Source organism: Isoptericola sp. b408 (genome assembly GCF_030588085.1).
GTDB classification, from domain to species: Bacteria; Actinomycetota; Actinomycetes; order Actinomycetales; family Cellulomonadaceae; genus Isoptericola; species Isoptericola sediminis.
This window is the reverse complement of sequence record NZ_JAUQYQ010000001.1, coordinates 171499-225436: the sequence shown is the minus strand read 5'-3', so window position 1 is coordinate 225436 and position 53938 is coordinate 171499. Positions and strand designations below refer to the sequence as shown.

Annotated in this window: 59 protein-coding genes, 1 pseudogene and 1 riboswitch (2 of these 61 running past the window's edge); of the genes and pseudogenes, 32 read left to right on the top strand and 28 right to left on the bottom strand. The window is 72.7% G+C overall.

Annotation, left to right across the window (positions count from 1 at the left end; translation table 11 throughout):
• On the bottom strand, positions 1 to 438 hold the start of the coding sequence (locus Q6347_RS01065) for a glycoside hydrolase family 32 protein (protein ID WP_304606415.1). 789 nt of this gene lie to the left of the window's left edge; 438 of the gene's 1227 nt are visible here — the first part of the coding sequence; its start codon is at positions 436 to 438; the stop codon falls past the left edge of the window.
• Position 439: 1 nt separating this feature from the next.
• Complete coding sequence (locus tag Q6347_RS01060) at positions 440 to 1792, bottom strand: glycoside hydrolase family 172 protein (protein WP_304606414.1); 1353 nt, start codon at positions 1790 to 1792, stop codon at positions 440 to 442.
• Positions 1793 to 1963: 171 nt separating this feature from the next.
• On the opposite strand from Q6347_RS01060, the gene Q6347_RS01055 reads away from it, so the two are divergent.
• From Q6347_RS01055 to Q6347_RS01025, 7 genes are all read left to right on the top strand, one after another.
• Complete coding sequence (locus tag Q6347_RS01055; RefSeq protein ID WP_304606413.1) at positions 1964 to 2989, top strand: LacI family DNA-binding transcriptional regulator; 1026 nt, start codon at positions 1964 to 1966, stop codon at positions 2987 to 2989.
• Positions 2990 to 3086: 97 nt separating this feature from the next.
• Positions 3087 to 4388 carry an ABC transporter substrate-binding protein gene (locus Q6347_RS01050; RefSeq protein ID WP_304606412.1) on the top strand — a complete coding sequence of 434 codons (1302 nt, stop codon included), beginning with the start codon at positions 3087 to 3089 and terminating at the stop codon, positions 4386 to 4388.
• Between the two features lie 80 nt (positions 4389 to 4468).
• Positions 4469 to 5338 (top strand): carbohydrate ABC transporter permease, encoded by an 870-nt coding sequence (locus Q6347_RS01045; protein WP_304603018.1) that lies wholly within the window; start codon positions 4469 to 4471, stop codon positions 5336 to 5338.
• A gap of 17 nt (positions 5339 to 5355) precedes the next feature.
• The gene (locus Q6347_RS01040; protein ID WP_304606411.1) at positions 5356 to 6300 is read left to right on the top strand and encodes a carbohydrate ABC transporter permease; all 945 of its coding nucleotides are present in this window, start codon (positions 5356 to 5358) and stop codon (positions 6298 to 6300) included.
• A gap of 105 nt (positions 6301 to 6405) precedes the next feature.
• Entirely contained in the window at positions 6406 to 7329 is a 924-nt protein-coding gene (locus Q6347_RS01035) for a carbohydrate kinase (protein WP_304606410.1), read from the top strand.
• A 120-nt stretch (positions 7330 to 7449) separates the two neighbouring features.
• Positions 7450 to 8634: an AI-2E family transporter gene (locus tag Q6347_RS01030; RefSeq protein ID WP_304606409.1), complete on the top strand. Its 1185-nt coding sequence runs from the start codon at positions 7450 to 7452 to the stop codon at positions 8632 to 8634.
• Between the two features lie 119 nt (positions 8635 to 8753).
• On the top strand, positions 8754 to 8984 hold the full coding sequence (locus tag Q6347_RS01025) for a hypothetical protein (RefSeq protein ID WP_304606408.1): 231 nt from the start codon (positions 8754 to 8756) through the stop codon (positions 8982 to 8984).
• On the opposite strand, the gene Q6347_RS01020 is transcribed toward Q6347_RS01025, so the two are convergent.
• Entirely contained in the window at positions 8981 to 9568 is a 588-nt protein-coding gene (locus Q6347_RS01020; protein ID WP_304603025.1) for a TetR/AcrR family transcriptional regulator, read from the bottom strand. The genes Q6347_RS01025 and Q6347_RS01020 overlap by 4 nt on opposite strands.
• A gap of 118 nt (positions 9569 to 9686) precedes the next feature.
• Between Q6347_RS01020 and Q6347_RS01015 the strand changes: the two genes are divergently transcribed.
• Complete coding sequence (locus Q6347_RS01015) at positions 9687 to 10706, top strand: aldo/keto reductase (RefSeq protein ID WP_304606407.1); 1020 nt, start codon at positions 9687 to 9689, stop codon at positions 10704 to 10706.
• Between the two features lie 67 nt (positions 10707 to 10773).
• On the opposite strand, the gene Q6347_RS01010 is transcribed toward Q6347_RS01015, so the two are convergent.
• Positions 10774 to 11826: a S66 peptidase family protein gene (locus tag Q6347_RS01010; RefSeq protein ID WP_304606406.1), complete on the bottom strand. Its 1053-nt coding sequence runs from the start codon at positions 11824 to 11826 to the stop codon at positions 10774 to 10776.
• Positions 11823 to 12641, bottom strand: coding sequence for an alpha/beta fold hydrolase (locus Q6347_RS01005; RefSeq protein WP_304606405.1), 819 nt, complete (start codon positions 12639 to 12641; stop codon positions 11823 to 11825). The genes Q6347_RS01010 and Q6347_RS01005 overlap by 4 nt, the downstream gene beginning before the upstream one ends.
• Before the next feature lie 150 nt (positions 12642 to 12791).
• On the opposite strand from Q6347_RS01005, the gene Q6347_RS01000 reads away from it, so the two are divergent.
• Positions 12792 to 13475, top strand: coding sequence for a type 1 glutamine amidotransferase domain-containing protein (locus Q6347_RS01000; protein WP_304606404.1), 684 nt, complete (start codon positions 12792 to 12794; stop codon positions 13473 to 13475).
• A gap of 31 nt (positions 13476 to 13506) precedes the next feature.
• On the opposite strand, the gene Q6347_RS00995 is transcribed toward Q6347_RS01000, so the two are convergent.
• Positions 13507 to 14526 (bottom strand): bile acid:sodium symporter family protein, encoded by a 1020-nt coding sequence (locus Q6347_RS00995; RefSeq protein ID WP_304606403.1) that lies wholly within the window; start codon positions 14524 to 14526, stop codon positions 13507 to 13509.
• A 116-nt stretch (positions 14527 to 14642) separates the two neighbouring features.
• Positions 14643 to 15023 carry a helix-turn-helix domain-containing protein gene (locus tag Q6347_RS00990; protein ID WP_171246622.1) on the bottom strand — a complete coding sequence of 127 codons (381 nt, stop codon included), beginning with the start codon at positions 15021 to 15023 and terminating at the stop codon, positions 14643 to 14645.
• A gap of 79 nt (positions 15024 to 15102) precedes the next feature.
• On the opposite strand from Q6347_RS00990, the gene Q6347_RS00985 reads away from it, so the two are divergent.
• Entirely contained in the window at positions 15103 to 15627 is a 525-nt protein-coding gene (locus Q6347_RS00985; protein WP_304606402.1) for a RidA family protein, read from the top strand.
• Here the strand turns inward: Q6347_RS00985 and Q6347_RS00980 are convergent.
• On the bottom strand, positions 15593 to 16435 hold the full coding sequence (locus Q6347_RS00980) for an alpha/beta fold hydrolase (RefSeq protein WP_304606401.1): 843 nt from the start codon (positions 16433 to 16435) through the stop codon (positions 15593 to 15595). The two genes, Q6347_RS00985 and Q6347_RS00980, sit on opposite strands and share 35 nt — an antisense overlap.
• Before the next feature lie 93 nt (positions 16436 to 16528).
• Between Q6347_RS00980 and Q6347_RS00975 the strand changes: the two genes are divergently transcribed.
• Positions 16529 to 17134 (top strand): TetR/AcrR family transcriptional regulator, encoded by a 606-nt coding sequence (locus Q6347_RS00975; RefSeq protein ID WP_304603034.1) that lies wholly within the window; start codon positions 16529 to 16531, stop codon positions 17132 to 17134.
• 23 nt (positions 17135 to 17157) lie between these two features.
• Here Q6347_RS00975 and Q6347_RS00970 read toward each other — a convergent pair whose 3' ends face one another.
• Positions 17158 to 17673, bottom strand: coding sequence for a CGNR zinc finger domain-containing protein (locus Q6347_RS00970; RefSeq protein ID WP_304606400.1), 516 nt, complete (start codon positions 17671 to 17673; stop codon positions 17158 to 17160).
• 93 nt (positions 17674 to 17766) lie between these two features.
• Here Q6347_RS00970 and Q6347_RS00965 point away from each other — a divergent pair, with 93 nt between their 5' ends.
• On the top strand, positions 17767 to 18627 hold the full coding sequence (locus tag Q6347_RS00965; RefSeq protein ID WP_304606399.1) for an alpha/beta fold hydrolase: 861 nt from the start codon (positions 17767 to 17769) through the stop codon (positions 18625 to 18627).
• 22 nt (positions 18628 to 18649) lie between these two features.
• On the opposite strand, the gene Q6347_RS00960 is transcribed toward Q6347_RS00965, so the two are convergent.
• From Q6347_RS00960 to Q6347_RS00950, 3 genes and pseudogenes are all read right to left on the bottom strand, one after another.
• Positions 18650 to 19099 carry an SRPBCC domain-containing protein gene (locus Q6347_RS00960; RefSeq protein ID WP_304606398.1) on the bottom strand — a complete coding sequence of 150 codons (450 nt, stop codon included), beginning with the start codon at positions 19097 to 19099 and terminating at the stop codon, positions 18650 to 18652.
• A gap of 39 nt (positions 19100 to 19138) precedes the next feature.
• A pseudogene (locus tag Q6347_RS00955) lies at positions 19139 to 19816 on the bottom strand (NADPH-dependent F420 reductase); the annotation flags it as partial.
• Positions 19783 to 20835 carry an LLM class flavin-dependent oxidoreductase gene (locus Q6347_RS00950; RefSeq protein ID WP_304603039.1) on the bottom strand — a complete coding sequence of 351 codons (1053 nt, stop codon included), beginning with the start codon at positions 20833 to 20835 and terminating at the stop codon, positions 19783 to 19785. The pseudogene Q6347_RS00955 and the gene Q6347_RS00950, both read right to left, overlap by 34 nt.
• An 80-nt stretch (positions 20836 to 20915) precedes the next feature.
• Between Q6347_RS00950 and Q6347_RS00945 the strand changes: the two genes are divergently transcribed.
• Positions 20916 to 21431 (top strand): MarR family winged helix-turn-helix transcriptional regulator, encoded by a 516-nt coding sequence (locus Q6347_RS00945; protein ID WP_304606397.1) that lies wholly within the window; start codon positions 20916 to 20918, stop codon positions 21429 to 21431.
• Between the two features lie 45 nt (positions 21432 to 21476).
• Here the strand turns inward: Q6347_RS00945 and Q6347_RS00940 are convergent, their stop codons facing one another.
• Positions 21477 to 22019 carry a hypothetical protein gene (locus Q6347_RS00940; protein ID WP_304603041.1) on the bottom strand — a complete coding sequence of 181 codons (543 nt, stop codon included), beginning with the start codon at positions 22017 to 22019 and terminating at the stop codon, positions 21477 to 21479.
• 82 nt (positions 22020 to 22101) lie between these two features.
• On the opposite strand from Q6347_RS00940, the gene Q6347_RS00935 reads away from it, so the two are divergent.
• The 5 genes from Q6347_RS00935 (at position 22102) to Q6347_RS00915 (ending at position 27819) form a co-directional block, all read left to right on the top strand.
• Positions 22102 to 23742, top strand: a complete 1641-nt coding sequence (locus tag Q6347_RS00935; RefSeq protein ID WP_304606396.1) for an alpha-amylase family glycosyl hydrolase — start codon at positions 22102 to 22104, stop codon at positions 23740 to 23742.
• 145 nt (positions 23743 to 23887) lie between these two features.
• On the top strand, positions 23888 to 24430 hold the full coding sequence (locus Q6347_RS00930; RefSeq protein ID WP_304603043.1) for a hypothetical protein: 543 nt from the start codon (positions 23888 to 23890) through the stop codon (positions 24428 to 24430).
• Position 24431: 1 nt separating this feature from the next.
• Positions 24432 to 25580, top strand: a complete 1149-nt coding sequence (locus tag Q6347_RS00925) for a ComEC/Rec2 family competence protein (RefSeq protein WP_304606395.1) — start codon at positions 24432 to 24434, stop codon at positions 25578 to 25580.
• Positions 25577 to 26965, top strand: coding sequence for a patatin-like phospholipase family protein (locus Q6347_RS00920; RefSeq protein ID WP_304603045.1), 1389 nt, complete (start codon positions 25577 to 25579; stop codon positions 26963 to 26965). The genes Q6347_RS00925 and Q6347_RS00920 overlap by 4 nt, the downstream gene beginning before the upstream one ends.
• An 11-nt stretch (positions 26966 to 26976) precedes the next feature.
• Complete coding sequence (locus Q6347_RS00915) at positions 26977 to 27819, top strand: DUF3626 domain-containing protein (RefSeq protein ID WP_304606394.1); 843 nt, start codon at positions 26977 to 26979, stop codon at positions 27817 to 27819.
• Positions 27820 to 27828: 9 nt separating this feature from the next.
• Here the strand turns inward: Q6347_RS00915 and Q6347_RS00910 are convergent, their stop codons facing one another.
• Positions 27829 to 28050, bottom strand: coding sequence for a DUF2180 family protein (locus tag Q6347_RS00910; protein WP_304603047.1), 222 nt, complete (start codon positions 28048 to 28050; stop codon positions 27829 to 27831).
• Between the two features lie 193 nt (positions 28051 to 28243).
• On the opposite strand from Q6347_RS00910, the gene gtfA reads away from it, so the two are divergent.
• Entirely contained in the window at positions 28244 to 29776 is a 1533-nt protein-coding gene (gtfA, locus tag Q6347_RS00905; protein WP_304606393.1) for a sucrose phosphorylase, read from the top strand.
• A 12-nt stretch (positions 29777 to 29788) separates the two neighbouring features.
• Here gtfA and Q6347_RS00900 read toward each other — a convergent pair whose 3' ends face one another.
• Positions 29789 to 30730 (bottom strand): D-alanyl-D-alanine carboxypeptidase family protein, encoded by a 942-nt coding sequence (locus Q6347_RS00900; RefSeq protein WP_304606392.1) that lies wholly within the window; start codon positions 30728 to 30730, stop codon positions 29789 to 29791.
• A 19-nt stretch (positions 30731 to 30749) separates the two neighbouring features.
• A riboswitch (cyclic di-AMP (ydaO/yuaA leader) is annotated at positions 30750 to 30916 on the bottom strand.
• A gap of 140 nt (positions 30917 to 31056) precedes the next feature.
• Here Q6347_RS00900 and Q6347_RS00895 point away from each other — a divergent pair.
• Together Q6347_RS00895 and Q6347_RS00890 are read left to right on the top strand one after the other, a co-directional pair.
• Positions 31057 to 32007 carry a ketopantoate reductase family protein gene (locus Q6347_RS00895; protein ID WP_304606391.1) on the top strand — a complete coding sequence of 317 codons (951 nt, stop codon included), beginning with the start codon at positions 31057 to 31059 and terminating at the stop codon, positions 32005 to 32007.
• A 72-nt stretch (positions 32008 to 32079) separates the two neighbouring features.
• Complete coding sequence (locus tag Q6347_RS00890) at positions 32080 to 33810, top strand: acyl-CoA dehydrogenase family protein (protein ID WP_304606390.1); 1731 nt, start codon at positions 32080 to 32082, stop codon at positions 33808 to 33810.
• A 45-nt stretch (positions 33811 to 33855) separates the two neighbouring features.
• Here the strand turns inward: Q6347_RS00890 and Q6347_RS00885 are convergent, their stop codons facing one another.
• On the bottom strand, positions 33856 to 35256 hold the full coding sequence (locus tag Q6347_RS00885; protein WP_304606389.1) for a polysaccharide deacetylase family protein: 1401 nt from the start codon (positions 35254 to 35256) through the stop codon (positions 33856 to 33858).
• A gap of 171 nt (positions 35257 to 35427) precedes the next feature.
• Here Q6347_RS00885 and Q6347_RS00880 point away from each other — a divergent pair, with 171 nt between their 5' ends.
• The gene (locus Q6347_RS00880) at positions 35428 to 36552 is read left to right on the top strand and encodes a DUF4190 domain-containing protein (RefSeq protein ID WP_304606388.1); all 1125 of its coding nucleotides are present in this window, start codon (positions 35428 to 35430) and stop codon (positions 36550 to 36552) included.
• Positions 36549 to 37163: a cation transporter gene (locus Q6347_RS00875; protein WP_304606387.1), complete on the top strand. Its 615-nt coding sequence runs from the start codon at positions 36549 to 36551 to the stop codon at positions 37161 to 37163. The genes Q6347_RS00880 and Q6347_RS00875 overlap by 4 nt, the downstream gene beginning before the upstream one ends.
• 33 nt (positions 37164 to 37196) lie before the next feature.
• Here Q6347_RS00875 and Q6347_RS00870 read toward each other — a convergent pair whose 3' ends face one another.
• Positions 37197 to 37403, bottom strand: coding sequence for a heavy-metal-associated domain-containing protein (locus tag Q6347_RS00870; protein WP_171246600.1), 207 nt, complete (start codon positions 37401 to 37403; stop codon positions 37197 to 37199).
• Positions 37404 to 37565: 162 nt separating this feature from the next.
• Here Q6347_RS00870 and Q6347_RS00865 point away from each other — a divergent pair, with 162 nt between their 5' ends.
• Positions 37566 to 38261, top strand: coding sequence for a GPR1/FUN34/YaaH family transporter (locus tag Q6347_RS00865; RefSeq protein ID WP_304606386.1), 696 nt, complete (start codon positions 37566 to 37568; stop codon positions 38259 to 38261).
• Positions 38262 to 38276: 15 nt separating this feature from the next.
• Here the strand turns inward: Q6347_RS00865 and Q6347_RS00860 are convergent, their stop codons facing one another.
• From Q6347_RS00860 to Q6347_RS00845, 4 genes are all read right to left on the bottom strand, one after another.
• Positions 38277 to 38981: a phosphatase PAP2 family protein gene (locus Q6347_RS00860; protein WP_304606384.1), complete on the bottom strand. Its 705-nt coding sequence runs from the start codon at positions 38979 to 38981 to the stop codon at positions 38277 to 38279.
• Positions 38978 to 39658 (bottom strand): phosphatase PAP2 family protein, encoded by a 681-nt coding sequence (locus Q6347_RS00855; protein WP_304606382.1) that lies wholly within the window; start codon positions 39656 to 39658, stop codon positions 38978 to 38980. The genes Q6347_RS00860 and Q6347_RS00855 overlap by 4 nt, the downstream gene beginning before the upstream one ends.
• A gap of 78 nt (positions 39659 to 39736) precedes the next feature.
• Complete coding sequence (locus Q6347_RS00850; protein WP_304606381.1) at positions 39737 to 40087, bottom strand: helix-turn-helix transcriptional regulator; 351 nt, start codon at positions 40085 to 40087, stop codon at positions 39737 to 39739.
• Complete coding sequence (locus tag Q6347_RS00845; RefSeq protein ID WP_304604833.1) at positions 40084 to 41349, bottom strand: MFS transporter; 1266 nt, start codon at positions 41347 to 41349, stop codon at positions 40084 to 40086. The genes Q6347_RS00850 and Q6347_RS00845 overlap by 4 nt, the downstream gene beginning before the upstream one ends.
• Before the next feature lie 137 nt (positions 41350 to 41486).
• Here Q6347_RS00845 and Q6347_RS00840 point away from each other — a divergent pair, with 137 nt between their 5' ends.
• Together Q6347_RS00840 and Q6347_RS00835 are read left to right on the top strand one after the other, a co-directional pair.
• Complete coding sequence (locus Q6347_RS00840) at positions 41487 to 42356, top strand: PASTA domain-containing protein (RefSeq protein WP_304606380.1); 870 nt, start codon at positions 41487 to 41489, stop codon at positions 42354 to 42356.
• Entirely contained in the window at positions 42353 to 42973 is a 621-nt protein-coding gene (locus Q6347_RS00835; RefSeq protein WP_304606379.1) for a hypothetical protein, read from the top strand. The genes Q6347_RS00840 and Q6347_RS00835 overlap by 4 nt, the downstream gene beginning before the upstream one ends.
• A gap of 131 nt (positions 42974 to 43104) precedes the next feature.
• Here the strand turns inward: Q6347_RS00835 and Q6347_RS00830 are convergent, their stop codons facing one another.
• The 3 genes from Q6347_RS00830 to Q6347_RS00820 form a co-directional block, all read right to left on the bottom strand.
• The gene (locus tag Q6347_RS00830) at positions 43105 to 44058 is read right to left on the bottom strand and encodes a sugar phosphate isomerase/epimerase (RefSeq protein ID WP_304606378.1); all 954 of its coding nucleotides are present in this window, start codon (positions 44056 to 44058) and stop codon (positions 43105 to 43107) included.
• Positions 44059 to 44260: 202 nt separating this feature from the next.
• A complete protein-coding gene (locus Q6347_RS00825; RefSeq protein ID WP_304606377.1) occupies positions 44261 to 44644 on the bottom strand; it encodes a hypothetical protein in 384 nt (127 codons plus the stop codon).
• A gap of 62 nt (positions 44645 to 44706) precedes the next feature.
• The gene (locus tag Q6347_RS00820; protein ID WP_369810809.1) at positions 44707 to 45543 is read right to left on the bottom strand and encodes an SDR family oxidoreductase; all 837 of its coding nucleotides are present in this window, start codon (positions 45541 to 45543) and stop codon (positions 44707 to 44709) included.
• A gap of 100 nt (positions 45544 to 45643) precedes the next feature.
• Between Q6347_RS00820 and Q6347_RS00815 the strand changes: the two genes are divergently transcribed.
• The 3 genes from Q6347_RS00815 to Q6347_RS00805 all read left to right on the top strand — a co-directional run bounded on the left by Q6347_RS00815 (position 45644) and on the right by Q6347_RS00805 (position 48122).
• Entirely contained in the window at positions 45644 to 47098 is a 1455-nt protein-coding gene (locus Q6347_RS00815; RefSeq protein WP_304604788.1) for an MDR family MFS transporter, read from the top strand.
• A gap of 146 nt (positions 47099 to 47244) precedes the next feature.
• Complete coding sequence (locus Q6347_RS00810) at positions 47245 to 47616, top strand: STAS domain-containing protein (RefSeq protein ID WP_304604787.1); 372 nt, start codon at positions 47245 to 47247, stop codon at positions 47614 to 47616.
• Between the two features lie 59 nt (positions 47617 to 47675).
• Complete coding sequence (locus Q6347_RS00805) at positions 47676 to 48122, top strand: ATP-binding protein (RefSeq protein ID WP_304606376.1); 447 nt, start codon at positions 47676 to 47678, stop codon at positions 48120 to 48122.
• Positions 48123 to 48187: 65 nt separating this feature from the next.
• On the opposite strand, the gene Q6347_RS00800 is transcribed toward Q6347_RS00805, so the two are convergent.
• On the bottom strand, positions 48188 to 48748 hold the full coding sequence (locus tag Q6347_RS00800; protein ID WP_304604786.1) for a type 1 glutamine amidotransferase domain-containing protein: 561 nt from the start codon (positions 48746 to 48748) through the stop codon (positions 48188 to 48190).
• Positions 48749 to 48879: 131 nt separating this feature from the next.
• Between Q6347_RS00800 and Q6347_RS00795 the strand changes: the two genes are divergently transcribed.
• Positions 48880 to 50232: a DUF2252 domain-containing protein gene (locus Q6347_RS00795; protein WP_304606375.1), complete on the top strand. Its 1353-nt coding sequence runs from the start codon at positions 48880 to 48882 to the stop codon at positions 50230 to 50232.
• Positions 50233 to 50236: 4 nt separating this feature from the next.
• On the opposite strand, the gene Q6347_RS00790 is transcribed toward Q6347_RS00795, so the two are convergent.
• Complete coding sequence (locus tag Q6347_RS00790; RefSeq protein WP_304604784.1) at positions 50237 to 50710, bottom strand: nitroreductase/quinone reductase family protein; 474 nt, start codon at positions 50708 to 50710, stop codon at positions 50237 to 50239.
• 45 nt (positions 50711 to 50755) lie between these two features.
• Complete coding sequence (locus tag Q6347_RS00785; protein WP_171246580.1) at positions 50756 to 52099, bottom strand: phosphoribosyltransferase family protein; 1344 nt, start codon at positions 52097 to 52099, stop codon at positions 50756 to 50758.
• Between the two features lie 147 nt (positions 52100 to 52246).
• Here Q6347_RS00785 and Q6347_RS00780 point away from each other — a divergent pair, with 147 nt between their 5' ends.
• Together Q6347_RS00780 and Q6347_RS00775 are read left to right on the top strand one after the other, a co-directional pair.
• A complete protein-coding gene (locus Q6347_RS00780; protein WP_171246579.1) occupies positions 52247 to 52552 on the top strand; it encodes a DUF5808 domain-containing protein in 306 nt (101 codons plus the stop codon).
• Positions 52553 to 52595: 43 nt separating this feature from the next.
• Positions 52596 to 53600 (top strand): adenosine deaminase, encoded by a 1005-nt coding sequence (locus Q6347_RS00775; RefSeq protein WP_304606374.1) that lies wholly within the window; start codon positions 52596 to 52598, stop codon positions 53598 to 53600.
• Here the strand turns inward: Q6347_RS00775 and Q6347_RS00770 are convergent.
• On the bottom strand, positions 53581 to 53938 hold the end of the coding sequence (locus Q6347_RS00770; protein WP_304606373.1) for an ABC transporter ATP-binding protein. Its footprint extends 377 nt past the window's final position; only the last 358 of its 735 coding nucleotides appear in the window; its start codon lies off the right edge, out of view; the stop codon is at positions 53581 to 53583. The two genes, Q6347_RS00775 and Q6347_RS00770, sit on opposite strands and share 20 nt — an antisense overlap.

Below are 53938 nucleotides of genomic sequence, written 5' to 3'. Positions count from 1 at the left end.
GCGCCAGCCGTCGCCCTCGCGCAGGACGAACGGGTCGCGGTAGGCGATGAGGTCGAGGTCGTCGGGCGCCTCGACCAGGACGTCGCCCTTGGTCCACCCGTCCCAGGTGTCGTCGGTGGGTACGGCGACGCGGACCCGCCCGATCCCGATGTCCGGCTGGACCACCGAGGTGTACAGGATGCGCGCCGTGCCGTCCTCGGCGACGAGGCTCCCGGTCCAGATGCCGTCGTCCCCGTCACCCGGCGCGATCGCCACCGGACGACGCTCCCAGGTGAGCAGGTCGCGGCCGACGGCGTGTCCCCAGTGGCAGTTCGGCGCCCACTCCATGCTGTCTGGCACGAACTGGTGGAAGAGGTGGTATGCGCCGTCGTGCCAGGTGAGGCCGTGCGGGTCGTTGATCCAGCCGGACTCCGCGGTGAAGTGCAGGTGCGGTCGCATCTCATCGCCCCCCGTCGTAGGCGCGGCGGACGGCGCGCGCCTGGTCGAGGTTCCCGCGTTCCCAGTCGTCGACCTCACGACGGCGCTCCGCGCGCAGCGCGTCACGTTCGACGACGAACCGCTCCATCCGGTCGGACGCGGCCCGGCGGGCGGCCTCCTGCTCGTCGGTCAGGGGCGGCAGCGGCGCCTCGATGACCCGGTCGACGGGTCGCAGCGGCAGCCGCTCCTCCACCTCGGGCACGGTGAGGACGGGCGAGGGGAGCGTCTGGTACCAGTACGCCGTCGAGGACCAGTCGTCGGACAGGTGGTTGCCGTGACCGTGCTCGAACGTCACCTTGATCCGCTTCTCGAAGCGGATCGGGTCGACGAGGTGGAACCGGTAGCTGTGGTGGAATCCGGGCACGTCCTCCTCGTGGACGATCGTCCCGTTGAACAGGTAGGCGTTGCGCTGCATGCCCCAGGCGTGACCGAAGTAGTCCTCCATGCCGGTGCCGTGCAGGCTCGGCGGCCACGTGTCGTCGTCGATGAAGATCATGTCGTCGCCCTCGCCCCACCAGGATCCCTGGAAGTGGCGGACGGCGAGGTTGCAGCCCACGTAGTGCCCGCGGCCCTCGGTCTCCAGCGCGACGTAGTTGTCCGCACCGTCGAGGTTGGCCACCGTCGTCTCGATGCTGTTGGTCTGCAGGTCCGGACCCCACCCGCGGTTGGGCAGGGCACGGCGCCAGTGGGCGTGGAAGTACACCGTGTCGGCCGGCAGCGGTTCCGGCGAGAGCTCGTAGTCGATGTAGAAGTACTGCAGGTACGGGATGTCGTTCTGGTTCTCGACGACGACGCGGGCGCGCTTGCCGAAGGGCATCCGGAAGTAGCTGTTGAACGCCGCGCTGCCGCCGAAGCTGTGCAGCTCGGGCTCCTTGGCGGACACCGACAGCGGCAGGGAGTCGTAGCTGCCCGAGAGGGAGTTCATCAGACCGAAGAAGTCGCCGAGCGGCGCGATGACGCTCGGTGTCTCCTGGTCGTCCCAGTAGATCTTCAGCAGGATCTTCCGGTAGTAGTCCGGGTCGACGACCTCCCAGCTGACCCCGAGGGCGTTGTGGATCTCGAGCATCGGGACGCCGACGACGTCGGGAGCGATCTGACCGGGACCCGGCTGGACGCGGCAGGACTGGGTCATCCAGATGTGCGTGATGAACCCGGGCCCCTCGAGGTCGGCGAGGACGCGTTCCTCGCCGGGCATCACGATCCAGTTGTCGCGGTTGCGACCCGTCTGGTCGAAGCTGGACGCCCGGGCGCTGCGTCCCGGTCGGGCTCGGGTGAGGTCTCCGAGGAGCCCACCGGGGGCGGGGGTGGGGGTCATGACTGTCCTTTCGCGACGACTCTGTGACCAGGAAGAACGCATCGAAACGTTTGCGTGCCTGGATTCGCAGCGTAGACGACGCGTATCCTGCGCGCAAGGACTGAAAAGCCTGTAGGTACAGGCTCCGCGACCGGTGGGGCCGACCAGGAAAATGTTTGATTGGAGTGGTCGATGGCGACCATCGTCGAAGTCGCCCGCATGGCCGGGGTGTCCACGTCGACCGTCTCGCACGTGCTCAACGGGACGCGGCCGGTCCGACCGGCGACCCGCAAGCGGGTGGCGGCCGCGATCGAGAAGACCGGCTACCGCCAGGACGCCGTGGCTCGCGCCATGCGCCGGTCACGGACGGACAGCATCGGGCTGGTCGTCTCCGACGCCGGCGAGCCTGCCTTCGCGGAGATGGTCCACGGGGTGGAGCACGCCGCGGCGGCACGCGGGCTGACCCTGGTGCTCGCCAACTCGGCCGAGGACCCGGAACGCGAGGAACGCGCGGTGAGCACGCTCCTGGCGCGCCGCGTGGACGGGCTGATCCTGGCCCACTGCGCGGGCTCGGGGCGCGCCGTCGGCACCCGGCTCGGCGCCGACGACGCCCGGCCCGTCGTCCTGCTCGACCGTGTTTTCGACGGTTCGCCGCACGACCAGGTGGGGGCGGACAACCGCGAGACCATGCGCCGCCTCGTGACGCACCTGCGCGGAGCGGGCCACCGACGCTTCCTGCTGGTGGCCGGCGACCAGCGGGTCCCCACGCTCGCCGAGCGCCGGCAGGGCTTCCGCGACGCCACCCCCGACTCCGAGCTCGGCGAGCAGACGATCGTCGACGCCGTCGACACCGCGTCGGTCCGCGCCCACGTGGCGGCCGCCCTCCGCTCCGGCGGCGCGACCTGTGTCATCGCCTGCAGCACGCCGCTGGCGGTCGTCGGTCTCGAATGTCTGCGCGACGCGGGGATCGCGACGCCCGAGCAGATCGCGTTCGCCGCGTTCGACGGGTTCAGCCACTCGGACCTGTTCCGACCCACGATCACGACGGTGCGGCAGCCGGCGTTCGAGATGGGCGAGGCTGCGGTCTCGTTGCTGATGGACCGGATCGCGTCCCCGGAGGCGAGCCCGCGCACGCTCCGGCTCAACCAACGCCTCGAGCTGCGGGAGTCGACCGAGGACTACCGTGTCCCGGAAGTTGACGCGCCACCCATCTCTTGACAGCCGTCGAGCGGCGCGCGTAACCTCGCAAACGATTCGCGCAAACGTTTCGCTTAGCCGTATCCGCCCCCGGGCCTCACCCAACGAAGGACGAGACATGCCTGGCTACCCTTTCCGCCGCCCCGTCGCCGCCGCGGTGACACTCGCCGTGCTCCTGCCGCTCGCCGCCTGCTCCCAGGCGAGTGACGCCGAGCAGGGCGGCCCCACGACCATCACGCTCTCCATGCAGAACCCCGACGTGAAGACCGCCGACCCCGCCACCTGGGCGATCGTGGAGGCCTTCGAGAGCGCCAACCCGGACGTCGACGTCGAGGTCAGCGGCCAGCCGGTCGCCGAGCACCTGCAGTCGCTGTCCATCGCCGCGCAGAGCGACACGCTCCCCGACGTCTTCTGGGTCTACAAGTCGAACGCCGAGGAGATGCTCGCCGGCGACCGGTTGCTGGACCTGCAGCCGATCCTGGAGGAGCAGGGCGTCATCGACAGCCTGCCCGCGACCACCGTCGAGTACTTCACGTCGGACGGCACGGTCTTCGGCGTGCCCTACCAGGGCCTCCTGACCGGCCTGTGGACCAACACCCAGGTCCTCTCCGACCACGGCCTGTCGACGCCGACCACGTTCGACGAGCTGCTCCAGGTCGCCGAGACGCTGGCCGACGAGGACGTCGTGACGATCTCGAACGGCGCGAGCCAGTCGGCGTTCAGCGTCTGGCAGTTCCTCGTGTGGCTGGACCGCTTCGGGTTCGAGGAGAGGATGGACGGCCTGCTCGACGGATCGGAGTCGTGGGAGAACCCCGACTTCGTGCGGATGTACGAGCACATCGCCGAGCTGCGCGACGCCGGGGCGTTCTCCAGCAACGTGTCCACCCAGACCTACCAGCAGGCGGTGGACCAGTTCCTCCAGGGCGAGGCGGCCTTCCTCGACGCGGGTGTCTGGGCCGCGGGGGCGATCCAGGACTCCGAGGTCGCGCCGCACACCACCTTCTGGAAGGGCCCGACGTTCGCCGACGGCGTCGGCGAGCAGAACATCATCATGAACGTGGCCTCCGCCCCCCTCGTCGTCGCGAAGAAGGTCGGTGAGGACGAGGCCAAGCTTGACGCCGTCGAGCGGTTCCTCGGCTTCTACTACAGCGACGAGGCGCAGCAGCTCATGGTCGACAACGGTCAGCCGCCCGTCACGACCTACGAGCCGGAGCTCGACGAGGAGGAGCAGTCGGTCCTGAAGTCGGCTCTCGACGCCGCTCGGGAGGAGGGCGTGTCGACGCCCGGGACCCAGCCGGACCTCGTGTTCCCGGTCGCCGTGTCGAACGCCATCTACGACTCGATCTACGGCGTCATCCAGGACCAGCTCACCCCCGAGGAAGCCGCCGCGCTCGTGCAGCGAGCGCTCGACGCCGAGTGAGGCACGCGGGTGCGCCGCCGAGCGGCGCACCCGCGTCCCTGACCGAACCCGCAGCATCGTCGAGACAAGGAACGACCGTCATGATCTGGCTCAGCTCGCGGTGGAGGATCGCGGTGATGGTGCTGCCCGCGGTGGTCCTGTTCACCCTGTTCTTCGCCTATCCGGTGCTGTACGGCGTCGGCTACAGCCTCACCGACGCGCAGGGCTTCAGCGCTCCCCGGCTCGTCGGGCTCGACAACTACGCCGCGCTGGGCGACGACCCGTTCTTCTGGCTCTCCCTGAAGAACACCGTCATCATCCTCGTGGTCAGCGTGGCCTTCCTGGTGCCGGCCTCCTTCGCCCTGGCGCTGCTGATGCAGCAGAGGATCCGGGCCGCAGGAGCGCTCCGGGCACTCCTGTTCGGACCGGCCATCGTGGCGCCGATCCTCGTCGGTCTCGTCTGGGTGTTCATCCTCGACCCGCGGGTCGGACTGCTCAACCGGCTGCTCGTGCCGCTCGGCATCCCCGAGATCCAGTGGATCGGCGGCGACTCGCTCACCCCGTACTCCATCGCCCTCGTCTTCAGCTGGGCGAGCATCGGCTTCGCCATGACGATCTTCTACGCCGGCCTGCAGCAGCTGCCCGACGACGTGATGGAGGCGAGCTCGCTCGACGGGGCGACCCGGTGGCAGCAGCTGCTCCACGTCACCGTCCCGATGATGCGCGAGACCATCGGCATCGTGTCGATCCTGCTCGTCACGAACGTCTTCAAGATCTTCGAGCTCGTCTACATGCTGACCGGCGGCGGTCCCGTCCACCGCTCCGAGACCCTGGTCAGCTACATGTACTTCGTCACGTTCACCAGCCAGCGCTACGGGGCCGGCATGGCGATCGCCGTCGTCGTGCTCGTGCTCGGCGCGCTGACATCGCTCGTCTACCTGGCCCTCGCACGCCGCGGCCGGTCCGCATGAACTCCCGGAGCGCACCCATGACCTCTGCCACCGTCGCCGGTCGCGAGACCGCGCCGCCGCCCGTGCCGGCCACCGAGCGCCGGCGCGGACGCGAGCAGCACCGGCCCACCCGGTCGCCCGCCGCCGAGCGCCGCCGACGGGTACGCACGCGGATCATCGTCGCCGGCATCGCGTACCTGGTCACCTTCCTCGTCGTGCTGCCCATCCTCTGGATCGTCCTGCTGTCCTTCCAGCAGAGCGACCAGATCCTCTCGGACCCGTTCTCGGTGCAGACCCTGACCCTCGAGAACTACCGGGACGCGATCGCCACGCTGCCGCTCGTGCAGATGTACAAGAACACGATCATCATCGCCGCGGTCGCGGTGACGATCGGCATGACCGTCTCGTTCATGGCGTCCTTCGCGCTGACCCGGATGGTCTTCCGGCGACGCGGCGTGCAGTCCGCGCTGCTGCTGTACTTCCTGGCGGGGCTCGCGGTGCCCGTCTACGTGCTGCTCTTCCCGGTCTACCGTCTCGACCTGGCGCTGGGCATCTTCGGCACCTACGCCGCCGTGATCCTCCCGTACGCCGTGGTGTCCATCCCCTTCAACACCCTTCTGCTGACCGGGTTCCTGCGCGGTATGCCGGGGGAGCTCGAGGAGGCCGCCATCATCGACGGCGCCGGTCTCTTCCGGATCTGCTGGTCCGTCGTCCTCCCGGTCATGCGCCCGATCCTCGCGACCGTCGTGATCTTCAACGTCGTGTACGTGTTCAACGAGTTCCCCTTCGTGTCGGTCCTCATCAACGACCCGGACCTGGCGACGGTGTCGCTGGCCGTGTCCAAGTTCCAGGGCCAGTACTCCGTGAACTACGGCGGGATGATGGCCGCGGCGACGCTGGTGCTGCTTCCCCAGCTCGCCATCTACGCCGTGCTGCAGCGACACGTGATCGCCGGTCTGACGGCGGGTGCGGTCAAGGGGTGACGGCGCACACGCGGGAGCCGGGCTCTCCGGACACCGCCCGTCGCGGCGAGCCCGACCGGACCGGACGCCAAGCCCTGCGACCGATGAACTGAAGGAGAACGCCTCATGCACCCCGCTCCGCACCACGACGCCCTGGTCGTCGGCGAGGCGTTGATCGATGAGGTCGTCGCCGCCGACGGTTCTGTCCGGGAGCATCCCGGAGGGAGCCCTGCGAACGTGGCGGTCACGCTCGGTCGACTCGGCCGTTGGCCGCGGCTCGCCACCCAGCTCGGTCGGGACGACAGGGGCCGCAGTGTGCAGCAGTGGTTGTCGGCGTCGGGAGTGGTACTGGCTCCCGGGTGCGAGCACGGGGGCCCGACGTCGGTCGCGACGTCTCGCCTGGGCGTCGACGGGGGAGCCACGTACGACTTCGCGCTGAGCTGGTCACCGGACCTCTCCGGCGTCGGGACGGCGCCGCTGGTTCACGTCGGCAGCATCGCGACGCTCCTGGAACCGGGGGCTGATGCGGTGTTGCGGCTCCTCCACCGGTCGCGCGAGACCGCGCTCGTCACGTACGACCCGAACGTGCGCCCGACGATCTGCCCCGACCGCGAGGCGGTGCGAGGCCGGGTGGAACAGTTCGTCGGCCTGGCGGACGTCGTCAAGGTCTCGGACGAGGACCTCGCGTGGCTCTATCCCGGCGAGGGCGCGATGACGGTCCTGCGGCGGTGGGCGACCGCCGGGCCCGGGGCCGTCGTCGTCACACGGGGGGCCGAGGGTTCGGTGCTCCTGACGGGGGAGTCCTGCCGAGAGGTGCCGGGACGCAGCGTCGACGTGGTGGACACCATCGGTGCCGGCGACTCGTTCATGGGTGCGCTGATCCACGGACTGCTCGACCTGGTGCCCCTCGGAGCGGACGCGCGTACAGCGCTGCGTGGGGTGTCGGTGGAGACCCTGGCACCGATCGTGGAGTTCGCCGGCGAGGTCGCGGCCGTGACCGTCGCGCGCGCCGGGGCCAACCCCCCGTGGCGGCACGAGCTCGCTGCCTAGGGGCGGAGCGCGACCATCGGGTCCCTGGGGCTGCGCCCCGCGCGCCGCCACCGCGTCACGGGGCGGTCGCACTACGGTCGACACGTCCGGGTCCACCGGTTCAGCGAGGGAAGGAAGTCGATGGGTCTCTTCGGCCGACGTGCCCGACGTGCCCGCCCGGCCGGCCGCCGTCCGCCGGAGGTGCCCGACGTCGAGGCCTCCCGGCCGGTCGTCACCGAGCCGCTGGGTGCGTCGAAGCTGTGGTCCGACGGCATGGGCAAGGTCGCGACGCGCTCGGTGCAGGCGCTCGCGGTGATCGCCCTCGTCGGCGTGCTGGTGTTCGCGAGCACCCGGCTGACCCTGGTGGTCATCCCGGTGCTCATCGCGCTGGTCCTCGCCGCGGCGATCTCACCGCTGGTGTCCTGGCTGCGCCGCCGCGGGGTGCGGTCGATCCTCGCGACGTGGCTCGCGCTGATCGCGCTGCTCGCCATCCTCGGTGCCGTCCTGTGGCTCGTCGTGCGGGCCGTCGTCGACCAGTGGGACGAGCTTCAGCAACAGGCGCTCGACGGCTTCGACTCCTTGCAGACCTACGTCCAGGACCTGCCGTTCCAGATCTCCTCCGAGCAGATCAACTCGGTGCGGGACTCCGCGGTGAACTTCCTCCAGTCCAGCGCGGTGGGGTCCGGTGCGCTCCAGGGGGTGTCACAGACCGCGGACTTCGTCGCGGGCTTCTTCATCATGGTCGTGGTCCTGTTCTTCTTCCTGAAGGACGGCCCGGCGATGTGGGAGTTCCTGCTGCGGCCGTTCGACGGCGAGGCGTACCAGCGGGGACGGCGCGTCGGTGCGGCGACCATCCAGACCCTCGGGAACTACGTCCGGGGGACGGCGATCGTGGCGGCCGTCGACGCGATCGGCATCGGCATCGGCCTCGCGATCGTGGGCGTCCCCCTGGCGCTCCCGCTGTCGGTCCTGGTCTTCCTGCTCGCCTTCATCCCCCTCGTCGGTGCGACCCTGGCGGGCATCCTCGCCGCGCTGGTCGCGCTGGTCGCCGTCGGCCCGGTCGAGGCGCTGATCGTCGTCGCGATCGTCGTTGGTGTGAACCAGCTCGAGGGCAACTTCCTGCAGCCGATCGTCATGGGCCGCACGCTCAGGCTGCACCCGCTCGTCATCCTTTTCGCGCTGACGGCCGGGACGGTGCTCGTCGGCATCACCGGCGCGGTGCTCGCCGTGCCGATCGCCGCGTCGATCTGGCGGGCGATCCAGGTGTGGGACGGGCCCGACCTGCCCGCGAAGTTCGCCCGGCAGAAGCGGGTCGAGACCGTCTGACGGCGCCGGTGGTGCCCGGCGCCGTGCCGCCCCACCCACATCGGTGACCAGGCGCCTCCGCCCGGCGCCGGACCCGCTACCTTCACCTCGTGCATCACGTGCGGAGAACGGCCCGGTTCGTGGCTCTTGTCGCAGGTGTGCTGGCGATCGCGGACGGCTTCCGGTGGGGCAACCGCTGGTACGTCTCGACGATGTACGGCGGTGCGGCGGACGGCGGTGCGCTCGCGGTGGAGCGGCTGGTTGCCGCGCACAGCGCTCTGGTCAGCGGTCTGGGTTGGCTGTGCCTGGCGGTCGCGGCTGCAGTCCTGGGATGGCGCCTCCGGATCGTCGCGGCTCCGGGCGTCCGTTAACGCATTCCTGCCAGGAGCAGGTGGGTGAGCTTGCGGGCGTCGTAGCGGCCGTCGTCACCGGCGAAGAGGCAGAGGTTGCCGATGCCGCGCATGAGCTCGTAGCCGCTGACGTCGACGGCGACCTCTCCATCCTCGCGCGCTGCGGCGAGGAGACGGTCGCAGATCGGCACGAGGCGGTCGAGGAAGTAGTCGTGCAGACCGCTGCCCGACTCGTCGCTGGTGCGGACGGAGGCGAGGCCGTGCTTGGTCGCCAGGAAGTCCACGAAGGCGTCGATCCACTCGCTGAGTGCGGCGAAGCGTGACGAGTCGTCCTGGAGCAGCGTCTCGCCGAGGTCGACGCACGCGTCGACCTGGTGGCGGTAGACGGCGGCGACGAGCTCGGCACGGGAGGGGAAGTGCCGGTAGATGGTGCCCATCCCGACCCCTGCCTCGGCGGCGATGAGCCGCACCGGGGCGTCGATCCCTGACTCCGCGAACACCCGCGCCGCGGCCTCGAGCAGGGCTTGCTCGTTGCGTCGGGCGTCGGAGCGCCGCGTCCGGGTCGGAGCCACGGGCTCGCTGCGGTCGGACTGGGTGGGGGGCATGACAGGACTCCTCCTTGCTAAACGGAGCATCGCTCCGTATATTTAACGGAGCAGCGTTCCGCTTCAATGATGCCAGACCTCCGCTGCACCGCACCATCCTCATGACAGGAGAACGCTCATGCAGTACCGCACGCTCGGGCACACCGGCATCCAGGTGAGCAGCCTGGCGCTGGGCACGATGAACTTCGGGAAGATCGGCGGCACGACGCAGGCCGAGGTCGACACCCTCGTCGGCACCGCGCTGGATGCCGGGATCAACCTCGTCGACACCGCCGACGTCTACAGCGGCGGGGAGTCGGAGGAGCTGCTCGGCAAGGCCCTCGTCGGCCGCCGCGACGACGTCGTGCTCGCCACCAAGGCCGGGCTCCCGATGGGCGACGGAGCTGGCCAGAGGGGTGCGTCGCGGCGCTGGCTCACCACGGCGCTGGACGCGAGCCTGCGCAGGCTGGGCGTCGACCATGTCGACCTGTTCCAGATCCACCGGTGGGACCCGGCCACGAGCGACGAGGAGACTCTCGCGGCGCTGTCGGACCTGCAGCGGGCCGGGAAGATCCATCACTTCGGCACCTCGACCTACCCGGCCTACCGGATGGTCCAGGCGCAGTGGGCGGCCGCCGAGGCGAAGACCGGACGGTTCGTCACGGAGCAGCCCAGCTACTCGATCCTGCAGCGTGGCGTCGAGCGAGACGTGCTGCCGGTGGCTCAGGAGTACGGCCTCGGAGTGATGGTGTGGAGTCCGCTGGCGTCGGGATGGCTCTCCGGAGCCGTGCGCCGTGACCAGGAGGTCACCACCCACCGCGCGGCCTTCATGCCCCAGCGGTTCGACCTCGCCGACCGCGCGAACCAGGCGCGGATGGACGCTGTCGAGCAGCTCGCGACCGTCGCCGAGGAGGCCGGCCTGACCCTCATCCAGCTCGCGCTGGGGTTCGTGACCGCCCATCCCGGCGTCACCAGCGCCCTGATCGGGCCGCGCACGCCCGACCACCTCGCCTCGCAGCTCGCGGCCGCCGAGACGGTGCTGACGGCCGAGGTGCTCGACGCGATCGACGCGATCGTCCCGCCCGGCACCGACCTGGCTGCGCACGAGAAGAACGACGCCCCGCCGGCGTTGCAGGACGCGGCGCTGCGCCGTCGGTGAGCTGAACCGCCCCGTCCTCGAACCAGGTGACCCGGGGCGCCCGAGGAGTCGGGCGCCCCCGGGTCACCTACGCGTAGTCGGCCCAGACGCGGCGCTCCGCCCCGTCGACGGTGAGCATCCCGCCGTACGGCAGGATCCACTGCGGCCGGGTGTGGCCGAACGGCACGCCGACGACGATCACGGCCTCCGGGTTGTAGCGCTGCACGGTCTCGATGACGACGTCGCGCTGCTCGGCACGCTTCACGGCGCGCTCGGTCGGCGTGAGCTCCACCTCGAAGGACGTGGTCGGCGGACGCGCGACGACGACGGCGTCGACGGCGTCGAGCAGCCCGCGCTCGCCGAGCGAGCGCACGACGAAGCCCACCTCGCGGGCGGGAGGGAGCTCCTCGGAGGTCTCGAGCAGCAGCACGCCGCCTTGGACGACGGCAGGGTCGGCCGGGAAGCGGCCCGCGGTGAGGATCCACTCGATCACCTCGAGGCAGCCGCCCCAGGTCCGCCCGGTGACGGACCGCTCGGGCCCCGCCCACGTCCACGGCTCGGTGGGTTCGCGGTCGCCGAACGAGGTGAGCGCGGCCGGGTCCTGCCAGTCGACACCGAAGTCCTCGGCCTCGCCGGGTTCGGTGATCTCCAGGCGTTCACCGGTGAGCAGGGCGGCGCGCAGGGACGCGGCGTGGACCGGGTCGACGGACGGCCCGGGCCCGAGGTGCACCTGGGTCGACCCGCCGTAGTAGCCCGCGACGCCGTGCGTCCACAGCCAGCTCAGCAGGTTCGTGTTGTCGCTGTACCCGAGGAACGGCTTCGGGTCGGCGCGCACCAGGTCGGCCTCGAGGTGCGGGATCACGGTGATCTGGTCCTCGCCGCCGATCGTGGCCAGCACCGCACGGATCTCGGGGTCGCCGAAGGCGGTGTTGAGGTCTGCGGCGCGGTCCTGCGGCGTCGCGCCGAGGCGTCGGGTGGTCGGGTACTCGACCGGGACCAGACCGGTGATCTCCTGGAGCCGCTCCATGGCCTGCTCGTGCACCGCGGGCGCGAACCCGGGTGCCGCGAACGACGGCGAGACGACGGCGACCTTGTCACCGGGTGCGGGCTTGCGGGGCGATATGAGCTCCATGTCCGTCATGGTGCCGTGGGTGCGGGCGACGGGGGAACCTGATTCCCGGCCCACCAGTCCACCGCGGCGGAGACCACCCGCTCGGGGGACCGGACCCAGCGGATGTGGTCGTTGCTGGCTCCGGCGGGCACCTCGCGGTCGGCGTAGTGCCAGCGGTTGACGGTCCCGGGTGCGAACAGGTCGCGGGCGAACGCCTCGACCGCCCGGCGTGGTGCCAGCGGGTCGTCGTCGAGGCTGACGACGAGCGACGGCGTCGCGATGGGTGGTGCGGTCGGGAAGGGCGGCCGTCCGCTCCGTGCCATCGTCGCCCACTCGCGCATGAGGGTGCGAGCGCCGGGACCGCCGAACGCCGGCCGGGGGAGGTACCCGAAGACGGCCGTCAGCGTTGGCACGATCACGCCTCCCATGAGCACGAGGTGCAGGCCGCCGTACGGGAAGTGGCGGTGGTAGGGCAGGGCTCCGGCGACGGTGATCAGCCCGTCCACTCTGCCGCCGGTCAGCAGGTACCCCGCCGCGAGCTGCGCGCCGAGGCTGTGGCCGAGCAGCAGGACGGGACGGTCCGGACGCTCCCGGCGTGCCGCGGCGACGGCGTCCGCGATGTCGTCGATCTCGTCCTGGTAGGCCCAGTCCAGCCCCCGGCCGGCCGTGACCGACGGGTCCTCGAAGCCGCGACGGGTCAGGGCGCGCGCGTCCCACCCGGCCTCCTCGAACGCCGCGACCACCGGCCGGTAGTAGCGGGAGCCGATGGCCATCGCCGGGGAGATCAGCACCACGGGCGCCGGCTCACCGGAGCTCCGGCCGTTCGTTCCCAGGGTGGTCTGCATCGATCTCGACTTTCGACGGCCTCGCCGCGCAGCAGTGTGAGGGCGGCACACCTGAGCCTAGGGGCAGCGCGTGCACGCTGCGGTCGCCGCGATCCTCGCCGTCGGTTTGGATGGTCAGGTCCCGACACCCGCTCGACTGGAGGCACACCCGTGACCCGACGCATCCTCCACGTGGTCACCAACGTCGGCCACTACGACGACCCGTCGCACCCGACCGGACTGTGGCTGTCCGAGCTCACGCACGCCTGGCACGTCTTCGCCGAGCACGGCGTCGAGCAGACGATCGTCAGCCCGCAGGGCGGGCGCTCGCCCCTGGAACCGCGGTCCCTGAAGTTCCCGACCTACGACAAGACCGCCAAGGCATGGCACGGCGACCCGGACCGGATGGAGCTGCTGGAGCACACCGCCGGCCCGGACGAGATCGACGCCGCGGACTACGACGCGATCTACTTCACCGGCGGTCACGGGGTGATGTACGACTTCCCCGACAGCGAGGGCCTGCAGCGGATCACCCGACAGATCTGGGAGCAGGGCGGCGTCGTGGCCTCCGTCTGCCACGGCTACTGCGGCCTGCTCAACACGCTGCTCTCCGACGGCACCCTCCTCATCGCCGGACGGCAGGTCACCGGCTTCGCCTGGACCGAAGAGGTGGTCGCGCGCGTCGACAAGCTCGTGCCGTACAACGTCGAGGAGGAGGCGAAGAAGAGGGGCGCGCGCTACCAGAAGGCAACGCTGCCGTTCGCTCCGTACACCGTCGCCGACGGACGCCTCGTCACAGGCCAGAACCCCGGCTCCGCGAAGAAGACCGCCGAGAAGGTCGCCGAGCTGCTCTGAGGCTCAGCAGGAACCCCCGGCACCCACCGGCTCATCCCCGCCCAGCCCCGGCCTCGGCGGGCACGGGCTCCTGCCCGAGCCGGCGGGCCAGCACGGAGCAGACCACGAGCTGGAGCTGGTGGAAGACGACCAGGGGCACGACGACGACGGCGAGCGTCGCGGCGGGCAGCAGCGCCGAGGCCATCGGCAGGCCCGTGGCCAGCGACTTCATCCCCCCGACGAGCAGCAGCGTGACCCGCTGGTCGCGCGGCAGCCCCAGCGCCCGGCCGCCCCACCACGTGAGGGCCAGCATGACGGCCAGCAGCACCCCGGCGGACCCGACGAGCACGAGCACGACCCCCACGGTCATGTCCGCCCAGATGCCCTCGGCGGTGGCGCCGCTGATGGCCGTGAACACGATGAGCAGGATCGTCCCGCGGTCCACGGCCGTGGTGACGGCCTTGTGCCGCCGCACGAGCCCGCCCACCCAGGGCTGGAGGAGCTGACCGAGCACCAGCGGCGCGAGGAGCTGCAGCAGCACGGTCTGCAGACCGTCCGCCCCGACGGCGCCGTCACCGGCGACCGCTCCGCTCATCAGACCGAGGACCAGCAGGGGAGTGGCGACCATGCCGACGACGTTCGACACGGTCGCCCCGCAGATCGCTCCGGCGACGTCGCCGCGTGCCACGGACGTGAACGCGACGGCGGAGTTCACCGTGGACGGTAGGAGCGAGACGCAGAGCAGCCCGACGGCGATGCCCTGGCCGACGACCGGGCCGACGGCCGCGGAGACGCCGAGCCCGACGAGCGGGAACACGACGAACGTCGCGACGAGCAGCGATCCCTGCAGGCGCCAGTCGGTCAGCGACCGCCAGATCTCCCGCGTCGGCAGCCGTGCCCCGTAGAGCAGGAACAGCAGGGCGATCGCGACGTCGGTGACGACGTCGAGCACTCCCCGCGCGCCGTCCGGGACGGGGACGACGACCCCGATCAGGAGCGCGAGGACGATGGCGACGACGAACGGGTCGACCCGCTGGCGTACCCCGCGCCACAGCTTGGATCGTCGTGTCACAGGTGGTCCCTCTCGGTCGTCGCGTCGACCGTACGGTACGCGTCGACGTGCACGGGCCGTCTGGTCCGACGTCGACGGCCTCTCCGTGACGAGGGCGAGGCGTTCGCCGCGACCTCTCAGCTCTCCGCCGACGCCTGGTCGTACGCGTCCCGCGCGCGCTCGACCTCGTCGGCGTTCTCGGCGGCCCAGATGATCAAGGCGTCGACGGGCTCCCGGAGGGTCTTGCCCAGGGGCGAGATGCGGTACTCCACGGCCACCGGGCGGGTCGACAGCACGACCCGCGTGACGATGCCGTTGCGCTCGAGCCGCCGCAGCGTCGCGCTGAGCGACTTCTGCGTCACCCCGGGGATGGCCCGACGGAGCCCGTTGAACCGCAGGGGCTGCTCGCACAGGAGCTCGAGGATCTCGAGGGACCACTTGTCGAGGACCTGGTCGAGCAGGTCGCGGCGGTGCTGGGCGATCGTCAGGTGTGGTGCGGGTGACGTGGTGTCGTTCATGAAACCTGGTCTCGTTGTAGTGACTTCCTGCTACTAGGTACCTTACAGAAACCAGATCACGGAGTACAGGAGGATTCCCATGACCGTCACCTATGTGTCGCCCGAGGGCATGACGCAGCCCGTTCCCTACCACCACGTCGCCGTCGCGACGGGCACCCGCCAGGTCCACGTGGCCGGTCAGGTCAGCCGTGACGCCGACGGGCAGGCGCTCTCCGCCGACCTCCGCGGCCAGACCGCGGACGCGCTGCGCAACGTCGCGGTCGGGCTGGCCGGGGGCGGCGCGGGCTTCGCCGACGTCGTCCGCCTCACGTTCTACGTGACCGGATGGCGACCGGACCGCATCGAGGACTTCCTGGCCGCCGTCGGGGACGTCGCCGCGGAGCTCGGCCTGCCCCAGCCGCTGCCGCCGTCGTCGCTCATCGGGGTCGAGATCCTGTTCCAGCCCGACCACCGCGTCGAGGTCGCGGCCATCGCGCCCCCCGCCGGCGCCCCGCCGCACCCCCCACGCCCGCGGCCCGGCGGGACCCACGAGCGGGCCGGGACTCGTGCGTGCAGCGGGAGGTGTTTGGTCAGGACCGGACGAACTCCAGCAGCGCCTCGTTGACCTCGGACGCGTGCGTCCACAGCAGCCCGTGGGGCGCACCCTCGATCTCGACGTACTCCGCCTCGGGCAGGGCGTCGCGGAAACGGCGGCCGGTGGCGTCGATCGGCAGGATGTTGTCCTTCGTCCCGTGCAGGATCATCGTCGGCTTGGCCGCGGCCCGGACGGCCTCGACGTCGGGCCGGAAGTCCTCGATCCAGGCCGGGACGACGCTGTAGGCCGCGACGGGCGCGGAGCCGACGGCGGTGTTCCAGTTGGCCCGGACGACCTCCTCCGAGATCCGGCTGCCGAGGGTCTCGTCGAGGTTGTAGAAGTCCTGGTAGAACTGCGTGAACCAGGCGTAGCGGTCGGCTCGGGCCGTCGCGGCGATCCCGTCGAAGACCGACTGCGGCACACCCTCCGGGTTGTCGTCGCGCTGGACGAGGAACGGCTCCAGCGAGGCGAGGAACGCCAGCTTGGCGACCCGGTCGTGCCCGTGCTTCCTCACGTACCGGGCCAGCTCGCCCGTACCCATCGAGAAGCCCACGAGGATGACGTCGCGCAGGTCGAGGTTCTCGAGCAGGGCGTCGAGGTCCCCGGCGAACGTGTCGTAGTCGTACCCGGCCCCGACCTTGCTCGACCGGCCGAACCCGCGGCGGTCGTAGGTGATGACGCGGTACCCGGCGTCCACGAGCTCGCGGGCCTGCAGCTCCCAGCTGTTGCCGTCGAGCGGATAGCCGTGGATGAGGACGACGGGCTGGCCGGTGCCGTGGTCCTCGTAGTAGATCTCGACGTCGGTGCTGTTCTCGTGGCTGACGGTGATGTAGCCCATGGTGGCGTTCCCTCCGAATGGTGGAGAACGATCGTTCTCCGTTGGGGGCCGTAACCTGGAGAACGATGGTTTTGTTCCCGGGAGGTGGTCGGCGTGACGAAGCTCGACGACGCGGGCGCCCGGGAGGCGATCGTCACGGCCGCCGACCGGCTGTTCTACGTCCGTGGCATCCAGAACGTCGGCATGGACGCGGTCCGTGCCGAGGCGGGGATGTCGCTGAAGCGGATCTACGCCCTGTTCCCGTCCAAGGAGCATCTCGTCGTCGCGGTGCTGGCCCACCGGACGACGATCTGGTGGAGCGGTGTCGACCGGGCCGCCGAGGGGGCGGGCTCACCCCGGGAGCAGCTGCTGTCCGTGTTCGACTTCCTCGAGGCGTGGTTCCGCGAGGACGACTTCCGCGGCTGTGCGTTCATCAACTCCTTCGGCGAGCTCGGCGCGACGTCGCCCCGGGTGGTGGCCGCCGTGCGTGAGCAGAAGGAGTCGGTCCGGGCGTACGTCCGCGACCTGGTCCGCCGGGAAGGGCTCCCCGATGACGTCGCACTGCAGGTCGACCTCCTCGTCGAGGGCGCGCAGACCACGGCGGCGATCACCCGGGACGACGACGTCGCGCCGCAGGCCCGCCGTGCCGCTGCCGCGCTGCTCGACGCGGCGGCCGCGTCGGGCGGGAGCCGGGTGGGGACCACCGCTGACTCACGGTGACCGCGCCCTCGCGCGCGATCCCGTCAGGTGGTCTCCCGGGCCTGCTGTCGCGAGTAGTGGCGGCGCGCCTTCATGCGGTTGCCGCAGGTGGCCATGGAGCACCACCGTGCCGTGTTGCCCTTGGACCGGTCGATGAGGAACCGTCGGCAGTCGGGGTTCCCGCACGGGCGGAGCCTGCCGGGCTTGTCGGCGGCGAGCTCGGACCAGGTGATGATCGCGCGCGCCGCGGGCAGCGTCGCGGCGGGACCGGCGAGCCGCCAGCGCAGGCCGTCCGGGGTGAGCGGCGACGGCGCCTGTGCGACGTCGTGAAGGATCTGGTCCAGCTCGTCGCCGACCGTTCCGGTGCGCACGGCCTCCTGCAGGCCGTCCCGGGCTCGGGCCAGCTCGCGCACCTCGCTCGTCGTCCCCTGCCCGCCGAAGCGTCGCGCGAGGTCCGCCGCGTGGGCCGGGTCGGCCATCAGGTCCTCGGCGACGCCGTCCGTGACGGGTGTGGAGTTGAGCAGCGCGAGCAGCGCATCGACGGAATCGTCGTCCGCCATCATCTCTAACCTCCTCAATGGTCTTGAACGGTTAGGTCCAGCGTGGTCTACTGACCTAACCACCGAAACCATTTTAGACGGAAGGGCGTCGTCGTGAACACCTACCACCGCTTCGTGGACATCGAGGGGCTGCGAGTCTTCTACCGGGAGGCGGGCGACCCCGATGCTCCCACCGTCGTGCTGCTGCACGGCTACCCGACCAGCTCGTTCATGTTCCGCCACCTCATCCCCGAGCTGGCCGGCGACTTCCACGTGATCGCGCCCGACCACATCGGGTTCGGGCTCTCCGACGCGCCGTCGGTGGACGAGTTCGGGTACACCTTCGACGCCCTGGCCGCGCACACCGCGAAGCTCCTCGAAGCCCTCGGCGTCGACACCTACGCGATCTACGTCCAGGACTACGGGGCCCCGATCGGCTGGCGCCTCGCGCTGGAGGACCCCGAGCGGGTGTGGGCCGTCGTCAGCCAGAACGGCAACGCCTACGAGGAGGGCTTCGTCGAGGGGTTCTGGTCGGACGTGTGGGCCTACGCCGCCGAGCCGAACGCCGAGACCGAGGCCGCGTTGCGGCCGGCGCTCGGCGAGGAGGCCATCCGGTGGCAGTACACCCACGGCGTTCCCGACCCAGCCGTCGTGAGCCCGGACACCTGGCGGCACGACGCCGCGCTGGTCGCCCGGCCCGGCAACGACCGGGCCCAGCTCGCGCTCTTCCGCGACTACGTCACCAACGTCCGGCTCTACCCGGCCCTCCACGAGTACCTGCGAGACTCCCGCGTGCCGGTCCTCGCCGTCTGGGGCAAGAACGACGAGATCTTCGGACCCGCGGGCGCCGAAGCGTTCCGCCGCCACGCCCACGACCCCGAGATCCACCTGCTCGACGGCGGGCACTTCCTGCTCGAGAGCGCGCTCGACGAGGTGGCGCCCCTGATGCGCCGGTTCCTCGCCCGGCACTCCTGATGCGGTCGCGCCGGCCGCGTGGTCACGACCGGGCGGCGGGCAGTGCTTCCGTGCGTGCCTTGAGGGCATCGTTCATCTGCTCGAACCCGAGCCGTGTCGGGGCGAGGATCGACCGGAGCAACGGCACCAGGACGCCGCTGAAGGTCTCGCTCTGGGTCAGCAGCGTCCGGCCGGAGGAGAGCTCGTCGAGCTCGAAGCGGTGGTCGCCGTCGAAGATCCCGGGGAGCAGGAGGCGGCCCCGCCAGTGCAGCACCCGCCCCGGCTCCCGGTCGACGACCGTGGGCCGGAAGGTCATCGGGCGCCCGCCGGGAGGCTCGATCACGGCCTCGAGCCGGGACCCCACCTCGAGGTCCCCGGAGAGGCGCGTGATGAACGGGTTCCAGTCCGGGTAGCGAGCGGTGTCGGCGAGCACGCTCCAGACGTCGGCCGGTGCGCGGTCGATCTCGACGGCGTGACTGATGGTCGTGGACATGACGGGTCTCCCGGGTGGACTGGGACGGACGAGGTGGGGTCAGGCTGCGGCCGACTCGGTGAGGAGCCGGAGCCGGTCCGCGTCGACGTTCGCGCCGAAGGCGGGATGCCCCGGTTCGAGCCGCCGGCCGGTGGCGAGAGCGCCGGTGACGACCGGGTCGAAGCCGAGATCGTCGACGACGGCGGCCGCGGCGGTGACGTCGTCGACGTCGTCCCCCGCGACGGCGATCGCCTTGCGCTCGGCGTGACCGGCGGGCCGGGAGCCGTCCTCCAGGTCGTGGTACCCCATGTGGTTGAACGCCTTGACGACGCGGGCGTCGGGCAGCGAGGCCTGGACGAGCTCGCTGGTGGAGCTGGCGGGCCGGGCGAGGTCCTCACGGTGGCCGTCGGTCTCCCACCAGTAGTTCATGGCGTCGACGACGAGCTTGCCGGCCAGCGCGTCGGCGGGCAGCGTGCGGTGCTTGCCCAGCGGGAGGGCGAGGATGACGACGTCTGCCTTCGCCGCGGCCTCGGCCGTGGTGACGGGTTCGGCGCCGGGCGCGAGCACCTCGACGGTGAGGGCGATCTTCGCCGGGTCCCCGGAACCGGAGATCAGGACGCGGTAGCCGGCCCGGACCGCGAGACGGGCGAGGACGGTGCCGACCTTGCCGGCGCCGATGATGCCGAGGGTCTGGTTGCTGGTGCTCATGCGATCTCCTGGGGCTGGTCGGCGAGCAGGTCGCGGACCAGGGGGACGACCTTGGTCCCGTACAGCTCGACGTTGCGCAGGCGCGCGTCGGCGGGCTGCGCGCCGGTGGTGTAGATGAGGTCGAACCGCCCCACGCCGAGGCTGGTCACGGCTGCGGCGATCCTGCGGGCGACGGTCTCGGGCGAGCCGACGTAGAGGGACCCGCCCGCGATCTCGGCGTCGAACTCCTCCTTGCGCAGGGGAGGCCAGCCCCGCGTGGCGCCGATGCGGTCGCGCTGCAGGCGGTAGTGGGGCCAGTAGATCTCGCGGGCCTCCTCGTCGGTGTCGGCGATGAAGCCGGGCGAGTGCATGCCGACCGCGTGGGCGGTGGTGCCGAGCTGCGCGGCAGCGCGCCGGTACAGGTCGACGTACGGGCGGAAGCGCGCGGGGTCGCCGCCGATGATGGCGAGCATGAGAGGCAGGTCGTAGTGGGCCGCGCGGATCACGGACTGCGGGGAACCGCCGACGCCGACCCAGGTGCTCAGGTGGCCGGACTCGGTGGTGGGGAAGACCTCCGCGTCGGTGAGAGCTGCTCGGGTGGTGCCGGACCAGGTGACGGGCTGCTCCTTGAGCAGCTCGGCGAAGAGCTGGATCTTCTCCTCGAACAGCAGGTCGTAGTCGGCCAGGTCGTAGCCGAACAGCGGGAAGGACTCGGTGAACGAGCCGCGGCCGAGGATGACCTCGGCCCGCCCGCGGGACAGGGCGTCGACGGTGGCGAAGCGCTGGAAGACCCGGACCGGGTCGTCGGAGGACAGCACGGTCACCCCGGAGGCGAGCCGGATGTTCTGCGTGACGCCGGCGAGCCCGGCCAGGACGGTGTCCGGGGAGGAGATCGCGTACTCCGGGCGGTGGTGCTCACCCAGGGCGATGACGTCGACGCCGGTCTGGTCGGCCAGCACGGCCTCGTCGACGACCTGACGGATGGCCGCGGCGTGCGAGACCAGCTCGCCGTCGGTGCCCATCGGGCGGTCGCCGAACGAGTCGAGGCCGAACTCAACGGTGGTGCTCACGGTGTGACTCCCCAGGTGATCGAGGTGGAGGATGGCGGAAGTTGACACGTCAACACTTGACAGGTCAACAACTATTCCCGATGGTTGACATGTCCATCGAGGAGGGGAGGCCCGCCGTGGCAGAGGTAGCTCGGCACGCTCCGACGGCGCAGCAGCTGGCGACCTGGCGCGCGTTCATCGAGACGACCGAGCTGCTGCGCTCGCGGTTGGGCGCCCGGCTCCAGTCCGAGTCGGGGATGTCCCTGCAGGACTACTCGGTCCTGCTCGCGCTGCGTGAGGCCCCCGCGCGCAACCTGCGCTCCTCCGAGCTGGCGGACGCCGTCGGCTGGGAACGCAGCCGGCTGTCCCACCACGTCGGACGCATGGAACGTCGCGGCCTGGTGGAACGGAAGGGCCCCGCGGACGGGGGCTGGGGTTCCTGCGTCCATCTGACCGATGCGGGCGCCGACGTCTTCCGCCGCGCCTCGGTCGGCCACCTGCAGGCGGTCTCCGAGCTGTTCATCGACGCCCTCTCACCCGCCCAGCTCGACGCGGCCGGTGAGATCGCCCAGGCGCTGTCCGCCCGGCTGGCCGACACCGGCGGTCCGCGACGGTGACCCCGTCCGGTGGGTCCGAGCGTGCTGGGGAGACGCGTCGGTCGCCTAGGTGGAAGTGTTTCGGCCGGTCGGGAGCTCGGTCGGAGGGTCGTCCGTCCCGTGCCGTGGCCCGGCGCCCGCCGGGCGGGTGACCACGTACGCCCCGGTGAGGCCGATGGCGACACCGAGCACCGAGAACGAGGCCACCGGACCCCACGAGACGCCCTCCCGGACGAGGTCCGGCAGCCCGAGCGTGCCGGAGACGATCCAGGGGAACGCGGCGACGCGGCCCCAGTCGGGCAGGGAGAGCATGACGGCACCGAGGATCAGCGACCCGAGCCCCCCGTACATCGCGAACTCCGGGTAGCCGTACCAGAACACGAACGTGCTCGCGGCGCCGACGGCGGCACCCGTGGCCGCCACCCAGCCCCGGAGGCGCACCATCACGGGGACCAGCAGGACCAGCCCGAACGTCGTGCCGAGGTAGGCGAGGATCAGTCCCCAGGAGCCGTCCGTCTGGTTCCACGAGAGCCAGGCGTCGACGCCGATGCCCGCCGCGCCGATCAGCAGCAGCACACCCGTGGCCCGCACCAGCCAGCCCTTCGCCATGGCCGCCTCCTCGCCGCCGCTTCCACGATGCCACGGGCGGCACCGACACGCGCCGCACGCCGATCGCTCCTAGGCTCGCGGCATGACGACGGCGGAGCAGCGGCACGAAGGCACGACCGGCGAAACACCCGGATGGCTGGCGGACGCCGTCATCTACGAGATCTACCCGCAGTCGTTCGCCGACTCGAACGGCGACGGGATCGGGGACCTGCCGGGCGTCATCGACCACCTCGACCACCTGGAGTGGCTCGGGGTGGACGTGATCTGGTTCAACCCGTGCTTCGCCTCCCCGTTCCGGGACGCCGGCTACGACGTCGAGGACTACCTGACGATCGCGCCCCGGTACGGGACGAACGAGGACATGGTCGAGCTCGTCGAGCAGGCCCGCCGGCGCGGCATCCGGATCCTGCTCGACCTCGTCGCGGGACACACCTCGATCGACCACCCGTGGTTCGCCCGGTCCCTCGCCGACCCCTCCGACGACCGGTACATCTGGGCCGACCGCGACGGGTCGGGGCTCGTCCCGTCGCCCGGGCCGCGCGAGGGCTGGTACCTGAAGAACTTCTTCGACTCCCAGCCCGCGCTGAACTTCGGCTACGCCCGACCGCACCCCGACGAGCCGTGGCGGCAGGCGACCGACGCCCCGGGCCCGACGCGCAATCGCGAGGCCCTGCAGGAGATCATCGGGTTCTGGCTGGACCGCGGGGTGGCCGGGTTCCGTGTGGACCTGGCCTTCTCCCTCGTCAAGGACGACCCCGACCTCGAGGCGACCACCGCGTTGTGGCGGGAGATCGCCGGCTGGATGCGCGCGCGGTACCCGGACGCGGTGCTGCTGCCGGAGGCCGACGACGACAACACCGCCGACGCCGGGTTGCGGGGAGGCTTCGACGCGGACTTCGCGCTCGTCATCCAGCGCGAGCACAGCGCGCTGTTCAACAACGGCGCCACCGGCCACCTGACCTGGCAGGACCCGGCGGCGATGGAGCCCTGCTACTACGACCCCGAGGTCGACGAGGAGGCGGGCACCCGCGCGCTGGAGACGTTCCTGCGGGAGTGGGACGAGCGGGACCGCCGGGCCGGCGCGGACCGGCTCGTCGTCCTGCCGACGGCGGACCACGACTTCTCACGGCTCGCCGCCGGGCCGCGCACCGGTGACCAGCTGCGCCCTGCCTTCACGTTCCTGCTGACGTGGGGGTCGCTGCCGTCGATCTACTACGGCGACGAGATCGGGATGCGCAACCTGCCCGACGCGCCCGAGACGGAGGGAAGCCGCTGGAACCCGGGGTACGACCGTGCCGGGTGCCGGACCCCGATGCAGTGGGACGACGCCCTGCCGAACAGCGGTTTCTCTTCCGCGCCGGTCGAGCGGCTCTACCTCCCGCAGGACCCGGACCCGTCCCGCCCCACCGTGGCGGCCCAGCGTGCGGACCCGGGATCGCTGCTGCACCACGTGCGCGACCTCGTGGACCTGCGTCGGCGCACCCCGGCGCTGCGCACCGGTGGGGCGCGCACCGTCCTGCACGTCGGGTATCCGTTCGTCTACCTGCGCGGCGAGGAGCACCTCGTCGTCGTCAACCCGCGGCGCGAGCCGGCCCAGGCCACGATCCCGGCGCTCGCGGGCGCGACCGCCACGATGCTCCTGGGCGACGGCGTCCGGGTCGAGGACGGGGTCGTGGAGGTCGCCGGTGGTGGTCACGCGGTGCTCGCCGTGACTCGACCCTGACGCGCGCACGGCCGACCCGGAGGGCGACGAGCGCGGTGGGCGAGCCCGGGCGCCGGGTGATCTCGCGGCCGGTGGGCTGCGAGTCGACCGGGACGGGGAGAGCCTGAGGTGTCGGGGGATCGGGTTCGGGGATGCGGGGTGCGGGATGTCTGAGCAGCGCAGCGCGGCGCGGGGGGAGACGCACGGGGTCCTCCGGTTGTGGACACCTGCCCCCGAGGGCGACCGGGTGCGGTTCGCACCGGACCCGGACGACCGGTACGCCGTCGTCGACGATCTCGAGGCCGAGCACGTCATCCTCGTGCTGGACCGGTGGCCCCAGGTCGACGGCGTGGGGCACCTGGTCTTCACGGAGCACCCGCAGGTCCGCTCCTTCCGGGTGTCGACGTTCCAGCAGCATGTCGACGCCCGCCGTGCGCAGGCGGGGCAGCCGGCCCCGGGCCGGGCGCTGCGCGTGGGCGACGTGTTCTGGGTCCGGGCCGGTGACGACCCCCGGTGGAACGACCCCCGGCGTTGGCAGCTCCTGGACGTGACCGCCTCGGCGCGGCGTGCCGCGCACGCGGCGCAGGTCGTCGCGGTCAACCCGGCGATGCGGCTGCGGGAGGCGGACGTGGCCCACGAGTCCTCGGGACCACCGTCCCCGGAAGGGCCTCGCCGTCCTCCGGCCGGTGCGGCCGCCTCGACGGTGTGACATGTCCGTCCCGCAGCGCATCCCGGCGGACCACTTCACCGCGCGCGACCTCGTCGACGAGCTCGAGGAGCGACCGGACGCCCTGGCGCACTTCGTGCTCAACGTGGGTGACGGTGACGCCCAGGTGGTGCTGCTGCCGACCGACCCGGTGGCGGAGCACCGTCGCGCCGTCGTCGTCGACGCCGGACGGGACAAGCCGTTGTCGCTGATCGCGGCGCTCACGGCCGAGGGCCTGCTCCCCGGCGTGGACGACGTGGCCCTCGTGGTGGCCACCCACCCGCACCAGGACCACATCGGCGCGATGGCCGAGGTGCTGGCCGGTCTGGGCGACCGGGTCGCCGAGTTCTGGGACCCCGGGTACTTCCACCCGATCGGTGCGTTCCACCGGATGATGGCCGAGGTGGAGCGGCGCACCGGGCTGCTGTACAGCCACCCGGCGTCGGGGCTGAGCCGGTGGATCGGCCGGACCGGGATCACCGTGCTGTCCCCGTCGATCCACCTCAGGAACCGGTTCGACACCTACGGGGTCGAGATCAACGACTCCTCCCTGTCGATGCGCCTGCAGCATCCCGCCGCGCGCGTGGTCACCCGTGACGAGGCCGGCAACGTCGTGGACAAGAGCTCGTCCGAGGTCTCCCTCGTGCTCGGCGGGGACGCGCAGACGTTGTCGTGGTCCTACGTGCTGACGGACTTCCCGTTCCTCATGAAGTCGAACTCCGCCAGCTCGGCGGCGATCGCCGCGGCGACCGGGGACGTCGACCTGCTGCAGGCCGACGTCTTCAAGGTCTCGCACCACGCGTCCAAGCGCGGGGTCAATCTCGAGCTGATGGAACGGATCAGGCCGTGGGCCTCGGTGGTGTCGTGCGGACCGGACTCGCCCCGGTACCACTTCCCGCACGACCTGGCGCAGGAGATCCTGCGCGAGGCCCGCGACCCGAGGGCCGGGTCCGGGGGGAAGCGCTCGGAGGAGGACTGGGAGCTGAGGATCTACTACACGGCCGACCGGGACACCGACGGGCGTGCCCTGGGCACCGTGGTCACCGTGCTGGAGGAGGGTCGTCGACCCCAGGTGTGGCGGCTGGGTGACACCCCTGGCCGGTCGGTATCCGTTGCGGCACTGCGGAAGGCCCGTAGGCTCGACAACCGATGACACAGCACATCGGCGTGGCCATATCCGGCGGGGGGCACCGCGCGACGGCGTGGGGGCTGGGCGCGCTGCTCTATCTCGTCGACAGCGGCAAGAACGAGGAGGTCTCCGCGATCTCCTCGGTGTCCGGAGGGTCGATCGCCAACGCCGTCGTGGCGCAGGAGACCGACTACAGGACCGTCGACCCGCCCGGGTTCGACCGCACCATCCAGCGGCTGGTGCGCCACCTCGCCGACACCGGTCTCTTCTTCTGGGGTCCGCCCACCAACGCCTACCTGATCTCGGTGTTCGTCGGGGCCGGCGTCGCCGTGGCCACGATGCTGACCGGCATCGTCTTCGTGTTCCTCAACGGGCTGTCCTGGCGATCCGGGCTCACGCTGCTGGCGGGGGGCGTGCTGATGGGGCTCACGGCCCGCTGGTTCGAGCGCCGTTCGCACGTCCTCGACCGCGCGTTGGCCCGGACCCACTTCCAGCGGGACGGACGGTCGACGCGACTGGGGGACATCGACCGGTCCCTCGACCACGTCGTGTGCGCGACCGAGCTGCAGTCGGCCGAGCACCTCTACCTCACCCCGCGGTTCCTCTACTCCCACCGGCTGGGCACGGGGTCGACGAACGACATGAGGTTGTCCACCGCCGTCCAGGCCTCCCTGGGTATGCCCGGCGCCTTCACCCCGCGGCGGCTGAAGACCGCACCGTACGGGTTTCACGGCGGTACGCAGGAGGGCGGCGTCGCCGAGGACTTCCTGCTCACCGACGGCGGCGTGTACGACAACCTGGCCGACCAGTGGCCCGACGGTCTCGAGAAGAGGCTGGAGCGCGCCCCGGAGCTGCCGGTCGTGGGCCGCAGCATCGACGAGCTCGTCATCGTCAACGCCACCACCGCGCTGAGCTGGAGGCGGCTGCGGTACGCACGCCGGTTCCTGGTGGGCGAACTGTTCACCCTGCTGCGGTCCAGCAGCGTGATGTACCAGGTGCCGACCGAACGGCGCCAGCGTGGTCTGGTGCACACCTGGGTCGACTGCGAGCGCACCGGGCGAGGGCAGCGCGGCGCGATCGTCCAGATCCAGCAGTCCCCGTACCGGGTGGCCGACGCGTTCCTCCGGAAGGACCAGGAGGAGCGGGCCCGCCGTGCCCGTGCCGTGCTGGACCTGCTCGGCGACGACGACGAGTCCCGCGAGGCCTGGCGGGCCCGGGCGGACTCCAACGCGGACGTGCCCACCGTGCTGCGGCGACTCGGGAGGACCGCGACCGTCGACCTGCTCGAGCACTCCTACGTGCTCGCCATGTGTAACCTGCACGTCCTGCACGGCTACCCGCTGCTCGATCTGCCGGAGCGCGAGCGGTTCGAGCGTCTCCTGGACGACCCGGAGCCGTCGGCGGCCTAGGCTCGGCCGGCATGGAGCCCGAGGACGAGCGGTGGCGCAGCGCGGTCGAGCACGTTCGGGACCGTGCCGCGGGAGGTCCGCTGCCCACGGACGCCCGGGTGGTGCTCCACTTCCACCCGGACGCCCCGGCCGGGCACGGGTCGGTGCTGGAGACGGTCGCGCGCGAGGGCGTCTACCGGTCGCAGTTCGAGACGAGGACCAGCAACGGCGGGTTGACCGCTTTCCCCGGCGGGGACCGGTGGCGGTGGGAGAGCCGGATCTTCGGCGGCGTGTACGACGACGCAGCACCGGCCGCCCGCCCGCGGTACGGGGCGCTCCTGCTCGACGGCGACCCCTACGGCGCGGCCCCGCGGTTCGGCTCCAGCTATCTGCGGCTGCGGCCGGGTGTCCTCGAGCGGGCGACCCTCTGTTACCCGGACAGCGTCCACACGCCGCACGACTTCGGCACCCGGGACCGGTCCGGCCTGACGGTGCTGCTGCGCTCGGACCCGTGCCGCGACCCTCTCGACCGCTACGTCGAGGCGCACGTGCACGGCGAGGTTCGCGTCGACCGCGACCTGGAGGCGGTGGTCCTGGACCCCTCTTACCGCGGGACGGCGGTCGCCGCGGCGGCGGAGCGGCTCGGCTGCGCCGTCGAGTGGCACCCCGGCTATCGGGCCTTCCCGACCGCGTTCGACGAGCGCTACCGGGGGCCGGAACCGGTCCGGCTCGCCGAGTCCGTCGCCGCCGAGGGCGAGCTGACGCCCGCGCTGCTGGGCCCGTGGCGCGGAGCCGACGACGTCGACCCCCAGACGCTGAAGCAGGTGTGGCACCTGCTGGCCCGTTACGGACGCCGCAGCGGCGCCCTTCCCTAGCCGGGGCCGCTACGCGACGTCGATCGTGTGGGCGAAGTCGGGTGCGCACGTCGTGCAGAACATGCGGCGGCCGAGGTCGCGCTCGCCGGGTGCCCCGGGGGAGTAGTAGACCTCCTTGTGCGCGTGGGCGGCCCGGGTGTGCTTGATGCACGAGCCGGCGCCGCACTGCGAGCAGACGGTGACCGCCGGGGTGGTGGCCTGGTGCTCGGTGGCGCATTCGAAACAGTTCATGGGACATCTCCTGGTACGTGTCGAGGCTCCGTCGCGCTCGCTGCCGGCCGTCCGGGGCCCCGCGGGTCGTGTCCTCCCATTCTCCCAGCGTCCGGGTGACACGCACGAGGTGTGCACGGTGGGCGTGGAGGCCGGGGGTGCCGCATGATGGCGGGCGAGGAACACGCCGGCGGACCCGACGGAGGGTGAGCGCATGGGAACCGCGGACCAGGTCCAGCTCATCGCCTACGCCGACCGGCTCGGCGGCGACCTGCGGGGGCTGGCGCGCTTCCTGCGCCGCTACGAGGTCGCCGAGTCGTTCGGGGGCGTGCACGTCCTGCCGTTCTACACGCCCTTCGACGGCGCGGACGCCGGCTTCGACCCCGTCGACCACACGGCCGTCGACCCGCGCCTGGGGACATGGGACGACGTGCGTGACCTGTCCCGCACCCACGACGTGATGGTCGACCTCATCGTCAACCACGTCTCCGCCGACTCCGCGGCGTTCCGCGACGTCGTCGCCCACGGCGACGCCTCGCCGTGGGCACCGATGTTCCTCACGATGTCGTCGGTCTTCCCGGACGGCGCACGGGAGGAGGAGCTGGCCCGCATCTACCGGCCCCGGCCCGGGCTGCCGTTCACGGCGCTGCGGCTCGGGGACGCGCTGCGCTACGTGTGGACGACGTTCACGCCCCAGCAGATCGACATCGACCTGAGCTCCGAGCTCGGCCAGGACTACCTCACCTCGATCCTCGACACGGTCGCGGCGGCCGGGGTGCGCCAGGTGCGCCTCGACGCCGTCGGGTACGCGGTCAAGACGCCGGGCAGCACGTGCTTCATGACGCCCGAGACCTTCGCCTTCATCGCGGACTTCGCGGCACGGGCGCGGGAGCGGGGTGTGGACGTCCTGGTCGAGGTGCACTCCTACTACCGGCGTCAGATCGAGATCGCGCGGGAGGTGGACCTCGTCTACGACTTCGCGCTGCCTCCGCTCGTGCTGCACGCGCTGTACACCGGCGACGGCACGGCGCTGCTCGACTGGCTGCGTGAACGTCCCCGCAACGCCGTCACGGTGCTCGACACCCACGACGGGATCGGGGTCATCGACGTCGGCCCCGACCAGACCGTCGAACCGGGGGAGCCGGATCGCCCCGGCCTGCTGGACCCGGCCCAGATCGACGCCCTCGTGGAGGGGATCCACGAGCGGACCGGCGGTGCGTCGGCCGCGGCGACGGGTGCCGCGGCGTCGAACCTCGACCTGTACCAGGTGAACTCGACCTTCTACGACGCGCTCGGCCGCGACGACGCGCGCTATCTCGCCGCGCGAGCGCTCCAGCTCTTCACGCCCGGCATCCCGCAGGTCTACTACGTCGGCCTGCTGGCGGGAGAGAACGACGTCGAGCTCCTGCAGCGTACGGGCGTGGGGCGGGACATCAACCGCCACCACTACACGGCGGAGGAGATCGACGCCGCGCTCGAGACGCCGGTGGTGCGGCGGATGCTGGCCCTGTGCCGGTTCCGCAACACGTTCCCGGCGTTCGACGGCGACGTCGACGCGACGCTCCACGGCACGGTGCTGAGCATGGAGCGCCGCGGCGTCGAGGTGCCCGACGCCGTCGCGGTCCTCGAGGTCGACCTGGCCAGCGGCGCCGGGACCCTGACCTGGTCCTCCGGTGGGCGGGGCGAGGCGTCGGTCGACCTCGCCGCCTTCACCCCGGACGACCTCGGCGGCCCGGTGGGGCCTTGAGATCGTCCGGTCTCAGCCGCCCATCTCGGTGACGGCGTCCGTGTACTCCCAGTGCCACGGCTCGTACTTGTCGTAGATCGCCCAGTCGGGGTTGTCCCAGCCGTAGGCCGGCGCGTTCGCGCGGAGCCAGTCGTAGCGGCTGCCGGAGTACGTCTCCGGGCAGAGGTCCACGGCCAGACCCCACCCGTGGTTCGAGGTGCCGGGCGTGGCGGCCAGGTACCCCTTGGCCTCCTTGGTCGCGACCTGCGCGGAGTAGCTCCGGTAGCCGTCGGTGATGCACATGTTCTCGCCGAAGACCACGCGGTAGGCCAGGTTGAGCCGGGCGAGGGCGACACCCGCGTCGGCGCGGATCCGGGTGGTCCCGTCCCACAGGGTGCACATCTCGCTCTCGGGGACGTACCCGTTGGACCCGGTGCCGCTGGCGTAGCCGTCGCAGCCGGGCAGCGGCGGCGGCGGGGGCTCGGGCGCCGCCTCGACGGACAGGGCGACCTTCTCCGCGGACATCGTGGCGTCCGCCGGCACGACGGTGCCGCCGACCGAGCCACCGGCCGCGCGGGACGTCGTCGGCGCGGCCCGGTCGGCGTTCCGGGAGGCGGCCTGGCCACGGTCGGCGAGCAGGGCCGCCTGCTTCGCGGCGCTCGTCACGGCCGCGAGGTCGGCGGCGGCGTCACCCGGGGCGCGGACGCCGGAGGGCGCGGCCTCCGGGCTCGTGGCGCGCGGCAGCTCGGTCGTGTTGGAGGCCACGGCCATGCCGGTCGTGGTCGCCATCGTGACGGCGAGGCCCAGGCCGATGCTCAGCGGCCAGCTCGTGGGCGCGAGCGAGGACCAGGTCGGGCCGGTGCGGCGGCGTCGAGCCGCGTGGCTCGCGGTGTGTCGTCCCTTGGCACGTGCCCTCGTGGGTGCGGGTCGTGCGGTCGCGTCGGGGAGCGCGGGCAGGTCGCGCGTGTGCCTCATCGGGCGGTGCGGGGTCGCATCGAACATTCTCCTGGCGCCTGCGGGGTTAGCTGTCGGGTTCGGGTCGGAGACTGACCCGGCCGGCAGGGCGTCCCTGCACGGCTTCACCCCGAGGGCACCGTGGTGCCCGAGAGTGGGTCCCCCGTCCCTGTCGTTCGTGTCGTCCGGCTCCGGGGCGGTGACAGGGCTCGGCGCCCGCCTCGGACATCTCACCTGGGGTGTGAGCTGCCTGGACACTATCCCTCCCGCCGCGAGTTGTCACGGGTAGATCACGGGTGCGCTACGTTGACCAACCTCTGACCCGATTCGCAGGAAGAAGGTGGACGATGGCGGAACGGACGTCACGTCGTTCGACGATCGCCGTGCTGGGCCCGGGGGGCGTCGGCGGGCTGGTGGGAGCGCTGGCCGCCCGGGCGGGCCATCGCGTGATCGTCCTGGCCGGCCCCGAGACGGCGTCGACCCTCCGTTCCGACGGCCTCCGCGTCACCAGCGGCTTCTTCGGGGACTTCTCGGCCGAGGTCGAGGCGGACACCGAGCTGCGCGAGCCGGTCGACCTGTGCCTGGTCGCCGTCAAGCACCCGTCGCTGCCGGAGGCCCTGGACCGGGTCCCCGCCGAGCACGTCGCCGCCGGGCTCGTCGTGCCGCTGCTCAACGGGGTCGAGCACGTCGCCGCCCTGCGCGAGCGGTTCGCGCCGGCGTCCGTCGCCGCCGGTGTCATCCGCGTCGAGTCCACCCGGACCGCTCCCGGGCGGATCGTGCACGGCAGCCCCTTCGTCGAGGTGGACCTGGCCAGCAGCACCGCGCCCCCCGACCGGCTCGAGGCCGCGGCGACGATCCTGCGGGACGCGGGGGTCACCACGCTGGTCCGCGACGACGAGGGGGCGATGCTGTGGGGCAAGCTCGGGCTCCTCGCGCCCTTCGCCCTGCTGACGACCTACCACGGGGAGCCGATCGGGACGCTCCGGACCGAGCGTCGCGACACCCTCGCGGCGCTCGTCGCGGAGGTCGCCGCGATCGGCCGGGCCGGCGGCGGTCCCGACACCAGCCAGACGGCCCTGCGCTTCTACGACACGTTCCCGCCCGAGGCGCGCTCGTCCATGCAGCGTGACGCCGAGGCCGGGCGGCCCCTGGAGCTCGACGCCATCGGCGGGGCCGTGCTGCGGGCCGCCGACCGGCACGAGGTCCCCGCACCCCTCACCCGGCGGCTGGTGACCGAGCTCGGCCGGTCCTCGACCTCGTCACCGGGCGCCTCGACGGGAGCCGGCGCCACTGGGTAGCGAGCAGGTGCCCCGGGGGGACATCCTGGAGCCGGCCCCTCGAGGACGAGGTCGACGACGACGGAGGATCCCATGACCGCGAGTCCGCCCGCCACGACCCCGGACGTCGCGACGCCGGACCCCGCGCAGCGTCAGCCGGCACCCCGCACCACCCACCAGGTCGTGAACCAGCCGCCGGAACGCGTCGACGTCAACGAGTACCTGGACTTCCCGGTGCTGCGCGAGGCGGTGCACGCGTTCGGCGGCGACTGGGGCGAGGAGCGACTGGTCGAGGCCGGGGCGCACGTCGGGACCGCGGCATTCCAGCACGCGGCCGAGCGGGCGAACATCCACGAGCCGGTGCTGCACACCCACGACCGGCGTGGCCGCCGCCTCGACGAGGTCGAGTACGACCCCGCCTACCACGAGGTGCTCGCCGCCGCCGTCGAGCGCGGGGCGCACACGGGCGCCTGGGCGGAGCCGGGGCCCGGGGCGAACGTCGTGCGGGGCGCCGTCTTCTCGCTGTTCTCGCAGGTCGAGCCCGGCCATGCGTGCCCCGTCTCGATGACGCACGCGGCCGTGCCCTCCCTGCGGCACGCGCCGGAGCTCGCCGCCGTCTGGGAACCGCGCCTGCTGTCGTCCGCCTACGACGGCACGCCGGCCGCTCCCGGGGACAAACCCGGCGTGCTCGTCGGCATGGCCATGACGGAGAAGCAGGGCGGGTCGGACGTCCGCGCCAACACCACGGCGGCCGTCCCCGCCGGCCCGGCCGGGACGTACCTGCTCACCGGGCACAAGTGGTTCTGCTCGGCCCCGATGTCGGACGCGTTCCTCGTCCTGGCCCAGGCCGGAGGCGAGGACGCCGGGCCGCCCGGGTCACCGACGTGCTTCCTGGTGCCGCGCGTCCTCGAGGACGGCACCCGCAACGCGTTCCGCATCCAGCGGCTCAAGGACAAGCTCGGCAACCGGTCGAACGCGTCGGCGGAGGTCGAGCTCGACGGCACCGTCGGGTATCTCGTCGGGGAGCCCGGCCGCGGGGTGCGCACCATCATCGAGATGGTGTCGCGCACCCGGCTGGACTGCGTCCACGGGTCGGCGGCCGGCATGCGCCAGGGGGTCGCCGAGGCCTTGTGGCACGCGGACCACCGCAGCGCGTTCGGGGCGCACCTGGTCGACCAGCCCGCCATGACGGCCGTGCTCGCCGACCTCGCGCTGGAGTCCGAGGCCGCGACCCTGACCTCGATGCGCCTGGCGGCGGCGTACGACGCCGAGACGGACGCCGAGCGGGCGTTCCGCCGTCTGGCCACGGCGGTGAGCAAGTTCTGGGTGTGCCAGCGCGGCCCGCACCACGCGTTCGAGGCGATGGAGTGCCTGGGCGGCAACGGGTACACCGAGGCGTTCCCGCTGGCACGCCGGTACCGCGAGCAGCCCGTCATGGCCATCTGGGAGGGGTCGGGCAACGTCATCGCCCTGGACGTGCTGCGGGCGATGGCGCGCGAGCCGGAGTCTGTCGAGGCGTTCCGTGCCGAGCTCGGCACGACGGCGGGGGCGCACCCCACCCTGGACGCGCACGTCGCGCGCACGCAGCGGTTGCTCACCGAGCTCGCCCGGTCCGACGACGGCGCGCAGCAGGCGCAGGCCCGCCGCGTCGTCGAGTCGCTCGCCCTGGCGCTGCAGGCGTCGCTGATGGTGCGGCACGCGCCGTCGGGCAGCGCCGAGGCGTTCGTCGCCGCGCGGCTCGGGGAGGACCGCGGCGCCGGCTACGGGGTGCTGCCGGTCGGCACCGACTGCCGGGCGGTGCTGGCACGGCACCGCCGGCGCTGACCGGCGCGCGTCCCGACGCGTCGTCCGGCCGGGCGGGGCGGGGCGTCAGTCCTCGTCGTCGACGAGCAGGTCGGCCGTGACCAGCACGTAGTCCTCGTCGCGCAGGTCCTTGATGATCTTGCCGACGGCGTCGACCGAGGTCGCGTGGATGTCGTGCAGCAGCACGTTGCTCCCGGGCTCCACCTGCTCGCGGACCCGACGGCGGGTCTCCTTCGCGTCGCGGGTCTGCCAGTCGAGCGTGTCGAGGTTCCAGGTCATGACGTCGAGCCCGCTGCGGGTCGCGAGCGTGCGCACCCGGCCGTCGACGTCACCGTAGGGCGGCCGCAGCAGGAACGGGGTGGACCCGGTCGCCTCGCGGATCGCGTCGGAGGTGCTGCGCAGCTCCTCGCGCACCTCGGCGTCGTCGAGGGTGGTGAGCTGCGGGTGGCTCCACGAGTGGTTGGCGACGAGGTGCCCCGCGTCGGCGACGGCGCGGGCGATCTGCGGGTTCTTGGCGACGTTGTCGCCCACCATGAAGAACGTGGCCGGTGCGTCCTTGCGGTCGAGGATCCGCAGCAGCCGTTCGGTCTGCGCCACGGGACCGTCGTCGAAGGTCAGGGCGACGCACTTGTCCACCCGGCAGTCGACGCCCTCGGCACGCGCCGCCGCACGGCGCTCGGCGGTGATCTGGTCCAGCCGGGTGCGCCACAGGGACGTGCTGGTCTCGAGCAGGGTGTCCCGCAGGCGCACGGCCTCGTCGGGGTCCACGGCGTCGACGCCGGCGTCGAGCATCGCCTCGGCGTCGGAGACCGCCGTGTCGAGGGTGCCGAGGTCGAGGTCGGCGTCCTGCGCGGTGAGGTCCGTCAGCGCGTCACGGCCCTGGACGACGGCGGGCTGCAGCTCGTCGACGGCCCACTGGCGGCGTGCGGCGGCGACGGCGTCGCTCGTCTCCAGGACCTCCGCGGCGGCGTCGTCGAGCGCCTCCGGCGAGGGGTCCGACCCGTCGACGACCTCGACCTCCACCTGTGGCAACGTCTCCGGGAAGAACGGGTTCGGGCGGGTGACCGCCTCGACCGTGCGGGTCTCGACCGGGTAGCTGACCTCGGCGTCCCGCAGCTTCCGCGCCTCCGTGAGGGCGGCGCCCAACGGCTCGCGGACCGCGGGGTCCGCCACCTGGCCCTCGCTGCGCCGGTACACGGGCCGGCCGTCCTCGACGGCGGCGGTGAGGGTCTCGCGGCTGTCCGCGTAGGCGTCCTCGGAGCGTCCGCGGGAGGTGTCGGCGGCGTCGGTGAGACGGGCGACCTCCTCCTCGTACTCGGCGACCTGCGACTCCCAGGCACGGTGCTCGAGCTCACCGGCGACCACGACCGCAGCAGCGAGCAGCACGACGAGCGCGCCGATCCACCACCACCGGGCGCGGCGGCGACGGACCGGCGGCTCGGGCGCGGTCGGCTCGGAGGTGCTCACAGGGTGATCCTCCGGCCAACGGCGCCCCGTGGCCACCCTGGTCGCGATGCTCGCGCGAGGCGCTCGCGGACCGTGCACACGACGGTCACCCGGGTGTCGCCACCGGGCCGGGGCTGTCCGGGGTCGCCGCCCGGGGCATAGCATCGGTGCTGACTTCGACACGGGAGCCGCATGAACGAGCAGCACCGCCCCGACCGGACCGACGCCGAGGGGACGGGACCCGACCCCGACGACGCGACGCAGGTCCTGCCGGCGCACACCGAGGAGCCTCCACCGGCCCCGTCGGCGCAGGACACGCAGGTGTTCGACCGCGATGCCGGGCAGGAGACGCAGCCCCTGGCCGCGGGGGCGGGTCAGGACACGCAGGTGTTCGACCGCGACGCGGGGCAGGAGACGCAGCCCCTGGCCGCGGGGGCGGGTCAGGACACGCAGGTGTTCGACCGCGACGCCGGGCAGGAGACGCAGGTCCTCGGTGGTGGCGCGATGCCGGCCACGCAGCCCCTCGCCGGCCGGCCGCGCCGGGAGTCGGTGCTGCCCGCCGCCGACCGCGGTCGTGACGCCACGCCCTGGGGGACCCGGGTGATGCCGGCCGACCGGTCGTCCGCGACGCCGCCGTCAGCCGCTGCCTTCCCGCGATCGACGCCGGCACCCGCGCAGCGGACCGCCGCGGCGCCCGGACCCGCCGCGGCGCCGCGACCCGCGGCAACGCCGACGCAGCGGCCGGCTCCCCAACAGCGCCCGGCTCCGCAACAGCGCCCGGCGCCGTCTGCCCCCGCACCACCGCGCGAGAGCGGCGCCGGCCCGCGTCGCGGCACCGAGCCGACGGCGGTGGCGTCCCTGATCGCGGGCCTGCTCGGGATCGTGGTGCCGCTCGTCGGGATCCTGGCGATCGTGTTCGGCGGCATCGGCCTCGACCGCACGCGCCGGCGGGGGACGAACGGCCGTGGCATGGCGCGGACCGGGATGACGCTCGGGACGCTGCAGGTGCTGTTCACCACGCTGCTGGTCGTCGGCGGGTTGATGTTCTGGGACGCTTACGGCGAGGACATCGAGGCCGCCCTGGACCAGGCGGACGCGATCGCCGCGGGCGAGGTCAGCGTCCCGGACCTGCTGCTCGGCGGCGTCACCGGCGACTACTCGTTCGAGGACCTGCAGGAGCTCGGGGGCATGCTGGGTGACGCCGACGAGCTCCAGGAGCTGGGCGGCCAGTGCCAGTCGGGCGACGCGGCGGCCTGCGACGACCTGCTCGAGCGGGTGCCGGCCGATCTGCTCCCCGAGGGCGTCGGGAACCCGTGACCGAGATCCCCGTCGCCCGGCTGCGACGGGTCGTCGCCGTCGTCGCCGCGCTGAACTTCGCCTACTTCTTCGTCGAGTTCTTCGTGGCGCTGAGCGCGGGGTCGGTCTCGCTGCTCGCCGACAGCGTCGACTTCCTCGAGGACACGGCGGTCAACCTGCTCATCCTGCTCGCGCTGGGCTGGCCGTTGGCCCGCCGCGCGGCCATGGGCAAGGTCATGGCCGTGATCATCCTGGGTCCGGCGGCCTTCGCCGCCTGGGAGGCGGTGCAGCGGTCCAGCGCCCCCGAGGCGCCCGAGGTGGTCCCGCTCGTCCTCGCGTCCGCGGGGGCGATCGTCGTCAACGGCACGGCGGCATGGCTGCTGGTCGGCGTGCGGCACCACGGCGGGTCGCTCAGCCGGGCGGCGTTCCTGTCGGCCCGCAACGACGTGCTCGTCAACGTCGCCGTGATCGCCATGGGCCTCGTGACGGCGTGGACCGGGTCCGGCTGGCCGGACCTCGTCCTGGGCTGCGTCATCATCGGCCTCGCCGGGCGGGCCGCCTGGGAGGTGTGGGAGGTCAGCGAGGACGAACGCCTCGCGGCCAGGGCGCTCGCCGGGGAGGAGATCGACTGAGTCGTCCTCCGCGGTCGAGCGCCCCGAGGGGAGTCAGCCGACGCGGACCGCGGAGTAGCCGGCCTCGTCGACCGCCGCCAGGACCTTGGACTCCTCGGCGGGACCGGTGACCACGAGCGTGCCGGTCTCGGCGCTCACCTGGATCTCCTCGACCCCGGGAACCTCGCCGACCTCCTCGCGGACCGACATCTCGCAGTGGCCGCAGGTCATGCCGGTGACCTGGTACGTGTTCGTGCTCATCGTCTCTCCTCTCCTGCCACCACCGAGGGGTGGTCGTCACCAGGGAGGCTATACCCCCAGTGGGTATAGATCAACGAGTTCGCACGAGGCCCGCTCCCCGGGGCGGAGGCAGGGGCCCGTCCCGATGTTGTGGGGTCACTGGTCCTCGTGTTGTGTGGAGCGATGAACGACACCGACGACGGGCAGCGCACGCGCAGCGAACAGCTCGAGATCACGCGCATCGTGCTCCGCCCCACGGGCAACCCGCTTCCCCTCGGCTTCATGGCGCTGGCCGTGGCGACGGTCGGGTTCAGCTGTCTGCAGCTGGAGATCCTCAGCACCGCCGAGGAGAGCACCGTGGCCCTCGCCGTCCTCGTGCTCACCGTCCCGCTGCAGCTCCTCGCCGCGATCATCGGCTTCGGGGCGCGCGACCCGATCGCCGGCACGGGGATGGCCGTGGTGTCCGGGGTCTGGGCCATGCTCGCGGTCTCGACGCTGACGTCACCGCCCGGGTCCTCGAGCCCGGCGCTCGGCGTGCTGCTGATCACCGCCGCCCTCGCCATGGTCGTCCCGGCGACGGCGGCGGGCGGCAAGGTCGTCGCGGCCGCCGTCATGATCGGCTCCGGCGTGCGCTTCGCGGTCACGGGCGTCGCCGAGTTCACCGGGTCCGGCGCATGGGAGACGACCGCCGGTGTCCTCGGGCTGGTCCTGGCCGCGATGGCGCTCTACGCCGCGCTCGGGTTCGTCCTGGAGGAGGTCGACCACCCCGTCCGGCTCCCCGTGCTGCGTCGGGGAGCCGGACTCAAGCCGCTGCGCGACGACCTGGAGGAGCAGCTCGAGGGAGTCGCCCGGTCGGCCGGCGTGCGCCAGCAGCTCTGAGAAGTGCGCGGCGGGTCAGCGCGTCCGCGCGGCCCCGGACGTGTCCCGGCGCAGGTACCACCAGGCGACGACCACGCACAACAGGCCGTTGAGCAGGCCGAAGACGACGTCGAGCGGACCGTGCATGCCGCGGTAGATCCGGGAGATGCCGACGATGAACGGGATGGCCACGCACACCACCGTGACCAGTCGGCGCAGCACCGGGTTCGAGATGCGCTGGGCGAGCAGCGCCATGGTCAGCCACAGCGCCGTCGCCGCACCGGTGTGACCGCTGGGGAAGCTCGAGGTCGGCGGGGCCGGGTCGAGGTGCTCGACGTCCGGGCGCTCCCGCCCGACCAGGGCGGAGCTGGTGATGAACAGCAGGGATTGCAGGGAGACCGCGAGCGCCGGCACGAGGGCGAACCACCACTGGCGGGTGCGCCACCACAGGATCCCGACCGTCAGCGCGGTCACGCCGATCACGACCTCGGTCATGCCGAAGCGACCCAGCCACTCCGAGACGGTGTTCATCGTGGACGTCCGCTGATCGGCGAACCACTGCTCGACCGTGTTCCCCTGGGGGAAGTCGTTCAGGGGGCCGACGACGAGGAACCCGACGCCGAGGAGCACGAGCCAGCCGAGGACGGCGGGACCCAGCGCGCGCACCGCCGCGTCCCGGGCGGCCTGTCCCTTGGTCGGCCGACTGGTGTCGAGCTCGTAGCGGTGGACGAAGGCGTTCATCGAATCTCCGCATCTGTGGTGCGGGTGGTGGGTGACCACCCGCGGTACCCGAGGTAGGACGCACCGGAGATGGTGACGCCCAGGAGGATGCCGGCGACCACGTCCGAGGGGAAGTGCACCCCGAGGAAGATGCGGTCGGCGGCGGTGATCAGCGCGAACGTGGTGGCGACCAGCGGGACGACGACCCGGCCGACCCGGCCGAGGACCGGCCAGACCAGCAGGGTGATCGTCACCGCGGCGGTCGCTGAGGACGTCGCGTGCCCGGAGGGGAAGCTGAGGCCGGGCGCGTCGAGGATCACCTCGTCGACGACCGGCCGCACCCGTCCGACGGCTTCCTTGGCGAGGTTGGCCAGCCCCCACGAGGCGAGCAACGTCCCGACCGCCCACAGGGCGCGCCCGGGGTAGTCGTGTCGGCGCCACATCCACAGGGCGACCGCGCCGCCGGCCAGCACGACCCAGCCGGGCTGGGTGACCGCCGACCAGACGACGAAGGTGTCCAGGAGCCAGTCGTTGTCCAGCGTGACCGACACGGCGGCGTCGACGACGGCCTGGTCGGCCTCCTGCACCGTGGCGTTCGTGCGGACGAACCAGGCCAGGACGAGCACCGGGACGAATCCGGCGACGGCGAAGGCGCCGGCGCGGGCCAGAGCGCGGGCCCGGGGCGATCGTCGAAGCATCCCGGGAGACTAACCCGCAGGTCCCCGCAGCGCTTGTCGAGCGGGGGACGACCCGTGCGGGTCGGACGGCGCGTCCGTTCAGGGGGAGCGGTGGTGCGGCGGGACCTCGTAGAGCAGGTGCTCCGTGTGGTGCAGCACGTTCGCGACGAGCGCGGCGACGTGCTCGTCGGGCTGGCCGTAGTAGACGGTGGTGCCGTCGCGCCGCGACGTGACCAGCCGGCTGGCACGCAGCCTGGCCAGGTGCTGGGAGACCGCGGGGACGGGGCGGTCGAGCGCCGTGGCGATCGACCCGACCGACATCTCGGTGCCGTCGAGCATGACGAGGATCGCCAGGCGGGTGCGGTCGGCGAGGAGTCGCAGCACCTCGACGGCGCGGTCGAGCTCGGCGTCCGGGGGTGCGCTGCGCTCGGCGGGGGCCACGGGACTCATGATGGCACCGTCCCTCGCGCCGTCGTCCCCGTCGTGGCCGGACGTCCGGGTCGGCGCGGCCACAGCAGGGCGGCCGTCGTCGTCGCGGCCGCCGCGAGGGCCGCGAGCACGAGCGCGGTGCTGCTCAGCCCGAGGCCCACGCCGAGCAGACCGGCGAGGGGGTAGGTGAGCAGCCAGCAGGCGTGCAGCAGGGCGAAGTGCGCCGCGAAGGCCGCCGGGCGGTCGCCGGGAGCGACCGTGCGACGCACGATCCGGCCCACGGGGGTCTCCACCGACGCCCAGCCGAGGCCGACGAGCACCCACAGCGCCGCGACGGCCGTCAGCCCGGCCACCGGCGACGGGGCCGCCAGCGCGAGGGGGACGACGGCGGTGGCCACGGTGAGGGCAACGGCCCCCGTGAGCATCACGAGCCGTTCGGGCCGGCGGCGCAGCAGCCGGGGCAGGGCGAAGGCCGCCGTCATGGAGCCGGCGCCGTTGGCGGCCAGCAGCAGCGCGACGACGTCCTCGCCCTGCCCGAACGCGGAGCGCGCGATCACGACCGTCTGGACGATGACGAACGCCCCGGCCGCGGCCACGGCCATGTTGAGTGCCAGGACCGGCCGCAGCGCCGGGGTGCGGACGAAGAGGCGGATCCCGTGCCGGGCACGCTCGCCGAAGGGCATCTGCGGGCCGTCCCCGCCGGCGTCGGCGCCACGGCGCGGCAGGACCGTCGCTGCGACGAGCAGCGCGGACGCCCCGAAGCCGGCGGCGGTGCCGAAGAAGAGGGTCGAGCTGGGGACGACGAGCAGCAGCCCGGCCGCCAGCACGGGGGACAGGACGGCCTCGAGGTCGTAGGCCAGCCGGGACAGGGACAGCGCCGCGGTGTAGTCCTCCTCGTCGTCGAGCACGTCGGGGATCACGGACTGGAACGTCGGGGTGAACGTGGCCGAGGCCGCCTGCAGCACGAAGACGAGGACGTAGACCTGCCAGACCTCGCCGACGAAGGGCAGGGACACCGCGACGAGCAGCCGCACGACGTCGGAGCCGATCATCACCGACCGCCGGGGCAGCCGGACGACCGCGGCCGCCGCCAGCGGGGCGACGAACACGTAGGCGACCATCTTCACCGCGAGCGCGGTGCCGAGGACCTGCCCGGCCTCGGCCCCGGCGAGGTCGTAGGCGAGCAGCCCGAGGGCGACGGTGGCGAGCCCGGTGCCGGCGAGGGCGACGAGCTGGGCGAGGAAGAGCCGACGGTAGACCGGGTGGGCGAGGACCTGCAGCACCGACCCATTGTCTGCATGATTGCGCAGAGACGCAACAAAGCTCGAGGGTCGACGAGCGGGCCGTATCAGCAGGGGAGACACGGCGCTCCGGACCGGTAGAGGAACGCTCGAGCCGCGGCCAGGACGGAGGTGGCCCCGTGCGATCCGGACCCGTGCGGAACCGCCCGGCGACGCGGACGGTCGTGCCGACGCTGGTGGCGGCCGTCCTCGGCCTGCTGTCCTCGCTCCCCGCCGTCGTCGTGCCCGGGCAGGAGATCGACCTCGACCCGTCGGCCGGGCCACCCGGGACCTCCGTCACGGCGAGCGTCGACGGTTTCGACTGCTCCATCGGCGTCGTCGAGCTGCTGTGGGGAGAGTCCGGGGTGGTCGGGACCGTCGACCTGGACGGTGGCGCCGACGAGACGACGTTCCCGGTCCCCACGGAGGCGGAGCCCGGTGGGCACGAGGTGTTCGCCCGGTGCGCCAGGTCCGACGACGTCGCGGCCGAGACCACGTTCGAGGTCGAGCCGGTCGCCGACCTGGTCACGGTCCCGGACCTGGTGGGCCGCCCGCTCGACGAGGCCGAGACGCTGCTGGCCGAGCGGGGCCTCGTGCTCGGCGAGGTGTCGGGCGAGGGCGACGCCGTCGCCGACCAGGACCCCGGCCCCGGCACCGGCGTCGACGTCGAGAGCGAGGTGGCCGTCACCCTCGCCGCCGTCGTCCCGCCCCCGGGGAACACCGGGACGGACGACCCGGCGGAACGGTTCCCGCTGCTGTGGATCGTCCTGGTCGCGCTGCTCGTCGCCGGGGCCGCAGCCGGTGCCCCCCGGCTGCGCCGGGCCCGTCGCCGGCAGGACCGGCGGTGGGTGAGCGAGCACGTCCGGGTCCGGCCCGCCCCGACCCCACCGCCCACCGTGACGCTCGCCGCGGACCCGACGGACCCCGCGGGACCCGGCGCGACCCTCGTGATCCGGCTCGTCGCCTCCGCGGACGACGTGGACCAGCACCTGGAGGTGATCGGACGATGACCACGACGACCGCCGCGCCGGCGATGACGGCGCGCGTCTTCCTCCTCGACGACGGCTCGGGCCGGGACACCGCGCAGGTGCTCGGCGAGGCCGTCCGGCGGCACGGGATCGGCGGCACGGCGCTCCAGGGCGTGCGGCGGGCCACCACGGCGACGCGGGAGGCCGTCGGGTCCGAGCTCGCCGCCGTGGCGGACGGACTGCTCGACCTCGACCTCGGCGACGTCCTGCTGCGCTCGTGGCGGTCCGTCGCCGACCTCACGGCGGCCGGCCGGCGGACCGCCCTCGCCCCCGGGGAGGAGATCGTCGCGCTGGCCACGCACCGGATCACCGCGACGCACCACCCGCGGGTCGACCTGTCCGTCGACGGCGTCCCCCTGCACCGGTTCACCTTCGAGATCTCGCTCGTCGCCGTCCTCACGGGGGTCGCGGCCGTCGTCGCGGGCGGCTCCCTGGTGGCGGTCCGGGGCGGGTCGGCCGACGTCACGGGCACCCTCTCCCTGGACGGGGTGCGGCTCGTGGAGAGGTCCCGCACCCTCGACGTCGAGGCGCTGGTGCGGCTGCGCCGGCCGATCCCGCTGACGTCGGGGCGGTCGGCGGTCTTCCGCGGGGAGTCCTGACCCGGGTCGCGCCATGGACGAGCGCCGCGCGATCAAGGCGCTGCTGCGTCCCTGAGACGTCCGGACCCGTGACGACGGCGCGCGGCCCGGTTCCGGGCCACGCGCCGTCGTCACGGTCGAGGCGGGACCCGTCAGAAGTCGAGGCAGGTCAGGTACTCGAAGCTCTCCCGCGCGAAGCTCGCGTCGGTCGGGGCGCCGTCCATCTCGATGACGTAGTACTTGACCTTGCCCTGGGCCGCGTCGAGGATCGACGGCCAGTCGATGTCACCCTCGCCGACGACGGTCTGGGTGCCGAACGCCGGGGTCGGGCCGGACAGGTCGCCGTCCTTGATGTGCAGCAGGTCGATGCGGTCGCCGTACTCCTCGAGCAGCTCGACGACGTCGGCGCCGCCGTCGGTCGCCCAGTAGACGTCGACCTGGAACGCGACGTACCGCGGGTCGGTGTTCCGGACCACGGCCTCCCACCAGCTCATCGTCTCGCCCGAGGCGGGGTCGGTGACCTCGAGGACGAACTCGTTCCAGTGGTTGTGGCCGAAGTGCTTGCCGGTGCCCGCCTTCACGGACAGCTCGCCGGCGGCGTTCATCGCCTCGGCGGTCTCCATGGCGCTCTCCCACGACGTCGAGCCGCCGAAGAACGGGACGCCGGGACCGGACCAGCCGCCCGACCCGGTGTACTTCTGGCCGAGGGTCTTGGCGAAGTCGAGGGTCTCGTCGAACGCCTCCGGGTCGGTGCCGCCGTGGGAGCCGGGCGCCTTGAGCTGGTGCTCCTTGAGCAGCGCGCGGAACTCCTCGGCCGTGCGGCCCTCGTAGCTCCCGCCGAACGGCTCGACGTTCTTGTAGCCGATGTCGGCCAGCTCGCCGAGGACGGCGTCGACCCCGACCTCCTGCTGCCAGGCGCTGTAGCTGTAGAGCTGGAACGAGATCTTGCTCGCCGGTACCGAGCGGCCCGAGCACTGGGCCGAGCTGCCCGCGGTCCGGTCGCCCTGGTGGGCGTCGGCGGCGGCGGGAGCGGCTGCGGCCACCGGGAGGGCCAGCCCTGCGGCCGCGACGGCCGTGGCGGCCCGGGTGAGGAGAGTACGTCGCATCGTCGGGATTCCTCTCGGAAGGAGATCGTGCCCACCATCGGGCACATGGATCGGGGGCGGGTACCGGCGGGTGACCGGCGATATCCGCCCCGTACTTATGCAAGATATCAGCGAAAGCGAAGAGCGCAATACCTCTCTTCAGTCGGAGTGCGACCAAAAGTAGGCGACCGAGCCGACGACGGTGTCGGGGCCGCGGACCGGGTCAGTGCGGGGAGAAACCGCCCCAGGGGTTGCCGAACTTCCGTTCCCACGGCGGGCGGCTGCTGACCTCCCCGGGAGGTTCGCAGGTCCCGGCCGTCAGGTCGGACCAGATGGTGGGCGAGCCGGTCTCGTCGTCCCGCGTCAGGAGCAGGGTGATCTCGTCGCCCCCGGTGGCCCACGGGCCGCTGGTGGAGAGCCGGACGACGACGTCGTCCGGTCCCGCCGACCCGAGACCGGACCGGGGGGCGACGATCTCGAGGTCGAGGACCTCGGGCGGGTCGTCGTCCGGCGCGGCCCACGCGGGGGCCGCGCCGGCGGTGGCCACGAGCAGGGTCGCGAGCGTCGCGAGGCGGCGCAGGGTGCCGTCGTGGGTCGTGGTGCGCATGGCTCCTCCCCGGTCCCCGGCGACGTCCGCCACCGCCGGGCCCCGTCCCGGGGCGACGACGGTCAGCGCTGGAGGCTGAACCCGCCGTCGCTGGTGAGCACCTGCCCCACCATCCACGACCCGGCCGGGCTCACGAGCCAGCCGATGAGCCGTGCCGGGTCGGCGGGTTCGCCCCAGGGGCCGAACGGCGTCGCCGCGCGCAGCGCCTCGAGCTCGGCGAGCGGCCGGTCGGTGGTGCCGGGGTCGAGGTAGCCCGTGTTGACGGGACCGGGGTTGACGGTGTTGAGGACGATGCCGAGGTCGAGCAGCTCGGCGGCGACGGTGGGTGTGATGCCGGCCAGGGCGGCCTTGGAGGTGGCGTAGGCGACCTCGCCCGGCATCGGTCCCTGCTCCTGGCCGGACGTCATCCACACGACCTTGGGCGCGCCGGCCGGGTCGGCGGGTGCGGTCCGCCGCAGCGTCTCCCCGGGGCGCAGGGCGGGCGCGTCCTCGCGGCGCTGCCGGGCGAACAGGCGGGTGAGCAGCAGCGTGGAGCGGGTGTTCGTCTGCCAGTGGGCGTCGAGCGCCTCCGGCGTCATGTCCAGGATCGAGCCGTCCCCGCCGCTGCGCGCGTGGTTGCACACCAGGACGTCGACGCGGCCGGTCAGCGCCCGCGCGGCGTCGAACAGCGACTCGACCTGCGCAGGGTCCCGGAGGTCCGCGGACGCCGACCCGGAGCGCGCGCCGTCGTGCAGCGCCGCCCGGACGGCGCCGTCGACGGCGGCGAGGTCGTCCGCGCCCCACGGCTGGTCGGCGTCGTGCGGGGCGTAGTGCTGGGTGAACACGTGCGCGCCGAGGCCGGCGAGCTCGCGGGCGACGGCGACACCGATGCCCTGCCGGCGTGGGACCCCGGTGACCAGGGCGGTGCGACCCGACAGGGGCGGTGCGGACGATATGGCAGCACGCTACGTCCCGCGGGCGGACCGGCCACCCGGAATACCCGACGCTTGCCCGGGGCTTGTGCTTGACGTGCCCCCGACGTCGACGTCCGTGGGCCTGCGCTCCGAGCGCGGGCCGGTCCTGCTGTCCCTCATGCTGTCCACGGCCCTGGTCGCCCTGGACGCGACGATCATCGCCACGGCGTCGGCCACCATCGCCGACGAGCTCGGGGCGTTCGAGCAGGTGCCGTGGCTCTTCTCGTCCTACCTCCTCGCCCAGGCCGTCAGCACGCCGCTGGCCGGACGGCTCTCGGACATCGTCGGCCGCAAGCGGCTCATCCTGGCCGGGGTCGGGTTCTTCTTCCTCGGGTCCGTGCTGTGCGGGGCCGCCTGGTCGATGGGCGCCATGGTGGCCGGCCGCGTCCTGCAGGGTCTCGGCGCCGGGGCCGTCATGCCCGTGTCCCAGACCATCGCGGCCGACATCTACACCCTGGAGGAGCGGGCCCGGGTGCAGGGGTACCTGGCCTCGGTGTGGGCGATCTCCTCCGTCGTCGGTCCGACCCTCGGCGGCGTCTTCACGGAGTTCGTGTCCTGGCGCTGGATCTTCCTGGTCAACATCCCGCTGTGCGCCCTGGCCGCCTGGATGCTGGTGCGGCGTTACCACGAGTCCCCGCTCGACGGTGACCGGGAGCCGATCGACCACCGTGGTGCCGTGCTGCTGGCCGGCGGCAGCGCCCTGCTCCTGCTCGGTCTGCTCGAGGGCGGGTCCAGCTGGGCCTGGGTCTCGGTCCCGTCGGTCACCGTGCTGGCGCTCGCCGTCGCGCTGCTCCTCGTCTTCGTCGGGCACGTCCGCCGGGTGGCGCACCCGATCCTGGACCTGGGTCTGCTGCGTCGGCGGGTGATCGGGGTGGCCACGGCGATCTCGCTGGTCGTCGGCATGGTCGTCCTCGGCCTGGCCACCTACGTGCCGATCTACGCCCAGGGGGTGCTCGGTCTCGGGCCCCTCATGGCGGGGTTCGCGTTGGCGGCCATGATGGTGGGGTGGCCGCTGTCGGCGTCCAACGCCGGCCGGTTCTACCTGCGTCTCGGGTTCCGGCTCACGGCGATCATCGGCTCGACGCTGGTCGTCGCCGGCACGGCGTCGAGCCTGCTGCTCGGCGAGTCGTCCCCGCTCGTCGCCGTGATGGGCACCACGTTCCTCGTCGGCATCGGGATGGGGCTGACAGCGGTGCCGACCCTGATCGCCGCCCAGTCGTCCGTGGACCACACGATCCGGGGCGCCGTCACCGGGATCAACATCTTCGCCCGCTCCCTCGGCTCGGCCGTCGGCGTCGCCGTCTGCGGGGCGATCGTCAACGCCCGGGCGACGACGGGTCCGGACGGCATGCCGTCGGGACCGGATCTCATGGCGGCGATCCACCTCGTGTTCGTCGTCGTGGCGGTGTGCGGCGGGGTGATCGCCCTGCTGGCGTTCTTCCTGCCGGCCGACCGGCAGGCGGCACGGGACCGCCGGGCCGCCGTGCGCGCGGTGGACTGACCGGCGGCGACGGGCCGACGACGCTCGCCCTGAGAAAGGACGAGTTCCGTGCAAGACTTCCCGACACCGGCACGGGTGTTGACCGCACGTGGCGTCCTGCGCGGCCGGGCCGGGGACGTCGTCAGAAGGAAGAAGGGACAGCACGCATGGGGGCACGACAGGCGTCCGGCGGCGTCCGCGTGGCGCGGCAGGGGTCGCTCTGGGTGATGTGGGGCGACATCGACTTCAGCGTCACGCACAGCGTGCGGGACCAGCTCGCCGCCACGCTCGACGGCCGCGCCAAGACGGTCGACCTGTCCCGGGTGACGTTCATGGACTCCTCGGGCCTGCACCTGATCCTCATGGACGTGACGATGGAGACCCGCCCGCGGCTCGTCGGGACCCCCGAGGCCGTGATCGACCTGCTGGAGATGAGCGGGGCCCTGGAGCTGGTCGAGCTGATCGACGAGATCCCGCCGGCCGAGGTCCCGGAACGTGCGCCCCGTACGCGGTTCGAACCACCACCCATCGTCGGGTAGCCGACGATGCCGTCGATCCTGACGGTTTGCCATGCCCGAGCACGTGAGGAGCGACCGCCGTGACCGTTCGACAGGACGACGAACTACCCAACACCGCACCGCCGGAGGACTTCGCCGAGATCGCCCGGTGGATCCTGACCGAGGTCGACGAGGTCGCCGCCATGCGCGCCGGCCTGCAGGAGCGGCTGGGAGAGGGAGGCCCGGAGACCGCGGAGTCGACCGCCGAGAAACTCGTGCTCATCGCGTCCGAGCTGGCGACCAACGCCGTCCGCCACGGTCTGCCGCCCACGGTGGTGCGGCTGCTGGGTGACGGGCAGGTCTGGCTGCTGGACGTCGCCGACCACGACCTGTCCACGCCGCCACGGCTCGCCGGGGACCGCGACCCCGGTCACGGCGGCCTCGGGCTGATGATCGCCCGCCGCCTCTCGCTGGCCGTGGGCTGGTACACGACCGACCAGTCGAAGCACGTGTGGGCCACCGTCGGGAGGTCGAGCCCGGAGGCCTGAGGCCGCGCACGGCAGCGCCGTCCGGGTCCCGCGCTACGGGGCCCGGACGGCGGCGTGCCGGGGCGTCAGGATCCGGTCAGGACCTCGTCGACGGCCTCGAGGAAGTCGTCCAGGTCGTCCGGGGTCCGGGACGTGATGAGCGTCCACCCCTCGCCCGGGTCCACGACCACGGGCGCGTCCTTCCAGGCGGCACCGGCGTTGCTCAGGTCCGTCTGGAGCGACGGGTAGGAGGTGACGGTCTTGCCCGTCGTCACCCCCGCCTCCACGAGGACCCAGGGGCCGTGGCAGATGGCGGCGACGGGGCGTCCGGAGCGGGTGAAGGACCGGACGATCTCGACCGCCGACGGCTGCAGCCGCAGGGTGTCGGCGTTCAGGGTGCCGCCCGGCACGAGCAGCAGGTCGAACCCGGCCGGGTCGACGTCGTCGAGCGTGACGTCCGGGGTGACCGTGCGGCCGGGATCCTTGTCGCCCACGAGCGTCGCGACGTCGTCGGAGGTCGCGGCCGCGACCGTCACGACGGCCCCGCGCTCGCGCAGGTGCTCCAGCGGGACGACGAGCTCGTCCTGCTCGACTCCGTAGTTCGTCACGATCGCCAGGACGGTGAGGTCGGTGAGATCGGTCGCCATGGTTCGCTCCTCTCGTCGTTCGGGAGCCCCACGGTATGGGCCCGCGGCGGATCCTGCCGGTCGGGCTGCCCGCGCCGCGCGGCGGCGCCGTCCTTACGATGGATCCGACACCCGGTCGGAGGTCGACGACGATGGCGACGAGGACGGCGGAAGCAGAGGCACGGGCGGAGGCGGGCAGGGGTGCGCGCCAGGACGTGCCGCGGTCGGCGCACGGCCGCTGGGCCCCGCCGGCGGACCGGACGGACCCGGTCGAGGTGCTGGCGGCGCAGGACGCCGACCGTCTGCCGTGGCTGGTGCCGGTCAGGAGGGCCCGCATGGCGGAGTCGGCCTTCGCCTTCTTCCGCGGCTCCGCGGCGGTCATGGCGATGGATCTGGCCCCGACGCCGACGATCGGCGTGCCCGTACAGCTCTGCGGCGACGCGCACCTGGCCAACTTCGGTACCTTCGCCTCGGCGGAGCGGCGCCAGGTGTTCGACCTCAACGACTTCGACGAGACCCTGCCCGGTCCCTGGGAGTGGGACGTCAAGCGGCTGGCGGCGAGCGTCGTCGTGGCCGCCCGGGACAACGGGTGGTCCGACGCCGTCGGCGGCCGGGCGGCGCGGGGTGCGGTCCGGACGTACGCCCGGGCGATGTCCCGGTTCGCTGATCTGCCCGCGCTGCGGATCTGGTACGAGCAGGTGTCCCTCGCCGACGTGCGCCGCGCACTGCCCTCGAAGGCTGACCGCAAGGTGTTCGACAAGGGGATGGCCAAGGCCCGGGGGAGGGACTCGGTCAGGGCGCTGGGCAAGCTCGCCGAGACCGTCGACGGACGGCTCCGGATCCGCAGCCAGCCGCCGCTGCTGGTGCCCCTGCGCGACCTGACGGAGCACCTGGACGCCGAGGAGATGCACACCCGGGTGGCGGAGACCTTCGCCGGCTACGTCGAGTCGCTGCCGCCCGACCGTCGGTACCTGCTGCAGCGGTTCTCCGTCGTGGACGTGGCGCTCAAGGTCGTCGGTGTGGGCAGCGTCGGGACGCGGTGCTGGGTCGTGCTGCTCACCGGGCGCGACCACGGCGAACCCCTGTTCCTGCAGGTCAAGGAGGCCGCGGACTCGGTGCTGCAGGCCTACGTGCCGACGCGTCCCGACCCGCACGCCGGCCGGCGCGTGGTCGAGGGCCGTCGCCTGGTGCAGGCCAGCCCCGACGTGTTCCTCGGGTGGTCCGACACCTCGGTGGGCCGGCACTACTACTGGCGGCAGTTCCACGACATGAAGGGGTCCGCGGACGTCGCGGCGATGGACCCGGACCGGCTGGGCGCCTATGTCGAGCTGTGCGGGCGGACCCTCGCCCACGCCCACGCCCGCTCCGGCGACGCGGTGACGATCGCCGGCTACCTCGGCTCGGGCAGGACGTTCGCCGATGCCCTGGCCGACTTCGCGGTCGCGTACGCCGAGCAGAACCAGGCCGACCACGACCGGTTCCGCCGGAGCGTCGCCGACGGGTGACGCGTCAGGTCGACGGTGCGTCCCCGTCGCGCCGGGTGAGCTCGATGACGGGGATGTGCCGGTCCGTGGCGCGCTCGTACTTCGCGAACTGGGGCGACGTCGTGGTGATGCGTCCCCACACCTGCGCGCGTTCGTCGCCGTGCAGCTCCCGTGCCCGGACGGGGACGGTCTCGCCGTCCACGACGATCTCGACCTCGTCGGGCCGGGCGGCGAGGTTGAGGTACCAGGCCGGGTTCGTGGCCGCGCCGTTGGCCGACGCGACGACGTACCACCGGTCCGGGCCGCCGTGGAAGTAGGCCAGCGGGGTGGTGCGGGCCGCTCCGCTCCGGCGCCCGACGGTGGTCAGCGCCAGCAGCCGCATCCCCAGCACGGGACCGCCGCGGCGACGGATCCGGCGCAGGGCCAGCCCGTTGAACCACCGCACGACGCGGCCCGGCTTGCGCGCTCCGCGGGTGCCCGTGGAGTGGCTGAAGGTCATCGGTCCTCCGGAGGTCGACGACCTCCACCGTAGCGGCACGGCTGCTCAGGTGTGCAGCACCGCCTGCGACGTGGCGGTGCTCTGAGGCATGTGCCCGAGGAACCAGTCCCGGGCGAGCTCGGCCGCGCGGTCCAGCGTGCCCGGCTCCTCGAACAGGTGCGTGGCCCCGGGAACGACCGCCAGGTCGTTCTCGCACCGCAGCCGTCGCTGGGCGCGGCGGTTGAGGTCCAGCACGCAGGAGTCCTCGCCGCCGACCACCAGCAGGGTGGGGGCGCGGACCTCGTGCAACCAGTCCGCGGCCAGGTCCGGACGGCCTCCGCGGGAGACGACGGCGGAGATGTCGTGGCCGAGCTGGGCGGCGGCCCGCAGCGCCGCGGCCGCACCGGTGCTCGCCCCGAAGTACCCGATGGGGAAGTCGTCCCAGCCCTGGGTGGTGCGCAGCCACCAGGTGGCGTCGACCAGCCGCCCGGCCATGCGTCGGATGTCGAACACCATCGGACGCTCCCACTCCTCGCGGGCGGTGAGCAGGTCGAAGATGAGCGTGCCCAGTCCGGCCTCGTTGAGGACCTGGGCGACGCGCCGGTTGCGCGGGCTGTGCCGGCTGCTGCCGCTGCCGTGGGCGAACACCACCAGCCCGACCGGGTCCTGCGGCACGGTGAGATGTCCGTTCAGCATCAGCGCACCAGCCCGGATCTCGACGTCCTCGTCCCGTGGCGGTGGCGGGTCCACGCTCGGGGGCTCGGCGGGCCGGGCCGCGTGCGTCGCACGCTCGAGCAGCGCCATGACCTGCTCGTCGTCGACCTGGCGGAAGTCCGCGTACCACTCGCCCACGGCGCGGAACGCGCGGGGGCTCTCGACGTAGACCACGTCATCGGCTACCTCCTGCAGTGCTTCCAGTGCCGGCGCGGCACCCACGGGCACGGCCACCACGACGCGGGCCGCTCCCCGGTCCCGGGCGATGAGGCACGCGGTGCGCGCCGTCGACCCGGTCGCGACCCCGTCGTCCACGACGAGGGCCGTGCGGCCCGCGAGGGGCACGAGCGGGTGCTGGCGGCGGATCCTGTGCACGCGCCGGTCCAGCTCCGCGCGTTCGGTGGCCTCGGCGCCGGCGAGCTCCTCGGCCGTGACCTGGGCGCGGCTGACGACCTGGTCGTCCACCACCCGGGCGTCCCCTTCACCGACCGCACCCATCGCCAGCTCGGGCTGGTAGGGGACGCCCAGCTTGCGCACGACGATGACGTCGAGCGGTGCGTCCAGCGCGACGGCGACCTCGAACGCCACGGGGACCCCGCCCCGGGGGAGGCCGAGGACGACGACGTCCTCGTCGCGCAGCCCGGCCAGCTCCTCGGCGAGACGCTGCCCGGCCTGGGTGCGGTCGGTGAAGGGCATGCCACCACGATGCGCGCCGCGGACGGGTCGGCAGAAGGGCCGTTGGTCCCGAATCGGCCGGGGACTCGGGCCCGACGTGCGCCGTCCCCTGGCCTGGCCGACCCGGGCGCGGCAGGATGGAGGCGGAACCGACGAGCGGAGGTCGCGATGGACACCGAGAAGAGCGGCAAGAAGAAGTCCGGCGGGATCAAGAAGTTCTACAAGGTGGTGATGCTCGCGATCGCCGTCGCGGCCGTCACCAAGGAGCTGCGCAAGGACCCCGAGGACCGTGAGTGGCACGGCAAGGTCGGGTTCGTGCCGTACGAGTTCCGGATGCCGACGATCTCGCGCGCCAAGGAGCGCCTCTGGGACCCCGAGGCCGAGCACGTCCTGGGACCGCAGGTCTTCGGCGTGGGCTGGACCGTGAACGTCGGCCGCGTGGTCGCGCTGGTCAAGGAGCGCGTCGCCGGCTGAGCCGTCCCGGCGGCGGCAGGACGATCGTGCCAGGGTGGACGGCGTGAGCACCGTCCCCGGTCCCGCCGCCCTGCCCTTCGCCGAGCTGCACCTGCACCTCGAGGGCACGCTCGAACCCGAGCTGGTCCTGGAGCTGGCCGCGCGGAACGCCGTGGAGCTGCCGTTCGCGGACGTCGAGGACCTGCGCCGCGCGTACGCGTTCAGCGACCTGCAGTCCTTCCTCGACCTGTACTACGCGAGCATGGCCGTGCTGCGCACCCCGCAGGACTTCGCGGACATGACGACCGCCTACCTGGCGCGTGCCGCGCGTGCCGGGGTGCGGCACGCCGAGGTGATGATCGACCCGCAGGCGCACCTCGTCCGCGGCGTGCCGCTCGAGGCCGTCCTGGAGGGTGTCGACGAGGCGCTGTCGACGAGCGAACGCGACCACGGCGTCTCGACCGCGCTCTTCGCGGCGTTCCTGCGCGACCGCCCCGAGTCCGAGGCGCTCGACGTGCTCCACCACCTCCTCGGCCTGCACGCGCCGATCGTCGGCATCGGGCTGGACTCGGCCGAGGCCGGCCACCCGCCGTCGAACTTCGCCCGGCTCTACGACCGGGCGCGCGCCGAGGGCCTGCACCTCATCGCCCACGCCGGCGAGGAGGGGCCGCCGCAGTACGTCGTCGAGGCCCTGGACGTGCTCGGTGTGGACCGGATCGATCACGGCATCCGCGCCCTGGAGGACGACGCGCTGGTCCAGCGGCTCGTCGACGAGCAGGTCCCGCTGACCGTCTGCCCGCTGTCGAACGTGGCGCTGCGGGCCGTCGACCGGCTGGAGGACCACCCGGTCCTGGCGATGCTGGACCGCGGGCTCAACGTGTCCGTCAACTCCGACGACCCGGCCTACTTCGGCGGATACCTGGACGACAACCTCGCCGCACTGACGACGTCGCTCGGCATGACGGCGGGGCAGCGGGCACGGCTGGCGGAGAACTCGATCCGGGCCGCCGTGCTCCCCGCCGACCGGCGTGCTGCCCTGCTGGCCGAGATCAGCCGGCAGGAGCGCTGACGCGCCGACCCCCGGGTGCCTCGGTCCGCTGCGGCCGGGTCCGGCCCGCGAGGCGGGCGTCGACCAGCCGGGCGGTGGCGTCCACCGGTCCCAGCGTCGAGGCGTCGTGCGAGACGAGGAGCGTCGCCGCGCCGGTCTCGCGCGCCAGGGACGTGATCAGCTCGACCACCCGCACGCCGCGGTCGTGGTCGAGGGCCGAGGTCGGCTCGTCGACGAGCAGGACCGCGGGGTCCCCGACCAGCGCGCGGGCGATCGCGACGCGCTGCCGCTGGCCGCCCGAGAGCTGCGCCGGCCGGTGGTGCGCACGGTCGGTCACCCCGACGGCGTCCAGCAGCTCC

Bases quoted from the DNA above. Each gene is read 5' to 3' on its own strand.
- Q6347_RS00785 (WP_171246580.1), bottom strand. From the start codon at position 52,099: ATGCCCTTCACCGACCGCACCCAGGCCGGGCAGCGTCTCGCCGAGGAG.
- Q6347_RS00925 (WP_304606395.1), top strand. From the start codon at position 24,432: ATGTCCGTCCCGCAGCGCATCCCGGCGGACCACTTCACCGCGCGCGAC.
- Q6347_RS01050 (WP_304606412.1), top strand. From the start codon at position 3,087: ATGCCTGGCTACCCTTTCCGCCGCCCCGTCGCCGCCGCGGTGACACTC.
- Q6347_RS00810 (WP_304604787.1), top strand. From the start codon at position 47,245: ATGGGGGCACGACAGGCGTCCGGCGGCGTCCGCGTGGCGCGGCAGGGG.
- Q6347_RS01030 (WP_304606409.1), top strand. From the start codon at position 7,450: ATGGGTCTCTTCGGCCGACGTGCCCGACGTGCCCGCCCGGCCGGCCGC.
- Q6347_RS01020 (WP_304603025.1), bottom strand. From the start codon at position 9,568: ATGCCCCCCACCCAGTCCGACCGCAGCGAGCCCGTGGCTCCGACCCGG.
- Q6347_RS00890 (WP_304606390.1), top strand. From the start codon at position 32,080: ATGACCGCGAGTCCGCCCGCCACGACCCCGGACGTCGCGACGCCGGAC.
- Q6347_RS00960 (WP_304606398.1), bottom strand. From the start codon at position 19,099: ATGTCCACGACCATCAGTCACGCCGTCGAGATCGACCGCGCACCGGCC.
- Q6347_RS00860 (WP_304606384.1), bottom strand. From the start codon at position 38,981: ATGAACGCCTTCGTCCACCGCTACGAGCTCGACACCAGTCGGCCGACC.
- Q6347_RS01045 (WP_304603018.1), top strand. From the start codon at position 4,469: ATGATCTGGCTCAGCTCGCGGTGGAGGATCGCGGTGATGGTGCTGCCC.
- Q6347_RS00795 (WP_304606375.1), top strand. From the start codon at position 48,880: ATGGCGACGAGGACGGCGGAAGCAGAGGCACGGGCGGAGGCGGGCAGG.
- Q6347_RS01040 (WP_304606411.1), top strand. From the start codon at position 5,356: ATGACCTCTGCCACCGTCGCCGGTCGCGAGACCGCGCCGCCGCCCGTG.
- Q6347_RS01005 (WP_304606405.1), bottom strand. From the start codon at position 12,641: ATGCAGACCACCCTGGGAACGAACGGCCGGAGCTCCGGTGAGCCGGCG.
- Q6347_RS00980 (WP_304606401.1), bottom strand. From the start codon at position 16,435: ATGGGCTACATCACCGTCAGCCACGAGAACAGCACCGACGTCGAGATC.
- Q6347_RS00920 (WP_304603045.1), top strand. From the start codon at position 25,577: ATGACACAGCACATCGGCGTGGCCATATCCGGCGGGGGGCACCGCGCG.
- Q6347_RS00940 (WP_304603041.1), bottom strand. From the start codon at position 22,019: ATGGCGAAGGGCTGGCTGGTGCGGGCCACGGGTGTGCTGCTGCTGATC.
- Q6347_RS00855 (WP_304606382.1), bottom strand. From the start codon at position 39,658: ATGCTTCGACGATCGCCCCGGGCCCGCGCTCTGGCCCGCGCCGGCGCC.
- Q6347_RS00900 (WP_304606392.1), bottom strand. From the start codon at position 30,730: ATGAGGCACACGCGCGACCTGCCCGCGCTCCCCGACGCGACCGCACGA.
- Q6347_RS00945 (WP_304606397.1), top strand. From the start codon at position 20,916: ATGGTTGACATGTCCATCGAGGAGGGGAGGCCCGCCGTGGCAGAGGTA.
- Q6347_RS00930 (WP_304603043.1), top strand. From the start codon at position 23,888: ATGTCTGAGCAGCGCAGCGCGGCGCGGGGGGAGACGCACGGGGTCCTC.
- Q6347_RS00895 (WP_304606391.1), top strand. From the start codon at position 31,057: ATGGCGGAACGGACGTCACGTCGTTCGACGATCGCCGTGCTGGGCCCG.
- Q6347_RS01010 (WP_304606406.1), bottom strand. From the start codon at position 11,826: ATGACGGACATGGAGCTCATATCGCCCCGCAAGCCCGCACCCGGTGAC.
- Q6347_RS00970 (WP_304606400.1), bottom strand. From the start codon at position 17,673: ATGGCGGACGACGATTCCGTCGATGCGCTGCTCGCGCTGCTCAACTCC.
- Q6347_RS00915 (WP_304606394.1), top strand. From the start codon at position 26,977: ATGGAGCCCGAGGACGAGCGGTGGCGCAGCGCGGTCGAGCACGTTCGG.
- Q6347_RS00870 (WP_171246600.1), bottom strand. From the start codon at position 37,403: ATGAGCACGAACACGTACCAGGTCACCGGCATGACCTGCGGCCACTGC.
- Q6347_RS00825 (WP_304606377.1), bottom strand. From the start codon at position 44,644: ATGCGCACCACGACCCACGACGGCACCCTGCGCCGCCTCGCGACGCTC.
- Q6347_RS00835 (WP_304606379.1), top strand. From the start codon at position 42,353: ATGACCACGACGACCGCCGCGCCGGCGATGACGGCGCGCGTCTTCCTC.
- Q6347_RS00800 (WP_304604786.1), bottom strand. From the start codon at position 48,748: ATGGCGACCGATCTCACCGACCTCACCGTCCTGGCGATCGTGACGAAC.
- Q6347_RS01015 (WP_304606407.1), top strand. From the start codon at position 9,687: ATGCAGTACCGCACGCTCGGGCACACCGGCATCCAGGTGAGCAGCCTG.
- gtfA (WP_304606393.1), top strand. From the start codon at position 28,244: ATGGGAACCGCGGACCAGGTCCAGCTCATCGCCTACGCCGACCGGCTC.
- Q6347_RS00830 (WP_304606378.1), bottom strand. From the start codon at position 44,058: ATGCGACGTACTCTCCTCACCCGGGCCGCCACGGCCGTCGCGGCCGCA.
- Q6347_RS01035 (WP_304606410.1), top strand. From the start codon at position 6,406: ATGCACCCCGCTCCGCACCACGACGCCCTGGTCGTCGGCGAGGCGTTG.
- Q6347_RS00850 (WP_304606381.1), bottom strand. From the start codon at position 40,087: ATGAGTCCCGTGGCCCCCGCCGAGCGCAGCGCACCCCCGGACGCCGAG.
- Q6347_RS00910 (WP_304603047.1), bottom strand. From the start codon at position 28,050: ATGAACTGTTTCGAATGCGCCACCGAGCACCAGGCCACCACCCCGGCG.
- Q6347_RS00935 (WP_304606396.1), top strand. From the start codon at position 22,102: ATGACGACGGCGGAGCAGCGGCACGAAGGCACGACCGGCGAAACACCC.
- Q6347_RS00985 (WP_304606402.1), top strand. From the start codon at position 15,103: ATGACCGTCACCTATGTGTCGCCCGAGGGCATGACGCAGCCCGTTCCC.
- Q6347_RS01060 (WP_304606414.1), bottom strand. From the start codon at position 1,792: ATGACCCCCACCCCCGCCCCCGGTGGGCTCCTCGGAGACCTCACCCGA.
- Q6347_RS01055 (WP_304606413.1), top strand. From the start codon at position 1,964: ATGGCGACCATCGTCGAAGTCGCCCGCATGGCCGGGGTGTCCACGTCG.
- Q6347_RS00780 (WP_171246579.1), top strand. From the start codon at position 52,247: ATGGACACCGAGAAGAGCGGCAAGAAGAAGTCCGGCGGGATCAAGAAG.
- Q6347_RS00880 (WP_304606388.1), top strand. From the start codon at position 35,428: ATGAACGAGCAGCACCGCCCCGACCGGACCGACGCCGAGGGGACGGGA.
- Q6347_RS00790 (WP_304604784.1), bottom strand. From the start codon at position 50,710: ATGACCTTCAGCCACTCCACGGGCACCCGCGGAGCGCGCAAGCCGGGC.
- Q6347_RS00990 (WP_171246622.1), bottom strand. From the start codon at position 15,023: ATGAACGACACCACGTCACCCGCACCACACCTGACGATCGCCCAGCAC.
- Q6347_RS00865 (WP_304606386.1), top strand. From the start codon at position 37,566: ATGAACGACACCGACGACGGGCAGCGCACGCGCAGCGAACAGCTCGAG.